This is a genomic window from Tuberibacillus sp. Marseille-P3662 (assembly GCF_900178005.1).
GTDB lineage: Bacteria > Bacillota > Bacilli > Bacillales > Sporolactobacillaceae > Marseille-P3662.
Genome location: NZ_FXBS01000003.1, coordinates 287,986 through 342,080, shown reverse-complemented (window position 1 = coordinate 342,080; position 54,095 = coordinate 287,986). Strand labels below are relative to the sequence as shown.

80 protein-coding genes and 1 other RNA gene (1 of these 81 running past the window's edge) are annotated in these 54,095 nt (G+C 40.6%); 7 read left to right on the top strand and 74 right to left on the bottom strand.

All coding sequences use genetic code 11. The features are described from left to right. Positions 1-11: 11 nt before the first annotated feature. The 7 genes from B9Y89_RS03290 to B9Y89_RS03255 form a co-directional block, all read right to left on the bottom strand. Entirely contained in the window at positions 12-1,211 is a 1,200-nt protein-coding gene (locus tag B9Y89_RS03290) for an IS110 family RNA-guided transposase (RefSeq protein WP_085521477.1), read from the bottom strand. A 72-nt stretch (positions 1,212-1,283) separates the two neighbouring features. After that, a complete protein-coding gene (locus B9Y89_RS03285) occupies positions 1,284-1,499 on the bottom strand; it encodes a hypothetical protein (RefSeq protein WP_085521475.1) in 216 nt (71 codons plus the stop codon). Positions 1,500-1,616: 117 nt separating this feature from the next. Beyond that, positions 1,617-2,081 (bottom strand): NUDIX hydrolase, encoded by a 465-nt coding sequence (locus B9Y89_RS03280; protein ID WP_085521473.1) that lies wholly within the window; start codon positions 2,079-2,081, stop codon positions 1,617-1,619. Positions 2,082-3,067: 986 nt separating this feature from the next. Beyond that, positions 3,068-3,586: a hypothetical protein gene (locus B9Y89_RS03270; RefSeq protein WP_085521469.1), complete on the bottom strand. Its 519-nt coding sequence runs from the start codon at positions 3,584-3,586 to the stop codon at positions 3,068-3,070. Positions 3,587-3,674: 88 nt separating this feature from the next. Continuing rightward, positions 3,675-3,965 carry a hypothetical protein gene (locus B9Y89_RS18690; protein ID WP_139822689.1) on the bottom strand — a complete coding sequence of 97 codons (291 nt, stop codon included), beginning with the start codon at positions 3,963-3,965 and terminating at the stop codon, positions 3,675-3,677. 309 nt (positions 3,966-4,274) lie between these two features. Next, complete coding sequence (locus B9Y89_RS03260) at positions 4,275-4,481, bottom strand: helix-turn-helix transcriptional regulator (protein ID WP_085521465.1); 207 nt, start codon at positions 4,479-4,481, stop codon at positions 4,275-4,277. Between the two features lie 58 nt (positions 4,482-4,539). Then, positions 4,540-4,782 (bottom strand): DUF7667 family protein, encoded by a 243-nt coding sequence (locus B9Y89_RS03255; RefSeq protein WP_085521463.1) that lies wholly within the window; start codon positions 4,780-4,782, stop codon positions 4,540-4,542. A gap of 227 nt (positions 4,783-5,009) precedes the next feature. On the opposite strand from B9Y89_RS03255, the gene B9Y89_RS03250 reads away from it, so the two are divergent. The 5 genes from B9Y89_RS03250 (at position 5,010) to B9Y89_RS18955 (ending at position 6,915) form a co-directional block, all read left to right on the top strand. Continuing rightward, positions 5,010-5,213: a helix-turn-helix transcriptional regulator gene (locus B9Y89_RS03250; RefSeq protein WP_085521461.1), complete on the top strand. Its 204-nt coding sequence runs from the start codon at positions 5,010-5,012 to the stop codon at positions 5,211-5,213. Then, entirely contained in the window at positions 5,213-5,530 is a 318-nt protein-coding gene (locus B9Y89_RS03245) for a hypothetical protein (RefSeq protein WP_085521459.1), read from the top strand. The genes B9Y89_RS03250 and B9Y89_RS03245 overlap by 1 nt, the downstream gene beginning before the upstream one ends. Positions 5,531-5,539: 9 nt before the next feature. After that, positions 5,540-5,839, top strand: a complete 300-nt coding sequence (locus B9Y89_RS03240) for a hypothetical protein (protein WP_085521457.1) — start codon at positions 5,540-5,542, stop codon at positions 5,837-5,839. Between the two features lie 225 nt (positions 5,840-6,064). Beyond that, a complete protein-coding gene (locus tag B9Y89_RS03235; RefSeq protein ID WP_085521455.1) occupies positions 6,065-6,445 on the top strand; it encodes a hypothetical protein in 381 nt (126 codons plus the stop codon). After that, on the top strand, positions 6,430-6,915 hold the full coding sequence (locus B9Y89_RS18955) for a helix-turn-helix domain-containing protein (RefSeq protein ID WP_085521454.1): 486 nt from the start codon (positions 6,430-6,432) through the stop codon (positions 6,913-6,915). Before B9Y89_RS03235 ends, B9Y89_RS18955 begins: the two co-directional genes overlap by 16 nt. 199 nt (positions 6,916-7,114) lie before the next feature. On the opposite strand, the gene B9Y89_RS03225 is transcribed toward B9Y89_RS18955, so the two are convergent. From B9Y89_RS03225 to B9Y89_RS02975, 54 genes are all read right to left on the bottom strand, one after another. Continuing rightward, complete coding sequence (locus tag B9Y89_RS03225; RefSeq protein ID WP_085521452.1) at positions 7,115-7,393, bottom strand: holin; 279 nt, start codon at positions 7,391-7,393, stop codon at positions 7,115-7,117. Between the two features lies 1 nt (position 7,394). Further along, entirely contained in the window at positions 7,395-8,366 is a 972-nt protein-coding gene (locus tag B9Y89_RS19470) for a peptidoglycan-binding protein (RefSeq protein ID WP_085521450.1), read from the bottom strand. An 11-nt stretch (positions 8,367-8,377) separates the two neighbouring features. After that, entirely contained in the window at positions 8,378-8,668 is a 291-nt protein-coding gene (locus B9Y89_RS03215; protein ID WP_085521448.1) for a hemolysin XhlA family protein, read from the bottom strand. Between the two features lie 73 nt (positions 8,669-8,741). After that, positions 8,742-9,503 (bottom strand): TlpA family protein disulfide reductase, encoded by a 762-nt coding sequence (locus tag B9Y89_RS03210; protein ID WP_085521446.1) that lies wholly within the window; start codon positions 9,501-9,503, stop codon positions 8,742-8,744. A 75-nt stretch (positions 9,504-9,578) separates the two neighbouring features. Continuing rightward, the gene (locus tag B9Y89_RS03205; RefSeq protein WP_085521444.1) at positions 9,579-11,414 is read right to left on the bottom strand and encodes a phage tail spike protein; all 1,836 of its coding nucleotides are present in this window, start codon (positions 11,412-11,414) and stop codon (positions 9,579-9,581) included. Positions 11,415-11,424: 10 nt separating this feature from the next. Beyond that, positions 11,425-12,453, bottom strand: coding sequence for a glycosyl hydrolase family 28-related protein (locus B9Y89_RS03200; RefSeq protein ID WP_085521442.1), 1,029 nt, complete (start codon positions 12,451-12,453; stop codon positions 11,425-11,427). A 68-nt stretch (positions 12,454-12,521) separates the two neighbouring features. Further along, positions 12,522-12,746, bottom strand: a complete 225-nt coding sequence (locus tag B9Y89_RS03195) for a hypothetical protein (protein WP_085521440.1) — start codon at positions 12,744-12,746, stop codon at positions 12,522-12,524. Between the two features lie 103 nt (positions 12,747-12,849). Next, entirely contained in the window at positions 12,850-13,098 is a 249-nt protein-coding gene (locus tag B9Y89_RS03190; protein WP_085521438.1) for a hypothetical protein, read from the bottom strand. 130 nt (positions 13,099-13,228) lie between these two features. Further along, complete coding sequence (locus B9Y89_RS03185; protein ID WP_085521436.1) at positions 13,229-13,912, bottom strand: LamG-like jellyroll fold domain-containing protein; 684 nt, start codon at positions 13,910-13,912, stop codon at positions 13,229-13,231. After that, complete coding sequence (locus B9Y89_RS03180) at positions 13,912-14,427, bottom strand: hypothetical protein (RefSeq protein ID WP_085521434.1); 516 nt, start codon at positions 14,425-14,427, stop codon at positions 13,912-13,914. Before B9Y89_RS03180 ends, B9Y89_RS03185 begins: the two co-directional genes overlap by 1 nt. A 4-nt stretch (positions 14,428-14,431) precedes the next feature. Beyond that, a complete protein-coding gene (locus B9Y89_RS03175; RefSeq protein ID WP_176222087.1) occupies positions 14,432-14,752 on the bottom strand; it encodes a BppU family phage baseplate upper protein in 321 nt (106 codons plus the stop codon). Next, positions 14,749-14,904: a hypothetical protein gene (locus B9Y89_RS18950; protein ID WP_176222086.1), complete on the bottom strand. Its 156-nt coding sequence runs from the start codon at positions 14,902-14,904 to the stop codon at positions 14,749-14,751. The genes B9Y89_RS03175 and B9Y89_RS18950 overlap by 4 nt, the downstream gene beginning before the upstream one ends. Positions 14,905-14,915: 11 nt before the next feature. Continuing rightward, positions 14,916-15,803 carry a phage tail domain-containing protein gene (locus B9Y89_RS03170; protein ID WP_085521430.1) on the bottom strand — a complete coding sequence of 296 codons (888 nt, stop codon included), beginning with the start codon at positions 15,801-15,803 and terminating at the stop codon, positions 14,916-14,918. 4 nt (positions 15,804-15,807) lie between these two features. Then, a complete protein-coding gene (locus B9Y89_RS03165) occupies positions 15,808-17,922 on the bottom strand; it encodes a phage tail tape measure protein (RefSeq protein WP_085521428.1) in 2,115 nt (704 codons plus the stop codon). Positions 17,923-17,951: 29 nt separating this feature from the next. Further along, on the bottom strand, positions 17,952-19,001 hold the full coding sequence (locus tag B9Y89_RS03160; protein WP_085521426.1) for a GIY-YIG nuclease family protein: 1,050 nt from the start codon (positions 18,999-19,001) through the stop codon (positions 17,952-17,954). A 265-nt stretch (positions 19,002-19,266) separates the two neighbouring features. Next, entirely contained in the window at positions 19,267-19,617 is a 351-nt protein-coding gene (locus tag B9Y89_RS03155) for a hypothetical protein (protein WP_085521424.1), read from the bottom strand. Positions 19,618-19,630: 13 nt separating this feature from the next. Continuing rightward, positions 19,631-20,212 (bottom strand): major tail protein, encoded by a 582-nt coding sequence (locus tag B9Y89_RS03150; RefSeq protein WP_085521422.1) that lies wholly within the window; start codon positions 20,210-20,212, stop codon positions 19,631-19,633. Next, positions 20,213-20,527 carry a hypothetical protein gene (locus B9Y89_RS03145; protein ID WP_085521420.1) on the bottom strand — a complete coding sequence of 105 codons (315 nt, stop codon included), beginning with the start codon at positions 20,525-20,527 and terminating at the stop codon, positions 20,213-20,215. Continuing rightward, positions 20,524-20,892 carry an HK97 gp10 family phage protein gene (locus B9Y89_RS03140; RefSeq protein ID WP_085521418.1) on the bottom strand — a complete coding sequence of 123 codons (369 nt, stop codon included), beginning with the start codon at positions 20,890-20,892 and terminating at the stop codon, positions 20,524-20,526. Before B9Y89_RS03140 ends, B9Y89_RS03145 begins: the two co-directional genes overlap by 4 nt. Further along, positions 20,876-21,184: a phage head closure protein gene (locus B9Y89_RS03135; RefSeq protein ID WP_176222085.1), complete on the bottom strand. Its 309-nt coding sequence runs from the start codon at positions 21,182-21,184 to the stop codon at positions 20,876-20,878. Before B9Y89_RS03135 ends, B9Y89_RS03140 begins: the two co-directional genes overlap by 17 nt. After that, complete coding sequence (locus tag B9Y89_RS03130) at positions 21,171-21,455, bottom strand: head-tail connector protein (protein ID WP_085521414.1); 285 nt, start codon at positions 21,453-21,455, stop codon at positions 21,171-21,173. Before B9Y89_RS03130 ends, B9Y89_RS03135 begins: the two co-directional genes overlap by 14 nt. Further along, positions 21,448-21,699, bottom strand: a complete 252-nt coding sequence (locus tag B9Y89_RS03125) for a hypothetical protein (protein ID WP_085521412.1) — start codon at positions 21,697-21,699, stop codon at positions 21,448-21,450. The genes B9Y89_RS03130 and B9Y89_RS03125 overlap by 8 nt, the downstream gene beginning before the upstream one ends. A 12-nt stretch (positions 21,700-21,711) precedes the next feature. Continuing rightward, complete coding sequence (locus B9Y89_RS03120) at positions 21,712-22,971, bottom strand: phage major capsid protein (protein ID WP_217807169.1); 1,260 nt, start codon at positions 22,969-22,971, stop codon at positions 21,712-21,714. After that, positions 22,961-23,683, bottom strand: a complete 723-nt coding sequence (locus B9Y89_RS03115; RefSeq protein ID WP_085521410.1) for a head maturation protease, ClpP-related — start codon at positions 23,681-23,683, stop codon at positions 22,961-22,963. Before B9Y89_RS03115 ends, B9Y89_RS03120 begins: the two co-directional genes overlap by 11 nt. A gap of 19 nt (positions 23,684-23,702) precedes the next feature. Further along, entirely contained in the window at positions 23,703-24,854 is a 1,152-nt protein-coding gene (locus B9Y89_RS03110) for a phage portal protein (protein WP_139822688.1), read from the bottom strand. 14 nt (positions 24,855-24,868) lie between these two features. After that, positions 24,869-26,533: a terminase large subunit gene (locus tag B9Y89_RS03105; RefSeq protein WP_085521408.1), complete on the bottom strand. Its 1,665-nt coding sequence runs from the start codon at positions 26,531-26,533 to the stop codon at positions 24,869-24,871. After that, positions 26,530-26,889: a hypothetical protein gene (locus B9Y89_RS03100; RefSeq protein ID WP_085521406.1), complete on the bottom strand. Its 360-nt coding sequence runs from the start codon at positions 26,887-26,889 to the stop codon at positions 26,530-26,532. Before B9Y89_RS03100 ends, B9Y89_RS03105 begins: the two co-directional genes overlap by 4 nt. Positions 26,890-26,989: 100 nt before the next feature. Beyond that, positions 26,990-27,511: an NUMOD4 domain-containing protein gene (locus B9Y89_RS03095; protein ID WP_176222084.1), complete on the bottom strand. Its 522-nt coding sequence runs from the start codon at positions 27,509-27,511 to the stop codon at positions 26,990-26,992. Between the two features lie 5 nt (positions 27,512-27,516). Next, complete coding sequence (locus B9Y89_RS03090; protein WP_085521402.1) at positions 27,517-27,810, bottom strand: HNH endonuclease; 294 nt, start codon at positions 27,808-27,810, stop codon at positions 27,517-27,519. A gap of 44 nt (positions 27,811-27,854) precedes the next feature. After that, entirely contained in the window at positions 27,855-28,136 is a 282-nt protein-coding gene (locus tag B9Y89_RS03085) for a hypothetical protein (protein ID WP_085521401.1), read from the bottom strand. A 177-nt stretch (positions 28,137-28,313) separates the two neighbouring features. Continuing rightward, on the bottom strand, positions 28,314-29,444 hold the full coding sequence (locus B9Y89_RS03080) for a hypothetical protein (RefSeq protein ID WP_085521400.1): 1,131 nt from the start codon (positions 29,442-29,444) through the stop codon (positions 28,314-28,316). Positions 29,445-29,645: 201 nt separating this feature from the next. Then, on the bottom strand, positions 29,646-30,188 hold the full coding sequence (locus tag B9Y89_RS03075) for a site-specific integrase (protein ID WP_085521399.1): 543 nt from the start codon (positions 30,186-30,188) through the stop codon (positions 29,646-29,648). Then, the gene (locus B9Y89_RS03070; protein WP_085521398.1) at positions 30,185-30,637 is read right to left on the bottom strand and encodes an ArpU family phage packaging/lysis transcriptional regulator; all 453 of its coding nucleotides are present in this window, start codon (positions 30,635-30,637) and stop codon (positions 30,185-30,187) included. Before B9Y89_RS03070 ends, B9Y89_RS03075 begins: the two co-directional genes overlap by 4 nt. A gap of 162 nt (positions 30,638-30,799) precedes the next feature. Continuing rightward, positions 30,800-30,949 (bottom strand): hypothetical protein, encoded by a 150-nt coding sequence (locus B9Y89_RS18945; RefSeq protein ID WP_176222083.1) that lies wholly within the window; start codon positions 30,947-30,949, stop codon positions 30,800-30,802. A 257-nt stretch (positions 30,950-31,206) separates the two neighbouring features. Further along, on the bottom strand, positions 31,207-31,392 hold the full coding sequence (locus tag B9Y89_RS03060; protein ID WP_085521396.1) for a DUF6011 domain-containing protein: 186 nt from the start codon (positions 31,390-31,392) through the stop codon (positions 31,207-31,209). Then, on the bottom strand, positions 31,392-31,928 hold the full coding sequence (locus B9Y89_RS03055; RefSeq protein ID WP_085521395.1) for a dUTP diphosphatase: 537 nt from the start codon (positions 31,926-31,928) through the stop codon (positions 31,392-31,394). Before B9Y89_RS03055 ends, B9Y89_RS03060 begins: the two co-directional genes overlap by 1 nt. Continuing rightward, entirely contained in the window at positions 31,928-32,140 is a 213-nt protein-coding gene (locus B9Y89_RS03050) for a hypothetical protein (RefSeq protein ID WP_085521394.1), read from the bottom strand. The genes B9Y89_RS03055 and B9Y89_RS03050 overlap by 1 nt, the downstream gene beginning before the upstream one ends. Then, entirely contained in the window at positions 32,137-32,382 is a 246-nt protein-coding gene (locus B9Y89_RS03045) for a hypothetical protein (protein ID WP_085521393.1), read from the bottom strand. Before B9Y89_RS03045 ends, B9Y89_RS03050 begins: the two co-directional genes overlap by 4 nt. A gap of 215 nt (positions 32,383-32,597) precedes the next feature. Further along, positions 32,598-32,729: a phage terminase large subunit family protein gene (locus B9Y89_RS19195; protein WP_217807168.1), complete on the bottom strand. Its 132-nt coding sequence runs from the start codon at positions 32,727-32,729 to the stop codon at positions 32,598-32,600. A 2-nt stretch (positions 32,730-32,731) separates the two neighbouring features. Next, positions 32,732-33,109: a YopX family protein gene (locus tag B9Y89_RS03035; RefSeq protein ID WP_085521391.1), complete on the bottom strand. Its 378-nt coding sequence runs from the start codon at positions 33,107-33,109 to the stop codon at positions 32,732-32,734. 6 nt (positions 33,110-33,115) lie between these two features. Then, positions 33,116-33,412, bottom strand: a complete 297-nt coding sequence (locus tag B9Y89_RS03030; RefSeq protein ID WP_085521390.1) for a hypothetical protein — start codon at positions 33,410-33,412, stop codon at positions 33,116-33,118. Positions 33,413-33,482: 70 nt separating this feature from the next. Next, positions 33,483-33,881, bottom strand: coding sequence for a hypothetical protein (locus B9Y89_RS03025; RefSeq protein WP_085521388.1), 399 nt, complete (start codon positions 33,879-33,881; stop codon positions 33,483-33,485). Next, positions 33,874-34,047, bottom strand: a complete 174-nt coding sequence (locus B9Y89_RS18940) for a hypothetical protein (protein ID WP_176222082.1) — start codon at positions 34,045-34,047, stop codon at positions 33,874-33,876. The genes B9Y89_RS03025 and B9Y89_RS18940 overlap by 8 nt, the downstream gene beginning before the upstream one ends. After that, positions 34,044-34,409 (bottom strand): DUF1642 domain-containing protein, encoded by a 366-nt coding sequence (locus tag B9Y89_RS03020; RefSeq protein WP_176222081.1) that lies wholly within the window; start codon positions 34,407-34,409, stop codon positions 34,044-34,046. The genes B9Y89_RS18940 and B9Y89_RS03020 overlap by 4 nt, the downstream gene beginning before the upstream one ends. Next, positions 34,406-34,708: a hypothetical protein gene (locus B9Y89_RS03015; RefSeq protein ID WP_085521384.1), complete on the bottom strand. Its 303-nt coding sequence runs from the start codon at positions 34,706-34,708 to the stop codon at positions 34,406-34,408. The genes B9Y89_RS03020 and B9Y89_RS03015 overlap by 4 nt, the downstream gene beginning before the upstream one ends. Positions 34,709-34,719: 11 nt before the next feature. Continuing rightward, entirely contained in the window at positions 34,720-34,875 is a 156-nt protein-coding gene (locus B9Y89_RS18935; protein ID WP_176222080.1) for a hypothetical protein, read from the bottom strand. Between the two features lie 158 nt (positions 34,876-35,033). Next, positions 35,034-35,303 (bottom strand): hypothetical protein, encoded by a 270-nt coding sequence (locus B9Y89_RS03010; protein WP_085521382.1) that lies wholly within the window; start codon positions 35,301-35,303, stop codon positions 35,034-35,036. A 1-nt stretch (position 35,304) separates the two neighbouring features. After that, the gene (locus B9Y89_RS03005; RefSeq protein WP_085521380.1) at positions 35,305-35,925 is read right to left on the bottom strand and encodes a hypothetical protein; all 621 of its coding nucleotides are present in this window, start codon (positions 35,923-35,925) and stop codon (positions 35,305-35,307) included. Next, positions 35,873-36,139, bottom strand: a complete 267-nt coding sequence (locus B9Y89_RS18675; RefSeq protein WP_139822687.1) for a hypothetical protein — start codon at positions 36,137-36,139, stop codon at positions 35,873-35,875. The genes B9Y89_RS03005 and B9Y89_RS18675 overlap by 53 nt, the downstream gene beginning before the upstream one ends. Positions 36,140-36,187: 48 nt before the next feature. Further along, on the bottom strand, positions 36,188-36,997 hold the full coding sequence (locus B9Y89_RS02995; protein ID WP_139822686.1) for an ATP-binding protein: 810 nt from the start codon (positions 36,995-36,997) through the stop codon (positions 36,188-36,190). Then, a complete protein-coding gene (locus B9Y89_RS02990) occupies positions 36,951-37,742 on the bottom strand; it encodes a phage replisome organizer N-terminal domain-containing protein (protein WP_085521374.1) in 792 nt (263 codons plus the stop codon). The genes B9Y89_RS02995 and B9Y89_RS02990 overlap by 47 nt, the downstream gene beginning before the upstream one ends. A gap of 231 nt (positions 37,743-37,973) precedes the next feature. After that, complete coding sequence (locus B9Y89_RS02985) at positions 37,974-38,633, bottom strand: Rha family transcriptional regulator (protein WP_085521372.1); 660 nt, start codon at positions 38,631-38,633, stop codon at positions 37,974-37,976. 113 nt (positions 38,634-38,746) lie between these two features. Continuing rightward, the gene (locus tag B9Y89_RS02980; protein ID WP_085521370.1) at positions 38,747-38,977 is read right to left on the bottom strand and encodes a DUF771 domain-containing protein; all 231 of its coding nucleotides are present in this window, start codon (positions 38,975-38,977) and stop codon (positions 38,747-38,749) included. Continuing rightward, entirely contained in the window at positions 38,970-39,236 is a 267-nt protein-coding gene (locus B9Y89_RS02975; RefSeq protein WP_217807167.1) for a helix-turn-helix domain-containing protein, read from the bottom strand. Before B9Y89_RS02975 ends, B9Y89_RS02980 begins: the two co-directional genes overlap by 8 nt. 157 nt (positions 39,237-39,393) lie before the next feature. Between B9Y89_RS02975 and B9Y89_RS02970 the strand changes: the two genes are divergently transcribed. Beyond that, the gene (locus B9Y89_RS02970; RefSeq protein WP_085521366.1) at positions 39,394-40,056 is read left to right on the top strand and encodes a LexA family protein; all 663 of its coding nucleotides are present in this window, start codon (positions 39,394-39,396) and stop codon (positions 40,054-40,056) included. A 22-nt stretch (positions 40,057-40,078) separates the two neighbouring features. Then, a complete protein-coding gene (locus B9Y89_RS02965; RefSeq protein ID WP_085521364.1) occupies positions 40,079-41,212 on the top strand; it encodes a tyrosine-type recombinase/integrase in 1,134 nt (377 codons plus the stop codon). A 118-nt stretch (positions 41,213-41,330) separates the two neighbouring features. On the opposite strand, the gene ssrA is transcribed toward B9Y89_RS02965, so the two are convergent. The 13 genes from ssrA to rpoN form a co-directional block, all read right to left on the bottom strand. Continuing rightward, positions 41,331-41,694: a transfer-messenger RNA gene (gene ssrA / locus B9Y89_RS02960) on the bottom strand. Between the two features lie 123 nt (positions 41,695-41,817). After that, positions 41,818-42,294, bottom strand: coding sequence for an SsrA-binding protein SmpB (smpB, locus tag B9Y89_RS02955; RefSeq protein WP_085521362.1), 477 nt, complete (start codon positions 42,292-42,294; stop codon positions 41,818-41,820). Between the two features lie 121 nt (positions 42,295-42,415). Further along, complete coding sequence (gene rnr / locus B9Y89_RS02950; protein ID WP_176222079.1) at positions 42,416-44,707, bottom strand: ribonuclease R; 2,292 nt, start codon at positions 44,705-44,707, stop codon at positions 42,416-42,418. Between the two features lie 11 nt (positions 44,708-44,718). Next, complete coding sequence (locus tag B9Y89_RS02945; protein ID WP_303393578.1) at positions 44,719-45,471, bottom strand: alpha/beta hydrolase; 753 nt, start codon at positions 45,469-45,471, stop codon at positions 44,719-44,721. A gap of 206 nt (positions 45,472-45,677) precedes the next feature. Beyond that, complete coding sequence (gene secG, locus B9Y89_RS02940; RefSeq protein WP_085521356.1) at positions 45,678-45,908, bottom strand: preprotein translocase subunit SecG; 231 nt, start codon at positions 45,906-45,908, stop codon at positions 45,678-45,680. Positions 45,909-46,025: 117 nt separating this feature from the next. Next, positions 46,026-47,312 carry a phosphopyruvate hydratase gene (gene eno, locus B9Y89_RS02935; protein WP_085521354.1) on the bottom strand — a complete coding sequence of 429 codons (1,287 nt, stop codon included), beginning with the start codon at positions 47,310-47,312 and terminating at the stop codon, positions 46,026-46,028. 5 nt (positions 47,313-47,317) lie between these two features. Then, on the bottom strand, positions 47,318-48,865 hold the full coding sequence (gene gpmI / locus B9Y89_RS02930) for a 2,3-bisphosphoglycerate-independent phosphoglycerate mutase (protein ID WP_085521352.1): 1,548 nt from the start codon (positions 48,863-48,865) through the stop codon (positions 47,318-47,320). Continuing rightward, positions 48,855-49,619 (bottom strand): triose-phosphate isomerase, encoded by a 765-nt coding sequence (gene tpiA / locus B9Y89_RS02925; RefSeq protein WP_085521350.1) that lies wholly within the window; start codon positions 49,617-49,619, stop codon positions 48,855-48,857. Before tpiA ends, gpmI begins: the two co-directional genes overlap by 11 nt. Before the next feature lie 92 nt (positions 49,620-49,711). Next, entirely contained in the window at positions 49,712-50,899 is a 1,188-nt protein-coding gene (locus B9Y89_RS02920; RefSeq protein WP_085521348.1) for a phosphoglycerate kinase, read from the bottom strand. An 84-nt stretch (positions 50,900-50,983) separates the two neighbouring features. Beyond that, a complete protein-coding gene (gene gap, locus B9Y89_RS02915; RefSeq protein WP_085521346.1) occupies positions 50,984-51,985 on the bottom strand; it encodes a type I glyceraldehyde-3-phosphate dehydrogenase in 1,002 nt (333 codons plus the stop codon). Between the two features lie 34 nt (positions 51,986-52,019). Next, positions 52,020-53,042 (bottom strand): sugar-binding transcriptional regulator, encoded by a 1,023-nt coding sequence (locus B9Y89_RS02910; RefSeq protein WP_085521344.1) that lies wholly within the window; start codon positions 53,040-53,042, stop codon positions 52,020-52,022. An 86-nt stretch (positions 53,043-53,128) separates the two neighbouring features. Continuing rightward, positions 53,129-53,386, bottom strand: a complete 258-nt coding sequence (locus tag B9Y89_RS19530; RefSeq protein ID WP_085521342.1) for a glutaredoxin family protein — start codon at positions 53,384-53,386, stop codon at positions 53,129-53,131. A gap of 3 nt (positions 53,387-53,389) precedes the next feature. Beyond that, a protein-coding gene (gene rpoN, locus B9Y89_RS02900) for an RNA polymerase factor sigma-54 (RefSeq protein WP_085521340.1) crosses the window boundary here: on the bottom strand, positions 53,390-54,095 show its 3' portion. 605 nt of this gene lie beyond the right edge of the window; 706 of the gene's 1,311 nt are visible here — the last part of the coding sequence; its start codon lies beyond the right edge, outside the window; the stop codon is at positions 53,390-53,392.

The window sequence follows — 54,095 nt, the reverse complement described above, 5'->3', positions numbered from 1 at the left end:
TTCATGACTCTTTAGGCCTCTACAAAGGCTTCTTTTCGCTTAAGCATGTAAAAAATCCAATGAATCAGTTTATTCATACAGGCTCCCATCACGACTTTATGGGGTTTGCCCTCGTCTCGCTTGTTTTGATAGAAAGCGATGAGCTTTGTATTTCGAGATTTACGCAAGCCGCATAATACAGCAGTATACAAGGCTTGACGCAGCTTACTGGAACCGCGTTTGGTCATGCGGTTTTGCGTAGCTTTGAATTTTCCTGATTCATGGACCCTGGGGTCAATCCCTGAAAAAGCAACTAACTTCTTCGGATGATGAAATCGATCAATTCCCCCGATCTCAGACAAAATTGTGGCTGCAATCTTGTCTCCGATGCCTGGAATGGATCGAATCAAATCATAGTCATCCACTTCTTTTGCCTGAGCATCTATCTCCTCTTTCAAGGTGGATAGGTGTTCTTGGTATTCAAGCAGCAGTTTAATGTACATTTTTAGACTAATGACAGGACTTTGATAGAGCGCTTGCTGGAATGGATCCCGAAGAGCTGCTTCTTGTAATTGTTCTGCCTTTTGCACAGCCCATGTATAGGATCGCGTATGGCAATGGGCTTTAATGCCCTTGGCTAATTCATCAATGTCTGCAGCTAACACGGTTGCCGGTGTAGGAAAGTCCAGAAGCTGTTGCAGTGAGACTGTTGAATAAATCGATCCAAATACTTTTTTGTATTCAGGGAATAGTTGATCCAGCACCGTTTGGAATTTCAGCTTGACTTCTACATAAGAATCAGTGAGCGCATCATGTTGCCTTGTTAAGTGGCGCAGATTTAAAATCTGAACGCTCTTTTTCCGAAAAGGCACCAAATCTTCCTTATAGTACAACTCGCATAAGTGAGCAGCATCTACCGCATCTGTTTTGACCTTTCTCATGCCCGTTTGCTTAGCCCCAAAGGAGACAATCGGGTTGACAAGAAAATAAACCATTTGGTTTCGTTCCAGAAACTGAACCACCGGTTCATGATAATGTCCGGTTGACTCCAGGATGACGGTCGGATACTTACCACTTGCTTGCTCAACTTCCTGATAGAAGGTATAAAACTTTTCCAATCCTTGAATGTTGTGCTTAAACTTGAAGCTCTTTTTGTAGGGTTTCTTTCTTCGTAAATAGGCTTGGACCTGGCTTTCTTCCTTTGCCACATCCAGACCTATAACAGGATTCATACGTCGATCACTTCCCTTTCAGAATATTTACCGGTAACCTCTATCTCTCCTACAGTGTCATATCTTCGCTTGTTATACGAGATCATCTGAAAATGTCCCAACCAGCCTCACCCATGTTTCTGTAAGTAGAGGGGGAACAGTTTTCTGGACGGGATCAATCAAGTCCCACGCGCCCGTTCGTTCTCCTCCGGCTACCCCTATTAAACCATTAAAATGGTCAATCAGAAATAAATTCTGATTGACCTCATAATACGAAGCGCCCTTTAGCGGAACACCGTGTATAAACACCTGGAATAAGATCCCCTTTGTTTCGAAGACTCTTTTTCTCATACAGACCCATGCGACATAAGCACTTGTCGCACGTGCTTATTTAGGAGTAACCAGCCACTAGTTCAACAGAAAACATCACAGTATTTTGCTTAAACTTTTTAAAAATCCCCTATATAATAGGATTCTAAAATGAGAAACTGTTATTGAATCTTTTACAATTATGTCTTTATGTCTAAAGTAATTTTTAATTTGCCTTTTTCTATTAGGAATCATAAGCAAAGGTAATTTATTAGGGCGAAACCAATCTACCTTTTCCGTTTCAGGCCCTTCCTTAATTGGCGAACCACCTTTTAATTCCCCCAAAAATAGATGCTGCATATCATCGTATTGGGGTTGATAATATTCCCCTATTTTCCGCGTGATTGAAATCATATATCCTGTTTCCTCTTCCGCTTCTCTTATAGCACAATATTTTAATGATTCTTTTTCTTCCAATGTTCCCCCGGGTAAATCCCATAAAGGATAATCCTTTCTCTTGGCTAACAATATACGCCCTTCTTTATTGATAACAATAGTAAAACAGCCTGACGTTTTTGCCATAATAGTTATTGCTCCTTTAATATTTCTATACTTAAATAGTGGGATAAATTGATGGGTATTTTAGGGGTATATCATTCTACTGCCTACTAATTATTTTATATGTCCTTCTTCAAAATTACTGCCCTTCAATGGAATAACTTTAGGTTTCGATTAATGTTCTATTAACTCCTTCCCTTATTCCACAATCTGGCCCAATTCCCGAATAGTTCCTCTTAGAAACTTTATAAATACGTAAAAAGATGATGAGTCATGGTATCACTTCAATAAAACATTTCGCCTAATTAATCGCAAATCCTTTATCGAATTTTTAATTTGAGTGATGTTAAAAAATGATGACCGGCAACCTAACTGACAAAGATAAGGCGCTTGCCCGTGAATACATAGTTGCCCGTTGCGCAATGTTGATGAAAGACAAAGAGCCATTTACGCATCATTACAGCAAGAACTTTCATCTCTCATTAACATATGAAAAAATCATTGACCGCGCTTTGGAAAAGGTTCAGGCAGAATTAGAGAAGATGAATTATCACCTGATACGGATCCAACCGTCAAGCAGGATATTTGGGATGTTAAGGTTGCGAACAGGCAGGGGTTTGTCAACGTAAGTTTTGAAGAGATTAAGCGTACTATGGTACGATCTTTACCGTAAGGGTGAGAAAGGTCCGGATCATAATGATGGGGATATTAGAAGAGCCGTGGAATTTGCGGAAAAAACTTTCCCAGAGGTGTGGGATAATCTCGGATATGAGCGGAAATAAAAAAGCTCAAAAACATTGATATGACAACGTTTTTGAACTTAGCCCCGGATGGTTTTAGATTTTTAGAATGGAGACGGTGGGAGCGAGAATATATGTGTTAATTCACTGTTATGACAGTGTTTTATACTGGTATATAAACCATTAATGCAAAATCAATGCAAAAAGTTCATTCAATGTAATCTGTATGCATTTAAAACGGTAATAAAAATCCCGGCCATTTTGACCGGGTTATTTTTGCATAGCAGGATGTTCCCAATAAGAATCAGCGACTTTAGGTATATCTTCATTCAGCACATTATCCCAATTGATGGATTTTGAATTTTTTCTCGTAAACATCATTCTTATGACCTGATTGTCGGATTCATTCCCTTTTTGATCCTGCAGAAGTAAATACCATACTATCTTGATTTTATTATTATCAATTTCGTCAAAAATCTTTGGAATAAGTTTCTTGGTATCATCAATCATTCCTAGTCTAGTGCCTTTGTCGTCCCATCCGTACTCACCGTTCAAGAAAATTGTAGTCATTCCATCTTGTTTTTCATGTTTGCGGTAAGTTGGTTTTTCGTCTTCTGCTTTTTTTCCTATTTCATCGTTGACAATTGCTTCAATTTTATTATCAGGTTCTGTTAAGGGTTTACCGATGCTTACTATTACGGAAACCAGAATCAAAAGAGCAAACGCCCCTCCAGCAATTCCCCATACAATTTTAAGTGTTTTCTTTACGCTTGCTTGATTTTTTCTCATTTCATCCCCTCCACCTTTGGTACCCCCATAAACTTTATATCCAAATCAACCGTACTGGAAAATTGTTCATTAGTCAATTAGGTCACATTCAAAAAATAATAGCCGCAACTCCAAATATAGCCGTCAATATCATGACGTCTTGTTCCGATGACGTCAACCGCCATTTCAGTTCATATGTTCGCTCACTTGTTTTCACCCATTGCCAATGTGGGTCATCATTAAAGAGTGAACTTGATACCGTTTCCTGAGACAGGGATTCGTTTTTGGTTGTGAACTTCCCCTGATCGTCCCGTGGCCTTTCGGTGAACGCTCGTTTTTGTGTTGGTTGCTGATTGTCGAGCAGTTGTTTCATTTGCTCTTTTTGTCTGTAACTCATCATGATTGACGTCCCTCCCTTCTTCCCTGATCGTTGGGTTTTGTTCCAGCCACATCCGGTTGTCGGATACTTCCCAATTGGGCGAAGGGAGAGGGACGTCTTTTGTTTTGTACGGCTTCAGAACACTTTGGAATTCATCACATTCAGCAGCCGTAAACAACGCTAATCGAATGATCTGGTTCCGATCGAGGGACGTCACTCGGAAAACCTCATTAATATATTCGCGATAGACGTCATGATAGCGCACAGTCGGACGATACATCATATCAACTCCTTTTGTTGTTGATACAACGTATGACGTCTAAGTGTCACTTATGACTTATGAATGTCATCAGCTTTTAAATGTGGCCATATATCATATACCGATTTGTTAAAGACGTCAGCAATAATATAAGCATTGTCCAGCCTCGGTGGAATCCCTTTAAAATAATTGTTTAAAGTGGTTCGTTTGATTCCTGTTTGATCCGCTAACCATGTCTTGGGACGACCATCCATAAATTCGTTTAAATTATTTTCCATATCGACACCTCAATCAATGTTTCTCTGACGTCAGTGTCGAACCCTTTAAATACTTTTGTCACATGTAGTCGAACAATTCTTCTTTGATAGCATCGATTTCCGCGCATATCTCGTGAAGCCAGTCATAATCTTCAGTAGTGTAGGCCACATACGAGAGGTTGTAGAGCCGGCCAAGCTTCATTGCCTTTCGTGTGTGTGCTTCCACAGTCAATTCCAGTTCCTTTTCTTCCTCTTCCGTAATCCCGCCGGCAAACCGCTTTTTAAAGTACAATTCCGCCATGCGCTGATAAAGTGGATGCATACAAATCCCTCCTGTTTAAATCATGGTGAGCCAAAGATAAAGTGCGTAAAACTCTAAAACGATAGCCGTTACAAACAGCAGAAAAGCTATGCTGTTTTTTATTTTTGATTTCATGCTGATGCCTCCTTTCATGGTGTCTAATAAATATTTATGTATATTATATTCAAATATTGCGTGTACACTTCAAATTTTATATGATATTATTCATATATGGGAGGTGGACAATCATGAAATTCAAGTGCCGTTTGAAGATTATTCTTTGGGAGAGAGGGATCAGTCAAGGTGAGTTCGCTAAAAGAATCAACGTTAGTCAGCATGCTATAAGCTCGTTTGTAACAGGTAAATCACTACCTAAATTCGAAAACGTATACCGGATTTGTGAGGAACTCGATATGAAGATTAATGAAATATGGATAAAGGAGAATGAATAATGGGGAAAACGCGAATATTGAAATGGATTGCTGGAAGCTTGGAAATATTGTTTGCTATTCCGTTTTTGGCTTATATGTTTTTATTTTCAACATTGTTTACACCCTTAGTGCTAATGTTGGCTTTTCATATCGTCATATTGGTTTTTAGCGTCAAAGAGGAACAACAGAAACACCCGTCCATTTTAGGTATTGTAGCTTCACTGGTTGGGTTTATCCCATTCGTTGGCTGGCTCATGCATCTTTTAACTGGTATATTCTATATGGTTGATGCAGGTACGTCTAAATCGAAGAAAAGCCAAAATGAAATTAGTGCGTGATGTGGATTTATGATCCTACCGACTGAACTGCTAGAACTCAAAAACAAATACATCGTTGTGTCTGCTGCAAAAGAAACTTTGGAAAGGAAAGGCGTCCATAATCAGGCTATATGGGATGATTTAAAGGAAACTAAGCAAAAAATGCGTGAGAATGACCTAAGGGTTGAAAGACTAAATAAAGAATCGATGTTGGATGACTACACGGTTTTCCGGATAATGTGGAAAAGGATGACGGACGATGATCACGAGTTGTCGAACGTTCATCTGAGGAATTGGGTACGTGAATACATTGAGAAATTGACCGTGTAAAAATTTCTGAAAGTTATTGCGTGACTGAACATAAAACAGTAATATTAAGTTATTCCCATATATTAGTTTAAATCCTGGCCCACACGTCCGCGGCCGGGATATTTTTGTGTGAAAAAATCCGAAGAGAATTTCAAAAAAGGGTTTACATCTACACGAAAACGTGTATAATAAGTATTAACAACACGCAAACGTGTTAATAAAACAAACGCCGGAGGGTGATTCATAATGAATGTACAATTGTTAAATCAGTATCGGATGGTTGTTGATATGGGCGAATATGCTAGGGAGGAACAGGTCTTTCGGACATCAAAAACACTTGAAGATCTTAAAGCGAACATTAATCCGATTGACGGTCTAGTTTCGGAAGGTGCTGAGTGGAAACGTGATGGCCAAAGGTTCTATGTTTATGCTCGTGTATCAAGTTCTTACGGAGACATCAACACAGTACGCACCTTTCACAGTAGCGCTGACGCGATCGGTACAAAAGGCATGTATTCGTTAGATGAAATTGAAAGCTTTGATTTAGCGTGGGTGAAAGGATATGGATACGTCGAGGATTTTGACGACTTCAAAGAAAAATTTGAGGATGCTTGCGAAAAAAAGTAGCAAACCCACTCTCGTCAGTATACGCTTCCGGCGAAGCTGATGAGAAGTGGGGACAATACAACGGTTCTGTTAGGCAGTCTTGCAACCGTGGAAAATTAAAAAACTACATCGGCAATGGTGTTCGGCAATCCGGCAAGGTTTGGTTGGTAACAGATGAAGTAATGCGTGAAGTATTTGGAGAATCAAAGGAGGATATCAAAATGAAAATAATGGATTTGGTCGATGCGGGTGAGCAAGAAATTGAGGTTCAAGCTGATGAGGATATGGGGATTGATGCAGGAACATATTTTGTAGAATTCACCGATCAAGACGATGAGGGTATACAAGTTACGGTGGATTTTGAGTCATCAAAGCTAGGTAGGAACGCTATATTCAACGAAACATACACGGAATTCGCAAAAGAAAAATTAGAGCAGGATTTGGTTGCTCAAAATGTAAACGTTGATATTGATGAGTTGTTAGAAATATAAAAAGAGGGCTATCAGCCCTCTTCCCTCTCCGTTCAGATAAAGTTGGTTAAAGTGTAATACAATAAATTAACCTTTATATCCTGCGTCATTCAGATATAGTTTTTTGCCGAAAACTAACTTTAAAATCATCTTACAAAAGAAAATATAATTTGTCAAAATAAAAAAGCCCACCCTCCAATTTTGGAGAGCGGGCTTAAAATTACGCTGATTTTTTGTTTTGTTTAGTCTTACCTTGTCGTTTCTTGAGCGCAATTTCATACAGGCCGGTAGACGACAAACCAGCGATGCCACCGCCCCAAAGACGCAGAACCCAGTCAACATCAGTCATAGGTGTTGCAGCATACCCAATCGCAAGGCCAGCTACCAAGGCAATAAGAGGCACAAGATTTTTTGGCACAGATACTGTTCTTTTGATTAACTCCGTGACAGCAGTTACGATTGGCAAAATGATTGTTGCAAACGTTAGGATTTCGTTCATTTTACATCTTTCCTTTCTCTTTTAATACTTGTTTTAGATGTTTGCGTGTCGTTGGACCGTACACTCCGTCGATTTCATGTGGGATGTAAACAGACTGGAAACGTCGAACAGCATCTTGTGTGTTCGGTCCGTAGTAACCATCAACGCCGTTGTTTTTAGCGCCTTTATTTGGATAAAAATAAACAGCGCACAATGCACGCTGAATCTGTTCAACTTCCTTGTGATAGCCATTGTCGTCTGTGTTCCAAACACCATCAGGAAGTGGGTATTCTGTTTTGTTCAACGCTTCATGGATCGCCGCTTTTGTATTCGGGCCAATGATACCGTCAACGGCTAAGTCATGATCACCCTGGAATCGTTTGACTGCTGCTTCAGTTTTCGGTCCGTATATGCCATCGACGGGGCCGAGTTCATAGCCTAATTTCTCCAATGAACCTTGAAATACTTTGACATCGCTGCTTTGGTCACCATTTTCCAAAAGATTGTTATTGTCACTCACAGGTTCGACATTTCCATCATCGCAAAAAGAAGGACGGCGTCCTGCCTGTAGATCCTGCCATGTTAACCCTTCTGTTAACTGCAAGTGTGGATAGTCTTTGAAGCTTGTCCAATCACCACCCCATTCAAAGCCAAGGCTTTTCGCGATTTCAGCAACACGGCACCAGTCGTCATTAACACTCCATAACGCTTTGTTGCCATAGTCAGACGTTAGAAAGTAATCAACGGCAAAACCGTAGTTGTGTACCGATTCGCCGGGTTCGGCATTGGTGACGACATTGCCGCCTGTTGTCCGACCTTGTGCGTATAGTTCGGCCTGCTCGTCAAACGAACGGAAACCGGACGAGATTTGAACATAGATGCCTTCATTGTACGCTTGCCGAATCACCTCCTTAGTTTTTTTCTCAACTAATGGGTGAACATCGCCCATGTTTCGGACACTACGGTCAATCAACGTTTCTACTGATACTGTCATTTGAATCACTCCTATTTGGTTAAAAAATACAAAATTAATCCACCGACTAATGAAAAAGCCGCTCCGAAACCAGCTGTTATCAAAGCCCTGGTAATGGTACGGCGTAGCCACGTAGTATCGTCCTGGATTTTACCTAAGCTTGTTTCAAGCGTTTGAATATTCCTGTCTTGAAGTTTGTCATTTGTCTCAAGTGCTGTGATTCGTTTGTCTAGTTGCTTGTCGCTTTCTTTTAGATCTGAAATATTTTCAGAGTTTTGTTGAACAGAATGCTCGAGCATATCCATGTCCTTCACATCTTCCATTGTCGGCCCCCTTTCAAAGCATAAGAAAAGCACCCTCTTTCGAGGATGCTTTTTGACATAAAAATAAGCCCCGTTAGGAGCTTTTGTCCTTCATAAAATTATTAATATCATCTAGTTTCATGAATGGGCCTTGATGCCTTTTTAAAACCTTACCATTCTTATCTATTAATATCGATGTCGGCAGCACGTGAACATTAAAACTTTCCGATACATCAGCTTTCTTATCTAACAACGTAATAAAATCAAAGTCAGTTTTTTGTTTAAATCCTTCAACAGTTTCTTTGGATTCCCCAATATTAACACTAACAATATTTACGTCATTTTGATTATAAAATTTATTCAGTGTCGACATTTCTTGTCTGCAATAATGGCACCAGGTCGCCCAAAAATTCAATAAAACCTTTTCGCTTTTATAATCAGATAGACTCACTTTTTCACCTTTTAAATTTTTAAGGTCGAAGTCATTTTTATAAGGGGTTCCAGATGTCGTTTTGGATTCTCCGGGCAAAGTGTAATAATCGGTTAAGTAATCCTCTAGTCCATTACCTTCACTTAAAAATTTTTGGAATTTATCGCGATTTATCTTCATGACTGTTTTTGTTTTGTTAGGACGCTGTAGTACCAATTCAACCCTTGATAAATTTTCGTTTTCTTCGAATTCATCCGATAAAACATCCTGTGCTTTCTTTTTCACATCGTCTGTTGATTTCACATCAACTGTTAATGATTCGAATGACCCTTTATCATGACCATGCGCGGAAACCCATGTGACAGCCGCAACAGTAATTATTAAAAGTGTAGCGGTTAAGATTATATTTTGTTTATTAAATTTCACTTTTCATCACTTCCATGTTTTTGTTATTAATCATTATAAACTATGACACAAAATTTAAAAACATGAAGTGAAAAATTAATATGTTCCTCCTTCGTGAGATTGGATAAAAAACTGACGAACAACACTAGTTGTGATTCGACTGAGCTTGTCAGGTTTCAATTCGACGGTGTGACGGCTTCGGGTGACACGGCCGCCATTATCTTTGTCTAAATAAGGTATGAGATTCAGTTTGTTTATTTCTTGTCCAAATGTGCCGATAGATTGACCGTCGACTATAACCTCGATACTTGATGCCCTTGTTCCCTCCCAAATACCTGGCTCAATTTTATGGGTGTGATCAGGTAATTCGATTTGATGCGTATGTGGATCAATCGAAACATCGTGTGTATGAGAAGGAACATTAAAACTATGGGAATGGTCTGGGATCGACAACTCGTGACTGTGATTTAAAAGTTGACCCGGTAATGAGTGAAAATGACTTGTACCTTCACCGATTTGATCACTTGTCCCCGTTATACAAGCATCGATTTCACCACAATAATATCCCGTTGTTTCAGTCGTACCGCCGCCATTGGCGGTAGATTTTGAAACATATCCGCCCGCGCTTGTCGTTGTTTCAACCGAACCGCCCGCACTTGTTGTTCGTGTAGTAGCACCGCCGCCAGCCGTTGCCCTGCTGTACATACGAAACGGCTCCACCTTAAAATTAAGATAAGCCTTGTTCAAATGAACAAATTCTTCCGGGAATTCAAAGTTCATAACAGCCGGATGATCAGGGTCACAGTTGTCAGCGAATGGGTGTGTGTCAATATTAGTAGCGCCCTGTGAAATCACCTCATTAATCCGCTGTCTGTCCCTCATTTCATTCTGACTGTCAGTGATGCTTTTGGTCTTGCGTGCAATTTCCAGATTGGCGTCCCACGGTTTGCCTGTGACGTCTGATCTATCAATATCAACAATCCTAGCCTGGAACACACCGAAATCTTCATCATCGACCTCAACAATGATTCCTTCTTCAAACTCATCAATCGGTGAGTCGGTGATAGGCGACACATCAGCAGCACCAACCTTGTATGAAACAGGAGGGATTTTGTATTCATCTAACATCTTTTTAGCGACATTGTACAAAGCATTAGGATCCTCAATCGAACGATCCACCATGATGTATGTTTTCAATCCAAATTTCTCAATCAATTCCGGTTCAGCATCAATGTATGCTTGTCCGTTATTAACTGATTCAATAGTTAACTGGTTAACGCCTTCACCATAACCTTTTGGAATGATCCGCGTGATGATATCCCGTGGATCCATATCCCGTTCAATACTTTGTAAATTATGACGATGTTTGATGCGTGCTTGTGGTTCTGTGGACGCCCGTACAAGGTTCAACTTCCAAGGATAGACCGATGTGTCCCACGTCCAATGGAATGGCTCTGGGAATTGATCTGTTAGACTCATGAGCGCATTGTACACGCCATTCACATTCTCATATTTGTATGAAAAAAGGTACTCAAAGTCGCATTGACCGAGTACCCAGTTTTTCTCATTCTGAAATGAGAGCAAATATTCAATGTTGTAGCTTGTTGAACGGTTGTTTTTTTGCTTATACCCGTCAATTGCACTGTCGAGTAGTGTTGCTAGGACATGTTCTAACTTGTAAGATTTTAACTTTTGACCGTTCTTTTTCGTTGTTGTTTCCTGGACAATCTGGAACAAGCCCACTTCTTTGTTGTTTTTATAAAGTCGCACTCTATAAAACGGTTGACACCAATCATTCTTGGGATCATCGAATGGCAATGTGAACCCCGCTTTCCAGAGTGCGTTGCTCGGTGTTTTGATGTCGATGGCATGGGCGTTCTCCAAATAGGCCTGTACGTTCATATCCTTGTCATAGACTGTTGTTAGGTTCATTCAATCACCCCTATTGCTTCGATTTCATAACGCCGATAAACCAAAGATTACCCAGTCCATCCGGGATATCGTTAGGTTCGATACCGCCTTTCATACTCGGATCAGTAATAAAGAATTTAAAATTTCCGTTCGGCGTTGTCGCAACATCGCCCGCAGTTGTATAGAACAAGACTTCGACAGTATCCCCGCCAGCGCTCACACTTCCAAGCACAGGCATTAACATTGTTTCTCGTGCGGTTAATTGTGGATACGTGCCGCTGTCAATCGCCCTACCATTGTCCGCTGTACGAGTACAAAGTAAACGATCACCTTGCCATGATAGGGAGTATCGCCCTTTGTTTGAAACCCAATTCGATCCATCATAATAAATGTAATCACTATAAGCTCCGCCCCAAAGGCGAACGCTTGCGCCTTGATAATTCACAGATGCACCACAGCTGATCCCGTATCGAGATAAATCTTCATCGGGTGCGATTACAAACGATGACACGTTAACATCCGAATCATCACCTAGCCCCCAAGCGCTCGTGTCAAAATTAATATTGATATAGTTTGATGAGTTGCTAGAATCAATACTAGCTATATTGATCGGAGGATGATGCCCACCGTCATTGTTAGTAATCAAATCCCAACGTCCAAGTGATGCATAATAACGAATCGCACCAGCGACAATATGAGTCTGCCCGTCTCCATGGTCTATTGTGTCTCCTACTTGGGCAATTCTCGCTGTGAATGAACCCGTGAATTTGGCATCGTCGCCTATGAAGAAAACCTTGTCTTTGTCTGTCGGAATGCCGGACATATAGTAAGTACCGGGTGGTAAATAAACGCTTTTTCGCCCTTCTGATATAGCTTGACTAATCGCAGATTCTACAGCCGCTAGGTTATCTGTGCTTCCATCACCGACCACGCCATTTTCTTTTGCGTCTTTATATGGAAGTCTCTCTAAACCGATTTTCTCTGATTCAAAATACGACATCCAGTCATTCAGCAGTTGCGATATGATGTCGCCGCCTATAGCCTGTGGTTGTGTTGCCATTCTCTCGCCCCCTTCTTTAGGACATAAAAAAGAGCCAGCTATGCGCTGACTCTTGTTTTGCTATTCATTTAAACTGTTGCCAGTTTCATGAAACTTTGTTTAATTCCATCCAATAACTCTTCTTTTTCTTTATCTGACCTAAAAACAAATTCTTGCCTTCCCAATCCAGAATTGTCACCTTTTTTAGTTACAGCGCCATACAAAACAATATCGTCTTTTACTTTATTATCGAAATCTAATTCAATTTTGAATTCCCCTGTATCCAACAAGGAAATAATTTCTCCAACAGTCATTTTTAACACCTCCTTCCATCGAATCAATTCGACAAAAGGAGGCTAAAACCTTTAAAATCGTTACGCTAGTAGAGGAAGCCATTGTACTGTTCGTGCAGACTTCTTATTTTTCTATTAATTTGTACAGATTGTTGACGGTAAAATCTCGAAATTTACCGGCATATTCAAAGGTTGGGTGCGTCAAAATAATGTTATTAGATTTTAGTGAATTGAATGTTGCTCTTATTTCCGTTTCTTTATAGCCTTCATTTTTAAGCTCTTCTTCGAACTGCTTTAGACAAGTAATTCGCTGGCTGTTTAAAAGTTCGTAAAGTAACAATCGTAGTTCTTTATTAATTGATTTAATATCCATTTTTTCACTCCCTTCTACATCTAATATAGCAGAAGGGATGATGATTTTAGACCAAATCTGAAATTTTTATAATTTGTTTTGTTACTCAACAATCGCCACCCGTTAGTTGAGTAGTGACTATTATACAACATTAATCACTCCATGCTGCACCTTTTATTATTCCGTTATTTGCATTCGGGGAACGGTCATAGGAAATCTGGCCATAACCTTCATTTAGTTTCCAATAACCAACAATACCGTCGCTTACAATGTCACCATTAAAATTATTTTGAACTTCTTCATCAGAAAGACCTCTGTCATATACCCTTAGATTATTAATCTCGCCACTCCAAAAGTGGTCGACAAATCCAGCGCGACACCCTATCGTTACTTGTTCTAAACTAGATGTATCTATCTCCCCTGACGCTTGATTAGAATCAACTAACTCACCGTCTATATATAATTTTTGCGTTTCACCGTCATATGTTGCAATTGCACGGTATTTTGTTTTTTCGTTTAGCGTCACACCTAGATCATCTGGGTTGTCAATGGACCCACTCAGTCTCACGCGAAATGTTAAGTCGCCATTAGATTGTGTAGAAAAATACATTCCTACTGTTGCCGGTTGGGAATGTTTCCGATTAAAAATATGTGGATCTTGACTTCCAATGACTAATTCATCTAACTCAAATTCAACATCTAAGGTTATATATTTTGTAGAAAGTTCTTTAGGTGACCCTAAATCTATATAATCGTCTATACCATCAAAGTATAAAGATTTACCGTAATTTTTTAGAATACCATCTAAGACTGCTGCATTTTTATGCCATGCCATTAAGACATCACCAACGCTCTGTATTTATCTGAAGCTATTATATTGACTTCCATAAACTTATGGAAATGTCCTTCAAACACTTCACCCGGTTTAGTAGTAATTTTAATGTTGTTTATAGTTACAACCACATTAGAACTTCCATCATTGATCAAGGAAAACCCTGTCATACCTTTATTAAAAGTTTTAGTTTCATTAGTTGAACCATCCCATGCTTCCTCAACAATACTCCCCGTTAGTCGAGTAGACACTGTGTTATCAACCTGCACGCGACCGGGGTTGTCGGCATTAAACAAGTTCTGCCCGCCGCCGTCCGCAGGAACAACCTTTTGATTGGACGGTAAATCGACCGGGAAACGGTCGGTTGAACTGATAGGATTGCCTTTGTCGTCGACGATTTGCTGATATGGCGCATGGTCGCCTTCGTGTGGCTTCATTTTTGTTTGACCTTTGACTTTGTACTGTGGTCCCGATCTACCACCAAGCCATTCTAAAAGTCCTGTATTAAAATCCGGCATTCCATCACCCCAAATCTTGTATGATTTCTATTGTTAAATAATCCTCTGTCGGAAACGTTTCAATACGCCCATCCGAGAACGTCGCTTCAAATTCAGCTTTAAATATTCCGGCTTGGTCTGTTTCATCATAGCTAAATACATACCAAACCTCACCATTAACAGCGTCTTTAATGTCACCCAATCCATCAATAATGTTTTCACTTCGTGAGTAATTAGACATTAAAAAACGAACCGTAGCACCTGTCAGATCAATAGCGCCCGATTCATTTTCTAGTACCGCTTTTAAAGCGATCTTTGTGTCATTTTGTTTGATTTTAAATGTCACGCCTGCACCACCTTTGTTTCTTCGGTCGGCATGGTTGTAGAGAGGAATGTGGTTGTTGTGTGTACACGGATTGCAGACAATGTGACGGTGTTACCCGCTTTAGGTTTTCCAATGACATTATCATGGCCATTAAGTATTCTAACCTTATTCACAACCTCACCTCCTACATAAACATGTGATACCAAATCATTTGAACAGATGCCTCGGGTATGCCACCTTCAAACATCAATGAGTTTTTCCCCGGTTCTAAATGAACAAAGTCACCGAGTTTGCTAAACATATAGTTTTCAGCGCCTGTTTCCTTCATGAATTCAGCTGGAAATGTTGTTGACATGAAATACTGTTCGTACTCCGGTGTGCTTTTCACCACGTAATATCTTTTCGCATCGACAACGAGCAAGTCATCTGATTCAGTCGCGATGTTTATTGTCATCGTCTCCCCGTTTGTTCGGTTCGTAATACGAGGATTAATGACCTTACCTTTGATAACCAATCGCAAAGGCGTTCGCATGTAAGCATAGTTGTGAAAACCGACATACTGCTTTGTGTATAGCCAATCAAAAGATGTCGGATTGTCGTACATGAGTCCTGAATCGTACTGTAGACCTGTGTCATATTCATAAGTGCCCGCTGGGTCAAATGCTGTGATCTCTGCATAAGCATATGGATCATAAGCCTTTAATGGCAACGTGAATTCTCCCGATTTCATTGTCGTATATACGGTTGACATGTTCCCTGAATAACGGACGAAATAAAACTTATCAGGTTCATATCTCAAAGTTAATTTGAGCGTCTTGGGTTTACCGCCAGAATCAAATAAATGGGCTGTGACAGCGCGAACAGCCTTTCTCAATCCGCTTGGTGATTTATCTAATAATTTGCAAGGCAAATTGAAAGGAAGGGGTCCCAAGTCAGCACCAAAATCCCATGCACCTGGCATCCCTGGTATTTCAAGTGTATCATCACGCGTTTCAGGACCAGGGTGTTCATAGTCTTGGGAAAGTATGAGTCCCAATTCATCAAATGTTTTATCACCAATGATGTTTTTCATTCAATCACCCTCGTTCTTTGAGCATCTGTTCTAGTTGTTCAGCGTCATATCTTACTGTTTTCCTAGATATGACTTCGCCATCGAGTGGTATTTCAAAATGAAACTCATATACGCCGCCTTTACTACCGTCAGCAGCAGGGTTATATTTTTTAGGAACAACTGCTTCACCTTCGTGTAAATAAGCCATTCCTTCATCTTCAACGTAGTTCGTCCCTCGCTTAAGCTTAGGAATGTTAGGTAGGTTAGGGAAATCAATCGAACCACCACCGGACCCCCCTAAACCAGGAACCCATTCAGGAACAGAAGGAAGGTCGATGCTGATACTACTAATCGCATTCAACATGCCATTGATAGCACCAATCACACCATTTATTGCGCCTTTAATCGTACCGACAATGCCATCCCAAATGCTTGATGTAGTGCTTGAAATACTGTTCCAAACACCCTCGATGGTGTCTTTGATGCCATGAAATACGCTTGATGCTGTCGATGATATGCCGTCCCAAAGCCCCGAAATGAATGACTTTATGTGATTCCAAACGCTTTTTATTGTCCCCCATATAGAATCCCAGACACTGCTAAGAATCATAGCGATGCCTGGGAAAATACTCGAAGCCATATCTTTTATGCCATTCCATGCTGACGTTATAAAAAGTTTAATAAGATTCCAAACGACTTTAATTGTCGATAATATTCCGTTCCATGTTTTCACCAAGAATGCTGCCAGTTGTAGCAAAATGGTCTGAATCGTTTGTACTAACAAATTCCATAAGAGTTTCCCCATGGCTACAACCGTGTCCCAGTTATTTATCAATTTAATGCCAGCTGCCACCAGTCCGACTATACCTGCAACAACCCCAGCTATAATCCCGATTAAAGGACCTAGACCTATGGCAGCAACCGCCGATGCTATAGCTCCGAAAACCGTGACAAGGGAACCGATAATAACAAGCAAAGGTCCAGCTACAGCAACTATTCCAGCGATGACACCGACTACCTTTTGTGCAGTCGGACTTAAATCATTAAACCATTCAACCAATTTTGATATTTGTTCATTTATTTTTGTGACAATAGGGGTTAAAGTATCACCCAAGTCACCCATTGCCAACATAAATTTTGTTGCACTTTTTTTAGACTCAACTAATTCCTCGTTGTTTTCTTTGTATTTCTTATTGGCTTCAGAAAGATTTTTATTTGCTAATGTTTTCAATACGTAGTTTTGCTCGTCACCTTGTTTTTTGGCTTCTTTTAGCCCCTTTGAAAACTTTTCTGCATTGATCCCTACACGCCCTAGCATTTCCTCGAATTGACCTGTAGCTTCACCTGTTGCTAACGTCTCCTGCAGACTCTCAGCTAAGTTTTCAAACTTTAAGGTTTCCGGAAATTTTAATACCGCACCACTCAACGCATCGACTGCTTGCGCCATGCCTTGTTTATCAAACCCGGTCGCAAGCAGGTTAGAAAGTCCTTCAACACTTTCGTCGGTGCCGTCTGATGCAGCAGATAAATCCATCAACGAATCTCTAATTTCATCTGCACTCATTCCGGCATTTTCCGCGTTTTGTTCTAACTTGGATAAGCTTGTACGGAAGTCTTCAGTTCCTTCAGTAACGGCGTACATACCACCAATAATAGGTGCAGTGAAAGAAGCACTCATGGTGCTACCGGCGCTTTTTGCTTTGTTGCCGAAACCCTTCATTTTCTCACCGGCGTCATCCAGCTTTTTACTGAATTTATCGGTTTTTCTTTGGGATGATTGCAACTGATCTTCAAAGTGTTCCAGCTTGCTTTCTGTTTCAGCTACTTCACGCTGAAAAGCTCTATATTGATCAACGCCGATATCACCATTTTCAAATTGCCGTTGAACGTCTTTTTGAGCATCTTTCAATTTTTTAAGCTTGTCCGATGTATTTTCGACTTGTTCACCTAAAAGCTTTTGCTGTTGCTCCAATAGTTCGGTATTACCTGGGTTAAATTTGAGCAGCTTTTCAACGTCTTTAAGTTCATCTTGAAGATCACGAGAACGTTTATTGACGCTCTTAAGTGCTTTATCCAAACCTTTGGTTGAACCATCGATTTCTATACTAATACCTTTTATTCGTTTAGCTATTTTAATCACCTACCTTTAAAGGTATAAAAAAAGCACCCTTAATTGGATGCTTCAACTTCGTAATATGACCACTTTAGTTTTGTGCCATCTGCCAATTTGCCAACGTGTTTTCTTTTCCCTCTACAAGCTAATGAAATTTTACAAGGTGTTTTTATTCCATATCTTTTTCCGGCTTCTTGCATGGTGTCAAAAACTTCTTCAGTAGTTAAGCAAATAACCTTTTTTGCTCTTGGATTATGTTTCCCTTTATGTCTATTAAACGAATAATCATTATTCGGATCATAGTCATCTTCATAAACCCATACAGAATATTCGCCGTTAGGTAGCTTTCCTGCTGATTTAATTTCACCTTTGCAACAACTTGATACAGTACTTTGCGAAAGGCCATATTTTTTAGCGCCTTTTGTTGCTGAATCAAAAATCTCACCAGTATTTGTGCAAACAACCCTTTTACGTTCATACAGCCCTTTAATTTCTTTTTCTTTGTACGTTTTACCCTTTTCATAATAAGCGAATTGAATCGGATTTCCATTCGTGTATTTACCAGCGCTTTTGTATATACCTTTACAACACTTATAAATGGCGTTTATGTCAATTTTAAATTTTTTAGATGCGTCATATAATGTTTCGAATATTTCACCAGTCGTTACACAAATAATTTCCCTTGCGTTATAATTGTTTTTACCTCTTCTTTTGTTGGCAGCCTCTTTTAATTTATTTGCAATTTCTGGTCTTTTGAATGCTTCTTTAGTTGCTTTAGAAACTTTTGCTTTCGTGTATGAACTATGTGTCTTATTCTTATTACCGCCACTTTCCAGATTATAAGAACCTGTCGTTTTTCTATGATGCGCAATCCATTCAATTTCTTTTTTATCCAATTCATCAATGGATATTTCTTCTATAACGGAAAACAAAAAATTATCTTTCCCATACTTATTCCATGCTCTTTGAAGATGATCATTATTATGTTCGTTCCTCAATAACGCTCTTTTATGCGCTGATGTTCTAGTTTCAAATCCCACTACTGTCTGTCCAACGTAAACCATGCCATTTACTAGATTTTCAATTTTATAGATTACGCCTTTCATCACCCTCACCTCTATTAATATTATACCATAGCAAGAGGTGAGGTTTTGTATCAAAAAGCATCAAAATCAGCTTGTGTAGCTCGTCTTGATTTTGCTTTCTTTTCTTTTTCAGGCTTGTTTTGCTCGACGTATTCGTGGAAATAATCTATACACATGCCGATTGTCATCGTTTCTAAATCATCGTGATCAAGATTGGTTTGTTTACATGAATATAAAAAAGAGTCAGTAGTGATTGGCTCACTATCTGACTCTCCACTGTCGCTACCTATTTTTTTTTACTGTCTTGCAAAGACGCCGTTATGAGTTCTTGCAATTCAGTGAGAATATTGACCAGAGGGAACACATCAAACTTATCTAGCCATTCCAACGGTTCTGGTATATTTGGATCAGCCGTCTTTGCTAACACCCAACAGATATTATAAAAGACTTCCATATCTAAACTTTTTATCTCTTCATAAGTAGGTTGGGTTTTCTTTTTTTGGATCTTGGCTAACTCTTGCATTTTCATTAAATCCGTAAAAAAATCACTATTAAATTGCTTTTTATATCGAAGGGGAGTAGACCCTTTTGATTCAAACTTAACCTGTTTATCATCAATCGTAATTGTTTTTTCCATCTAATCAGCCCCCTTAAGATGTTGTGGTTGTTCCTGGTTCATACACAGACTCAAACCAAGAGCTGTATATGCTATCGGTTGTGTCGGCTGTTGTTGATACTTTCACAGCACGGTCTTCTTCTCTTGCTGACGCGATGAAGGACAATTCAGTTGTAGACGGCTCAACGCTATCTGTTTTTGTGCTAGAACCCACATTAGGACGGGAAGCAGAGCAATTATACAGCAAATGCCGTGTTGCTTTTTGATCCCCATCAAATTCAAACATGAGCGCGAAATTTTTCGGCTTTGCGTCTTGCTTCTCGATCAGGACACTGTCGTTACTGTCTAATTCCTCGCCTAGTACATCTTGTCTGAACTCATCGGTAACTTTAGCGATAGTTAATGTTCCGTCATAACCTTGGTTGTTTGAAGCCGAATAGTATAACATGTCGTCAGCATAAAATTCAGCAGGATCACCGCGTGTTTCTAATGAAAGTTCTGTGCTCCCCTTCAAAGGTTTGGGGGTTCCATATGTCAATTCACCCGTTGATTCATCTTCGGAAATAACGGCATAGTGAGCGTTTTTTAATCCAAATACCACTTTGTTTTCGGCCATTTATATCACTCCAATTTCATAAACTTTTTGGAATAGCCTTTCGCTATCAATAAAAGTTTCAGTTGATTCATAGGGAATATCATTTTGAACAAGTAAATCCTCAATCGCTTTTTCAGCTTGCAAATCCTTATAATTCGTATATAACTCAACTCGAACATTGTCGATTTTTTGATAGACATGATTATCGGCTATCATGTTTGAAGAACCGGTTACTAGATATGTGATGTAAGGAGGCGTGACTTCATCATCGAAATGCGAATAAGACACCGGATATTCCGTGGCATCAAGTAATGTTTTTAATTCGCCTAGCGTCATCCCCTAATCACCTTCTCTGCACGATCTACATATTCTTCAATTGCCTGTTCTTCCGCTTCTTCTATGTGCGGGTAGGCTTGGACGCGCCCGCCACCACGCTTTGCGTGACCATATTCAAGCAAATGAGTAAGTTGGTAATCCGTTTTGTTATGAACAACATAGCCATTACCAACCTTTTTCGCACGCCATCCTTTTGCATAATCACCGCCCCCTTTATAGTCACCCACAGGGCTTGTCCGCTTCAAGGTTTTGGCTGTCTCTTTAGCGACCTCTTTTTTAGCTTCATCCAAACCCTCGGTGACTTCATTTGTATATTCAGACAAGGCCTTTGCTATCTCTTTTGCAAAATCATCCATTGCCAACATCCTTTTCACAAGTGATGCGCATTTTTTCACCGGACGTTGATCCACGAATGATATGATACGTGGTTCCTTCATGCCGCAGTAGATCTTCACCTTGATATTCAAACGAATAAATTTCAAATTCCTTTTCAGGTTTCAATCCTTGCGCAGACGCGTTGTAAAACTCGGATTGACTGATACTATACTGATTGGCATATACCATCCGTTCATTATAATTTCCGGTCGGGATTTTCTGCCCCAATTCATCCTCACGTGTTTCAGGAATCAAAAAATAGATCACATCATTGTGTCGCATTATAATCACCCGCCAAGGATAGGTGCTGTTTAAGCATCTTATATGATTGTTCAAACCGTTCAGCATCGGGGTTGTCATAGCCGAAATTAGCCTTACAATAAACAGTTATTGCACGTTTAATCAGCGCATCAGTATCATCGTTGGCTTTTTCAGAAGAAACCCCAGACTGAATCAGATCAATCCGGGCCGCTTCAATTAAATCTTGTACTTCATCATCAAAAGCTGTCATTGATGAACTAATACGTAATGCCTGTTTAATATCATTAAGCATCGTTATTCAACGCCTTTTCAGCTTCTTGTGCTTCATCCTTGCCTTGCACTTTTTCACCGTCTGAGAGTTCGTACCATCCACCGCCGACGTGTTTAGGGTATTGGGTAGTTTGTTTTGACCCTTCAAGAAACCCCCTATCAACTAAAAAGGCGACGCGCTTATAATCATCAGATTTAAACGTGTCGCCCACATTATATATATCCATTGTATTTTTATCCCGGAAACGCCTTGTTACTTCAGGCATTTATTTCACCTCTTATGCCGTTGTCGTTCTTTGAATCAAAGCAAACGCTTTGTCCGTAAGTACGTCGCCATCAACAATCGAGTAGCTCATATAATCGGTGTAACGTGCCTTAACATGATCTTCGCGATAAATTGTCGCGTTCTCATTCACATTGAGAGCGTAACCACGACGGACACTACCAAACAGAATTGCATTGTCTGGAACGCTGTCCTCTTCCTTGACTGTGATACCAAAAATACGACCAACACCACCACTATTTACATCCGGAACAAACAATGGACGGCCATCATTGTCCTTTAATTGTGCTAGCTCGTTCCAGATAACTGTGTTTTTAGCATAAATAGAAGCGCCGGATTTATATACAGATTTAATCAGACCCATAGCTTGTGCTAATTTATCATAAGTCAATGGATCCGGCGTAGATGCCTCGGGATCATAAGTGATAACTTGCGGTGTACCGCTTGCGCCTTCAAGCGTTGTGATAATGCCAGTAGGTTGTGGCTTAAATGTATCACCGGATGCAGGTTTTCCTTTACCACTAACAATCCCTTTTGCAAGAGCCGCGCCCATTTTTTCAGATAACAAGCCAGTGATATAAGAAATAAATGCGTTGATGGACATTTTACGCAACTTCCAACTAATCGGGATTGATTTGGCTAGTTCGCAACCTGTTAGATTGAGTTCGCCAAGGTCAAAATCACCGTCAGAAACTGTCGTTGTCTCATCGTACCAATCGGCATCAGATCCACTGTCTGTCTCTTTTATGATCGTCAAATCACCAGGAACAAATGTCATACGAGCGTCACCAAGGATTGGATACAATTCACCGGCTTCTTCCCAAATGCTATTACGTACGGTTTCTGGAATAACAACCGCATGCTCCTGCATGGTTTGCGTCTCATTGCGAATCTCGGTGTTGGTTTTATCAAAAACAGAACGCTCATCATCAGACAAAGACATCCCCATCATGTCTTTAGCCCATGCATTTTTGTACACTTCTTTCTCATCAGTTGGTTGTTTTGTTTGGGTATTATCAAGTCGTTGTCCACCCGGAACATCGACTGATTGATCCGCAATGTTTGTTGCTTGTTCATTGCCCTTTAAAGCTTTCAAATTAGCATTTGCTTTCTTAGCATCTTCCCACTTATTATCAAGATCCTCGATCTCTTGCATTTTCGCATTTGCTTCATCCGTTTTACCCTCAGCAATTAGATTTTCAGCAGCTTTCATTAGTTCGCTTCGCTGATTCAGGTATTGTTCTTTAGTCAACATTCTCATCATCCTTCCTAAGTTTTAATAGATTTAATTTTGCATTTAAAATATCCGACTGATTTCCTTGTGAACTATCATCACTCGGATTAGCCGGATAAAAGGTGTCTTTCATATTTCTAACTTTGTTGATCACTTCATCGGGTAACATGGACATTTGATTGAAACTAGCCGCAAAGTTAGATTGATTATCTTGGAACATCACTTCGTCAATCAAATTTTTATCCAATGCTTGATCGGGCGTGAGCCACGTTTCCTTATCCATCATAGATAATAATGTTTGATCGTCCAAACCGCTTTTTTCCTTATAGGCATTAGCGATTGTTTGGTCTACATTAGACAAAACATCAGTGATATGTTGCATATCGTTACGATCGCCAGCGTGTATAACTGAAGCGTTGTGAATCATCATTTGAGATGTTGGAGACATAGCCAATTTATTTCCAGCCATAGCAATGACGGAAGCAGCACTAGCAGCTAATCCAACTACATTGACAGTGACATTCCCTTTGTGTCTTCGCAAAGCAGTATAAATCTCTGAACCATCAAAAACTGAACCGCCGCCGGAGTTAATTTCAACTTCAATGTCATCTCCGTTGGCATCGTCCAGTCCATCTTGTACATTTCGAGGACTTGTTGCTTCAATATCGAAAAGATCATATATCCATTGAACATTGTTCGATACGATCGGTCCTTTGACATTAATCTTTTTCATTCATTCACCCCCTTTCAAATCATTCATCGGAAGGACGAGTGTCCAAACGCCTTATCGACTGATCGCCGTTCTCGATAGGAGCGAGATTGAGTGTTTCACGCCATTCGTTTGGCGTTAGCGCACCGCGGTCAACCATTTCTCTGAGACTCAATTTTGTTTTCATGCTAGCAAATGTTAAATTAGAAGCTTCAAAAACAATTTTGTTGCCATGTCCTCGCTCCCTCCGTGAAAATAGTTTTCTCGTAAACTCGTTACTCATCTGTACAACCACTGGTTCAACCGATGATTCGTAATAACTTATCCATTCATCCTCGGTGTAACTACCTTGGATGATTTTTCTGTTCGTATTGAAAAAAGAAAAAAGACGATCAATCGTATTGGTCATCTGTTTATCATTCGGAACATAATCTTTTGGATCAACTTGTTGTGCATCAAACTTTGCGTCAGTAGCAGCTGCGCCAACTGAGTCATTGTTTTTATCTACCTTTAGGAAATCATCAACAAATTGTTTTGTTTGTTTATTCATATCCTCAGGACGTAATGTTTGATTAAACTTCAAAAGCCATTTGATAACATTTGAGTTTTTAATTGCCTTCACAATACCCTGGTCTGTGGTATTAACTATTTCCATAAGTGAAGATAATGCTTCCCCGGGAGAGTCACCGAACAGTTCGTTTTCATTAAAGTCTTTACGTAAATGGATAACATCCGTATAACGAAATGTGGCTACTTTACCATTCTGTAAGCTAAATCGAAGATACAAGCGACCGTTATTATTCAAAATAGCCTCAGTTCCAACAGCATTAATTGGATAAATTTCCATCGGCATATTATTGTCATCACGAGCAATATAAGCAAATGCATTGTTGTTCAACTCTAAATGAATGGCTAGTTTTTCTTGTAATTGTTGCCCTGTCATATATGGATTAGGTTCTTCTAAAAGAAACCGCATGTAAGGTTCAGGATTTACCAGTGTACTGTCTTGAGCTTTACGAATATGTTTGCCAACCGCCTTGCCAACAGCCTGTGATTTGGGCCGAATAGCAGATCGGACAATATCAGAGTGATATAATCTACCGTTCCATGCATAAAATCCGTTTCCTTCATCCGTAATCATTTGATACTTGGACACTTTTACATTCCTGTTTTTAAAGCGATCGAACAATCCCAAATAACCACCCCCTTTTAGATCAAATTAACGTAATCTTGATTCTTGTCTTGATAAATCACATAAGCATTAAGCATGGCAGCAGTACCGTCAATACGTTTCTTTTGTTGCTTTCCTTTTGCTGGCTGAATGTTGTCATTTTTATCAACTTCAACTGAAGTATTAGAGAGACACCATTTCGTGATTTGGTTGTTTCCGTAATTAATCCGTTTAGACTCTAGATCAGCTCCCAATGACTTCATTGGTCCTGACAATGTCTTTTTACCTTGGATGACTGGAATCATGCCATCCTTACCAAAGTTATTTTGCATATCCTCTACAAAATATTGAGCAGACCAACTGTCATATCCAATCCATGGAAGGAACAAATCATATTCATTTTGCAATTCTAAGAACCAATCAACCACAAATTTATAATGCACCTTGTTGCCGGGTGTGGTTCGCAAATATCCTTGTTCTTTCCAAGTATCATACGGGACGTTATCTTCAGCTACTCTTTTGTCCAACAAATCTTCAGGCAACCAATACATGTGCTTAAAATAAATCGTTTCATCATCCGGAATTTGGAACAACGCGCACGCAGACGTTAAGTCTGTTGTAGCTGACAGGTCAACGCCGCCAATACCGTATTTCGGTTCTAATTGTTTAATATCGAAAGTCGCTGTATTATCCAGCTGTTCAAACGTTAACCACGCTTCACTTGCGGTCTCACGAATATTAAAATCCTTTGTCAGTAAGTTTTTAACCAACAAAGGATTTGCTTTTGCCTTATTCACTTTACGTTCTAACTCGTCTAATTTTTTGATGGTTCCTAATCCGGGATTGGCTTTTTTCCAAGCCTTTGGATCTGTCCATTCGCTCCGATTGTCTAACTCATAAATGATTGGCAAAACATGTTCATCTTTATAACCGTTGGGGTCGTCATAACCGTTTATGATCTGTTCGGCTTCATCGTACTTAACATCAAATATACCTTCACGAACAGTACCAGCAGTGGTAGTGATAATCGACAAAGGTTGTTCCCTAGCGCTCATACCATCAACAATAACGTCATAAAGGTTTTTGTCCTCAATAGCGTGTAGTTCATCAATAAGCGAGCAATGAATGTTCAAACCATCTAGTGTGTTTGATTCACTTGATAGTGGTCGATAACTGCCGTCATTGAAATCAGATAGCAATTCACCAACTAATGAACGGATCCTTTTACGTAACATCGGCGATTTTTTAACCATCCGCTTAGATTCCAGCCACACAATTTTAGCTTGATCTTTTTTGGTTGCTGCACTCACAATTTCAGGACCTGGTTCTCCATCTGCCATTTGCATGTATAAGGCAACAGCAGATCCCCAAGCAGACTTGCCATTTTTACGGGCGACGATAAGTATGAATTCGCGATATTTCCGAGTACCCTCTATTTCATGAACAAACCCAAACAACGCAGCAGTCATGGCCTTTTGCCATAATTCTAATTTAAAAGGCTTACCACCCATTTTACCTTTAGAGTGTTTGCAAAACTTCTCAACAAAATCAATCGCGTGATTAGCCCGTTCTTCTGAATACTCATAAACGGATTCTTTATCATGCATGTCATTAACCAGTTTCTTAAAAACCCGTCTAATCTTATTACTGACGATTTCTTCACCGGATTCAATCTTGTTCCAATACTCAATAATCGGATTCATCGTTTATTCACGAACGAGTCAAACTCATCCTCATCCTCAATAGGCTCTTCTTTCGGCAAGAGGTTAAACAATTTATCATAAGCAGCAGTATATCGGTTAATCATTGTGTTATATGACTTTTGTGCAGGGTTTTCAATATACATTTCTTGGTTTCCTTGCTTGAATAAATAGGTCGGTCCTTTACGTTTGATATCATCTTCTAAGATCTGAAGCGTAATCGTCATAAAAGCGACCCGTTCAATCAATCTCTTTGCAACTTTTTGTTTTTCCTCAGAAATGTCTTCAAGTATTTCCTCTAATTTTTCAATTTCCGTAGCAATCATTTCATCTTGTTTCTTCGCGCTTAATTTAGCCATTCTTGCCTAACCCCCCCTTATGTGAAAATGGCCTGCGTATTACACAAAAGTCCACCCATCGGTCTCCATAACCCTTGCCCATCTTTTGGAAATGGGGGGGCTATGCATATTCCCATCTATATCCTTTGTGGGTTTTTGCTCTCCCTGTTAAGCAATTTCTAATTGCTGATGCATTATAACCATTCTTACCAGCTTCAAGTGTTGAATTAAATTCAATTCTTTCTTCTTCTTTAATACCGATTACCCTTTTACTTAGCTTTTCACCAACCCTTAAATGCTTGCCATTGTGAGTGTTGTTTTCTTTAGCGTCAGTCCAATATAAATTAACAACAACGTTATTCTTTTTGTTATCATCATTGTGTCCTACGTGAGGAAGGAGATCAGGATTGGGTATAAACGCCGAAGCCACGAGCCTGTTAACCCTAAATAATCTTGACTCATTATCCTTGCACAAACTGACCATTAAGTAATCCCCTCTTGTCTTAGATTGCTTAAGGATACCTCCGCTCTTCTTAGCAAATCCTCTTCCGTTCCATACCGTTCCCGGCAACCTCTTAACTCTCCCTTTATTACTCACTTGATAAAACCCTTCATATCCTTCAATGTCTTTCCATATTTCCACGAATATCAATCCTTTTTAATCAATTCGCCGTTAATGTTGAATGTTACATCGTTTCTCGTAATTCCATTAGAACCGTGATGTATGACGTTGTGGCACCATTGACAGACCAGTTCTAAATTATTATGATTCAACGCAATGTCTGGATCACTAATGTTATCTGGATTCAACCAAATGACGTGGTGAACAATCTTTCCTGGTGATCCACATCGCTCACATAATCCATGCTGAGACACAAAATAAGCGTCACGACATTGTCGCCACGCTTTACCTTTATAGAATTTTTTCGCGTATGGTTTCATGTTTATCACCAAATAAAAAAGCACCCCGTTAAGGATGCTTTACTTCAGTCTTTATCTTCCCATTCTTTCGTTTTCGGATTGTAAACCTTTTTTCCTCTGGTTGCGATTAGATCAATTAATTCAGCGCGTTCCTCGGTACTCAATTGATGTCCAGATGATAGCCAATCCTTAGTCAATCTAAACATCCCTTTAACTGATAACCCTATTCTATAATCAGCAGTTCCAATAACAGGGCTAATATCAGTTTTTCCATTCATCCCAACATCATAATGTGCTCTTTCAGCTTTGTTATAGTTGGATAATTCATCATTAGTCCAATCAACCATATCATCCCCTCCTACTTCGCAATTCGGCAAAAGGAGACAAAAGTCCTGCATAAAAAAGACGCGCCCGTAACGGACACGTCCTTATCACTTTTCATCTATTAACATCATAACACCTTATATACGGAACAACCTGCCAACATCTTGCCATAATCCTGCCATTTTTCTGCCATTAGTCTGTCAGTCGTTATTCTTTAGCCTTTTATTAGGATTTACGATCGAACCGACCTTATAATTTTCATAATCAGGATGAGTGATCTTTTCCCACCAAAATAGTATTCTTAATTCATCAGGCAAATTATCATCTATTTCTTTCACTAACTTGGTACAGACAATAACGGCATCTCGAACTTCACCAGTATTTGTATTTAAAATGGTTTGCAGTAATGATATGTTTTGGGATTTATCATTAAATGCAGAAGGATGAATAAATCTATTCCTTTTATTATTTATTTCCTTATAATCTTTATATAATTTTTTTATTTTATGATTAGAACTAATATCACTGAACTCCAAAAATAATATCCTTTCCACTATTTCTTCATCCTCTATTTTTTTCGCACCAAGAAGATCCTTTGATGCTTGGTTATGCAAAGGATAATTATCATTAGACAAATTGTAAAAAATATAATACAAATAGCACTCTGCAAATGTTACCGCGGCAATCCATGTTGTTCTCATTAATGTACCTAGCTGATATCTTACCAACCGATTAGATTTTGAGTTATATCTTTCAAAATCGTTGATTGGTTGTTTTTCCTCTTCTTGATACAATTCAGCTTTCTCAATCAAGTCATTCCACAAATTCACAACATCACCATACGCAATAAACTCAGGAACTGTAGGAATTAAACCGTCGTTTAAATTAAAATCCAACCAATGGTGTGGTTTGATAACTTGCTCAAATATTTTTTGGACATCCAAAATTTCGGATAACTCACTCGCCTTAAACAATGATGCTTGTTTAGTTTTTATTGATTTGATTCTTTCCCTAAAAAAACGAATACATTTGTCAACTGTTTCATAATCAGTCGGATTATAAAAATGTTTAGCTTTCATACTTTGTTCGACGGTACCTTTAATATCTTGCAAATTAAAATTTGTGAATTCTTTTGGGTTGTCCAAAATCCTCTGCGCAATCAGCGAATTGACCTTTTGGCCATCATTAAGTTGATTACCAAAAATAATATTGATGAAAATAGCCGCAAGAGTGTACCTATAACATTTTTTTGGGATACCACTTAGCCCCTTCATAGTTTTTCCTTTTAATAAATAATCATAGTAATTTATTAAAGCATTAATATCCTCCACAATTTAACACCACCTTGATAAATCAATTATATCATTGTTATTCAATTACCCATATCTTATAAACTGTGTAATTCCTCCAAACGCCAAAACCCTTGTCACACATATTTTCACGCCCGTTCCCTAAAATGAGTTACACATTGGCTTATTGAGTTGAATTGAACATCAAAAATAAAAATAACTCACCCTGAAGGACAAGGTGAGCTAGATTTTAAATCCTTTCATTGCTTTGTTCATCGCGTCTTGGTCGATGCCGATATATCTTAACGTAAAAGCCGGATCTGAGTGATTAAATATTTTCTGGAGCATCGCTACATCCCCGGTCTGTTTGTAAAAATGATAACCAAATGTCTTTCTTAATGTATGAGTACCGATGTCATCTAAACTGGCATAATCAGCAGCATCATTGAGTATCTTATAGGCCATGCTCCGGCTAATAGGCTGATTTAGGCCTTCTCTGCTTTTAAATAGAAACTCATGGTCCTCTTTGCCTTCGACATATGTTTTAAACTCACGTTGCAGCTGTGGTGTCATATCAATGCGTTTTTTCTTACCGGTCTTGATTTCGAATATGTTAAAGTATGTTCGCTTAGCGTCCCTCACCCTAAGAGATAAAATATCTGATATCCGGAGCCCCGAGTTAATGCCGGTCACAAACATCATGTAATTTCGTTCACTTTTTTCCCTTAAGAAACGCTTGATATAAAAAATAAGCTCCGGATCCCGAATCGGTTGAACAAAATTCATTGGGATGTCACCGTCTCTTCTTTATAGACCTCAATTTTTAGAAGGAAGGCTAGTTTATAGAACGCTCTGGATTTCACCCTATAATATTTCCGTTCGCTCATTCCGATATCGTTATAAACTTCATAATCGAAAGCATCATCGCTCATGTACCGTTGTATAATAATCGCCCGTTCAAAGTAACTAAGCCGATTAACAGCCTTTTGTATTTTCTTGATGTGTTGCTGACGGAACCGTTCCTGGTCGATATTGTGAATAGCCACATCCTCGGTGTCTGAATGATTGACGTTGGTATTACTCGGAGGAACTAACGAGAACTGCTGTGTTACATTTGGAATCTTCTCTTCTGGTACCGTGAACAAAAACATTTGATAAGTTTCCAACGCCTCTTCTACAGCCTTCCTTGTTGCAAAACGGTCGATTTCCGGTAGTTTGAAGGATAACTGATTCACTAAATGTCCCCCTTATGGTATAATTAACCTATACATGACCATAAGATTTGTTTAAAGAGCCCGGGAATCGAACCAGGCTCTTTTTAACCTTTTGAAGTCGGGATACACGGACGGTTTTTTGTTTCAATATCGCCTGTAACTCTGACTTTGCTTCTTCGGTGTTCAACCAATCACTTCCTCGCTATGGTCACCAAGATGCTGTTTATATAAGCCAAATAACTGCTTATCATCGAACTTTTTCCAGTATTCGGCCACAATTCCGGTCATAACAAAAAGCCATTCGGTGATATTGTCACGTTCTGATTGAGTCATGACTTATCCCTCCTTTCCGACCTTGCGTGCGCCGATTCTGTCGATTTGTGGCTATCAATATCTCGACCGCCTTAATAACTTGAAATCAGTTATTGTGACATCATCATATTTTCTATCACTTTTTTCTTTAATAAAATTTTGCATTTCGGTAATGTCTCTATGAGAAGATATCCTTTTCGGAAATGTGATTTCGCATGCCGAAACCCCGTACCCTTCTCTAGTTTGCCCATAGAAAGTGACAAAGTAATAGAATGTCATCAGAACAACACCCTCTCATATCCGCAATCATCACAATTAGCAGTCACCGGACCATCCGACATGTCCACGTTCATCTCACCGCCGCAATGAGGACACTCCTTTTCCTTCTCCCAACAAACAGGCCCGTATCCACGTTCTTTGCTTTTCTTATCCTTCAGTTCCCGTCCGCATTTAGTACATTCCATTAATATCCACTCTCCTGTCTGGTGTGATTAACCGCGTTTTTGTCCATGTATGCATTGAAAATATCCTCATCCGAAAAGCCGAGTTCTTTTCCTAATGATATATAATCTAATAACGCTTTTAGCCATTTACCCGCGCTATTTATCGGATTGTTGAATATATCTTCAGCAAAATCCATTACAGTGACAGAATTAGAAACATCAGATTTCCGTTGATCTTCTAACCATTTATCGTATCCACGCTCAATCCCAATACTGAGCAAAAAGTGCACACCATCTATATATTCTTCTAAGAGTGGATTTTTAAATCCGACTATCCGTTTAATCTCTCCTATCCATCTTTTGATGGGTACACTAATCCTAGGGGTCTGATCTTTTGACCAAAACTTAAACCCGCGCCACTCATTCAAAAATTCTCCCAGTTCAACCTTAAAAGCAATGATCTTTTTCTGGGTTAAATCCTGACCTTCCAACCCCTTCTCATCGACAATATGCTTGTCCAGTTCCGCTTGCATCGTGAAAAGCTGTTTTAAGTCCATCAAACAAACTTCCTTTCCTCAAATATTTCCAAAGCCCACCGCTTGATCTGATTCGGTATGTTTGCCCTGTCCACTTCACGCTCATTCGTGAACAGATGATAAAAACCACCGTAATCTGCGTTAAATCGGACTAATACTCTGTCATCGTCAGTTAGAGCAACTTCCCATTTTGAATAATTGTTGACCTTGTTTTTATGGATGTAGATGTTCATTCATCCTCACCGCCCGCTTCTTGGGATAAAATGTATATAGCGTCTGGATAATCATGTTCATGCATACTGTCTAATGCTTGGGTCATACTGGCGTGGATTTGTTGGACTCGTTTCAACATAAGTTCCTTATCTTTGATTAACCGCTCGACCTCATCGGCAAGCTGTAAACAACCTTCCCTTGAAAGCGTGGCATCTGGTGTATTGCGTAAATCATTAATCAAGTCTTTTGTCTGATCAGTCATCACTAGCACCGCCTTCCGTTGGGTCTGCACATTCGTTACACAACAGCCTGTGATATCCGCAATCCTCACAAGGTTTCAACTTACTAGCTCCATATTCACACCTCATGTGGTAAGAGGTGATCGAATCGTCGTATTCCCTCCGCATGACCTGCGTGTGTTCCATAGGAACGTCATGGTTACAAACACCACAACGTGATCCGTTCATCATTTCGTTGTCAGTCATCATTAGCACCGCCTTCCATAGCTTCCGAATCTATCATCACCCCGCATTCAGAACACTCGTAGATACCTTGATTCCAGTGCTCCATCTCATCACCACATACTGGGCACATCATTATTTGATCCATCCTCACTCACCGCCTTCCAACAAGTCGGGATTCTCATGAACATTTCCGATGACTTCTACGTTGTACTTTGTCTTATAATCTAAATAAAAGTGCAGCGTGTTAATTGCATTAGGTTTAACGGCGTAATAAGAACCGTCAACATATCTAACTCGGTATATTCCCCCTTGAGAATTGATTAGGTCGTCGTCATAAACCTCAACTCCGTTTTTGTCCCTGAGTCCGGTGTACTGATCTCTAGATAGCAATTCATAATCTGCTAAGAATGCTGGGGATAATTCTTTTAATGGTCGTTCTTCGATTTGTGATAAAAAATAATGCTTTGTTTCAATGTTTCCACTTGCTTTGTGCCTCACGATATAGCGAAATTTAATATTGCTCATCCACACTCACCCTCTCTTTTTCCATGGGAATTTTATTTGCGAATCAGGTATTCCCCACTCGCGGTAACGATGCTTTATTTTTTCAAAGTTACGGTTAACAGCCCGCATTGTCCTTCGTATCCTAAAAGGTCCCTTTAATACACGAAACGTCTCAACTCTATCCGGTAGGCCTTTCGTGTTATACGTTTCAATTTCATACTTACGCCCATACCAACGCTTGCCTAGATACTCCGTTAGTTTAGTTCCGTGCCACCGCGTTATCATCCACCGCTTGCCGTGTCGACGTTCTACCGATACCCGCATCCACACTCACCCTCCTAATCACTAATCACAAACAAGCTACATATCAGCAGGAGCATTAAAGCCTCCATGGTTACTTGTCCTCTATAGTCCATTGACCGTCGAACAAATCCCTAAAAGCTATTCCATCTTCTTCAAAAATCCCTAAACAGACGTATTGGTCAACAATGATTTCTTTACTTGGGCTCTCATGGAATTTAACAGTTTTGCCTTCACCAATTGCCTTCATTGCTTCCTCAAAGGACACGTACCGGGGTAAAATCCTCCACCTCTTATTTCTCATGTTACGGTTTAGTATCATCAATTCAGGAGATTCGCCGTATTCGTTGCCATCTCTATCGCAATCCGTAATCACACCGTCATTTCTCAAAGTTAAGTATTGAATATGACCATCAATACCTGATATCCCCTTAGCCACATCTAAAACCTTCAACCTGTCCACCATCTGCCCTGTCGTTAGAAATTCAGTCATATAACCCCTCCTGCATAATCGTTTTTCGTCCATCGTCCATCTCGACTAATTGTTTCCTTGAGTTTTCAATTTTCTCGTAGTAATAACGGCGTGTGTGCCAATCACTAGCTGAATCACGCCTTTGGATCCACTGGCGAAGGAGCGCGTTTGTTGGGTTTGTTTTCATTCGCCGTCATCCTCTGGTGCGTTGATGCCGGGTATTTTGGTCCCGTATTCGTTAAGAACCGTTTTGACTCCCTCACAAAAACCCCATCCCGCCGGGTTTATATTGTATAGGTAAATGTTATAAGCGTGATCAAATTTTTGTTTAATCCGTTCCTCCGGCGTTTGTTCGACTTCGTAACCGTTGACAAGTGCATTTAAAAATTCATCAAAGTTATCTGCTGCAAAATTCGCAATGATTTGTATGTTCTTCGCTAGGCTACCTGCCTTAAAAGCCAAGTAGACAATCTTTTGATTATCGTGATACTTTTGAAGCTCTTTAATCGCATCCGCAACATACTTAGGTAGAACAACCTTCTCAATCATGCTATCCCCTCCGGAATTTTGACTTTGCATCTAATCATTTTCACAACCTCGTAATCTTCAAGCGGCACGAGCCGGTCTCCCGCTATGCCGTTTTCGGTGTAGACCATGTCAATTGGTCTTTCCTCGCATCGAATATCACGTTTGTAGTCGATCTCCACACCTAAAACTGATGTAACATGATCAGCGATAGCAAGACGTACCTTGTGATGATCCCACATCTGACCAACGCGGACTTTTGATAGCTTGACATACACCGTTTCCATGTCGTCGTCTAATACGACTGTGTTGTTATCACTCATCGTTAGCCTCCTTATGCTAATTCTTCAATTGCAAAATACACACAGTCTTTGCAAATATACTCGTCTGAAACTTGTTTGCCTGTTTTAATATCAATCATGATTAAAGGATTACGGAACAACTGATCAACTTCTTTTTCGCACCAATCACATTTATTGTTATCACTCATCGTTAGCCTCCTTACTCCACAAAACCGTGGAGTGAATTCACTTCCAAATAATGTACTTGAATTTGTTGGGCTTGCTCTCATGGGTCGTAATCGTCCTAAGTATTTCACCGTCACTGTTTTTCCGTTTGCTTTCTGTGACCCAAATCTTGCGAGCCATGTTAAGACTCCGATTCAAAAGACATAAATTCATACAACTTGCACTCGATCTTGTAATCTTTAAATATCTCAATATCACCGACGGTATTTTCCAAATCTAATAGTTTGCCAAGTTTGAGAGCCGTCTCTTCAACCGTCTTTTGGACCGTATCCAGTTCAAAGTCTTCACTGTACTTGAATAGCAATTCATAAAGCGCCTCATTTGGATTCGGGAAGGCAGGACCTTTCCCTGCTGGTGAATATGGGGTGTAAACTTTTACTTGCTCAGTCATCTTAAATCATCCACCTTTCCGATTCATCTTCATTACGACTGAGAATGTGAACAGTCCGTTTCAATTGATCGTTGTCGCTTAGAAGCGTCTGATTTTCCTGCTCAATGTGCTTAGAAAAAGTTTTAAGATTGTCCTTTTCTCGAACCAAGTCAGCGTTTTCGATTTTCAATTCTCCGTTTTGCTTTCTCAGATCCTCTAACTCAGCTTCAGCATCGGCGAGGCATTGACTGGTGTTTTTCATGTTCGCTTCAAGCGCCTTGTACTGGTTTTGCAACTGCTCATTTGAGTCAGTAGTGTCGGCTTCCTCCTTCTTTTCGGAATAATATTCTTGCTGTTGCTTGGAACGCTGCTGATAATAATAGGTCTTGATCGTTCCTCGATTAGCTCCGGTCTTATCCGCAATTTTCATAAGATCAACAGCTTGGTTATTTTCTATTGCTTCATCGATTATTTGCTTGGCCTTTTGCAAACCCTCTTTTGCGCTTTCCTTTGTACTTGGCATCGTTTCATGACCTCCGTTTCGGTATTTTTCAAGTTCTTCCGGGGACAGCTTGTACTCCGTTATCTCACTATTTGCCGGACGTTTGTGGTCCCGAGTGCCGTAATTGATTTGCTGATCCATAGCATCTAACCTCCAAGTCTTCTATTTTGAACTTGATGTGTAGAGCCTCTTGGATGTTGCCGCGTGATAGAGCCGTTTCATATTGCTGTCTGAGGTGTTTCATTTGATCCATGACATTCACCCCGCAATTCCTTTTTAAATTCCTCGAACCATTGCTGTGCTTGTCTTGGCGTCCATCGCTCCTGGCATCCACACGGTTGAGTTTTAACCCCATAACCGACATCCTCATATAGAACACCGCGTCCGTGACAATTAGAGCAGATCATGATTGCTTCAACCTCCAATCATCACCTTGTACTTGGATTGGCTTAGTGCCTTGCATCATTCGGGATACAAGGCGACCACCATGATGCCCGTATTTTTTGATCAAATCTCCAGATGAATAATTGGTGGTAAAAACATTAGACTTTCCGATGCGCGAGTTCATGACCTGAAACAGCTTGTCCGCTGCCCAACTTTCCTTACCATCATCAAATTTCACATATTCAGCGCCGATATCATCCAAAACCAGTAGATCAACGTCTTTGATAATATTCATAATCTCTGATTCTGTCGTTGTAGATTGCTTGTTAAAAGTGTCCTTAATGGCTGTCATAAGATCAGGGACATTAATAAAAAGTGATTGATATCCCTTTTCCTCAACTGCTTTTGCAATGCAATAGGACAAATGGGATTTCCCTAATCCGTATGAACCACGGAAAAACAATGACTTGATGTTTTTTTCTTTGAATTCCTCATCCATGAAGTGATTGGCGTACCACTTGGCTTTTTTCAGAGCATCTTCTTTTGATGGATCATCAGGTATGTAATTATCAAAAGATGCGTTCAGAAGATCCTCTGATACCAAGCTATATTGTTCAAAAATCGCTTTGGCTTTTCTCCATTTTTGTTCTTTGCGTAATTTTTTTTGCCGTTCTTTCAGTTCTTGCTCATCGCACTTAAGGCATCGGCTAGCTTGTCCCCTCGATGTTTCAATGATTTGAACCTCAGAACCACAATGCTCACACGTTCGAGTGCCGATTATCTTAAAATAGCTCTTCATATTGGCTAGTGTTTCCTTGACCGACTGCACTTTGCTCACCAACCTCTTCTTGATTGAGATACGATTCAAATTTTGTTCCAAATAACGTTTCAGGACGAAGGAACTTGGACATTTTAGGATCATTCACCCATTCATGGGTCTTAATCTCTATGACAAGTTTAAAATCATTAAATCGAAAACCTTCGTTCCAACGTGCTTTGATCAGTGATCGTGTTTTATTAGTTTGTGCCCGATATTTGGATCCAGTTGCAGAGTTAAGATAGTTTACTATCTCGACGTAAGGTATTTTCTCTTCTTCTCTTTCTTTATCTAATTCTTCTTCTACTTCTCCTTCTGTTGCGTTACCTTCCGTTACTGTAACGTTACTCTCTTTTTCAGCTTGTTCAATTTGCTTTTTATTCCGATGCTTTGCAACTCGTTGCCTTGTTTGCTCACGAATTTTTTCCATACCAGCAACGTTTTGATGTTTTTCCCAATTCCTTATGCTGATGAATGACTGTTCGTCTATTTCAATCATCCCAAAGCTTTTAAAAGCTTCTAACGCCATGCGAACTGTATTTACGGGTCGGTTGAATATCGTCGCCAACATTTCGTCAGTGTATGGTATCTGTTCACTTAAAAAGATATATCCACTTGCGTTTGTCTTTCCTGCCTGTGATAGCAACTTAACCCATATGACCAGAATGGTGTCGGCTTCTGGCATCTGCTCAATGAGCTTTATTTTTTCATCCTCGAACATGTGCGTGCTTAGCTTGATCCACTTAACATCGCTCATGATTTCACCTTCTTTTGATTTATCATGCATAAATGTGTACAAGTTTGATATACTGATAATACAAGCCTTTTTCAGAGGGGAATTATGGGCTGCTACCCTTTCCCCTCATAATCCAAATGTGATTGAATAGACGCCAATGAATATAACCACACCGGCAATGACAAAGTGATACCAACGATCTCCGTTGTCTTCCATTCCGATAACCTCCTTTCGTAGATTGATAGATTGGATTTATAAAGGACGCCAAACGCTCACCCACTGAATGGCATCGTCATAATCAACACGCTTAACTTCCCTATATGTTGGTGCCTGAAAAGCACGTCTTAATTGACTGTGGATGTGAGAATACATTTGATGTTTTGTATCAAGAGTGCCCATGACTCCATCGCTAAACAGTTTCTCAATACGCTTTTTGATCGCATGATTCAACGTGGTTGCTTGTCCATGGTTTAGCGTTAATTCGTTATCAAAACGAGTTTTCAGTTCCCCTACTTCTTCCTCAATACCGTCCATTCGCTCATTTGATTCTATTGATAACTTCATAGCTGATATCAGCTGATCACGTTCGCTTAATGGCTGTGGTTGGTTCAATTGCTTTTCCATCCTGCGAAACTCATTGATGTATTTTTCCTTGAACTCAGCCGCTTTCTTACCGGTATAGCCCATAACTAAAAAGGTGAATCCATCTTGTTTGATATAATATTTAGGGAGCGCACGGCCTGTTTTATCGTTGTATTCACTCAACGCAAAATTGCGTTCAGCAAAATCATTGCTACACTCAAGAATTTTGATGTCTCTTAAAACATCGGAATGTCGTTTTCCAAAAGATCCAGCCACCGTCAAACTATCGGTTACCGCTTCATCATTTTTGACAAATACTAATTCATTCATTTAACAACTTACCTCCTTTCACCTTTTCCATCACAATCAACACAAACCCCTAAGCAAATATCACCGTCGAAATATCCGCCATTTCTATTACATCCATCGCATTTCATTACAATTCACCTCCCCATAAAAATTTCAGCAAAGTGTTGTTCTAAAAATTCGCTCATCCTAGATGCGATAAAGCACCACGGATCACCCTTGCGATCCGGATAATAAACAAACCCACCTCGGTCAATGTCGAGTATCTTTTTGTAACTAGGCCGAAGGAGAATGTTTTCTTTCAACCAATCTTCTCCGCGGCCTGTCTGTTGTTTTAGATCCTGCATTGACCACCACAATTTATCCATCATAAATCCCTCCAACATATTCTTTTTTTACTTTATCGCTAAAAGCGATATTGCTGTCAAAAAAAATATAGTCTAAAGGAATGAAGTATAGCTCAGAAAACTTTTCCATATATCCGTATGGTATTTTTGTTGGGTTCTTTTCCCATCTACGGAGAGTATCTCTTGTAATACCTAGTTCCTTTGCCGCTTCATCCTGATTCATATCCATTCTTACCCTTAATGCAGGCAAAGTCATTTTCAAGTAAATGGGTACGGTCAATATGTTCATCTCCTTTCTTAATGATATTATATATCGCTAAAAACGATATTACAAGTGTTAAATTTGCTTTTTGCGATATTTTTTTATAAAAATGCTTTAAAAACCAGTCTCAAAGCGATATAATCAAATACAGAAAATGTGACAGGGGAGAAAATTAATGACGAATCGTGATGTAAGAGAAATTTTTGCGGAGAATTTGAAAAGATTACGGGACATAAAAAACGAAACAACTGTTGATTTAGCAAACGATTTGAACGTTGCTCAATCAACCATTTCTGATTGGGAGAATGCGAAGAAAATGCCACGTGCTGGCGCAATTGAAAGACTTAGTGAACATTTCCAAGTCAATAAATCGGATCTTCTCACAGATTTAGATGATAAACAACCGGACACAGCAAAATATATTCCTCTTTTTGGAGATATTGCAGCAGGTGCGCTTGCAACTGTCGAAACTGTAACAGAGAAAAACGTGGAACATCTTCATATAAATAGAGAACTTCTTGGCAAACACAAATATAACAACCAATTATTCGCAATGAAGGTCAATGGAGAGAGTATGAACAAAATCATACCAGACAGCTCCTACGTTGTTGCAAAACCTATCGAGCAATCTGAAATTAAAGATGATGATATTGTAATCTTCAGTTACAGTAACGAATACAGCATGAAGCGCGTATGGAAGGATGAAGAAAATGACGAGATTGTCTTCAGCCCTGAGTCGCACAATCGAAGGTTTAGAGATATCGTCATTCCTTATAACACTTCCAACGATTTGAAGATTTATGCCAAGGTTATTTGGTATTCAGTTACATTGGATTAGAAAGAGAAGGTGGTATCATATCATGGCAAGCTTCAAAAAACTTAAATCAGGGTGGCAGTACCGAATATCATATAAAGCCAACGGCAAGTATTCAACCAAAAGCGAAAACGGCTTTAGGACCAAGGGAGAAGCGAAAATTGCCGCATCTGAAATGGAACAGAGACTTAATAAAGGATATGACATTAGGGCAGCCGAACGCTTCTTTCCGGAATATTTTCGTGATTGGTATGACCTCTATCGTAAAGGGAAAAAAGGACCTGACAACGACGGTGACATAAGGCGCGCTGTAGAATTTGCAGAAGAAAAATTCGTGGGAGTAAAGCTAAAAGATCTTACAAGGAATATGTATCAACAGGCGCTCAATGATTATGGTGAAACTCACGCCACTGCATCCGTCAAAAAACATCATACATATATGCGAGCGTGTTTACGAGATGCTATACAGGACGAGGTTATTTTCAAGGATCCGACATATAAGGCGGTTGCTGTTGGAAAAGTCGCACCTAAAAATGAAGATTTAAAATATCTCAGTTACGGTGAATCAAAAAGATTGATATTAGAATTAATGAGTAATCTTCAACCTCGCTACATTTCGCGATACATAATTTTGTTTGGCTTGGCAACGGGTTGTCGATTTTCTGAAATTATCGGTATGACTTGGGATTGCGTGGACTTCGTTAATCATAAAATCAAAATAAATAAGACATGGGATTCAAAGTATACAAATAATTTTAGCAATACAAAGAATTATTCTTCAAAACGGACTATCACGATCGACGAGGAAACTCTGAACATTTTAGATGATCTCAAAAAGCAACAAAATAAGAATGCGGTGGCCACCGGATTACGTAATACTAAAAATCTCGTCTTTGCAAACAGCAAAATGGAATTAGTTAGCAACAGCGCCGTAAATAAAACACTTAGAAACTTATGCCAAAAAGTCAACGTAACAAAGATCACATGTCATTCCCTACGACACACCCACGCTTCAATGCTTTTATATAAACGTGTTAACGTAAAGTATCTATCTCGACGACTTGGTCATAAAGATATTGTGACCACATTACAAACTTATTCCCATATCATTGATGAAATGGAGCAAATGGAATCACGCCAAGTAGACAACACGATGGAGGAACTATACAATGCAAAATAAATGCAAAAAATTTTCCTAAAGTATCGGATTGTTTAGTATTATACACAATAATAAAAAGCCCAAAAACGTTGTCACATCAACATTCTTGGACTTTTAATCTGTTTGTTCCAGATTGTTGGTATGGAGACGGTGGGAGTTGAACCCACGTCCAGAGACATCGCAATTTAAGCTTCTACGAGCGTAGTCGATATATTAGCGTTTCGCGGTGACATCTGCCTATCGACGGGCGTCCGTCCCGCTAGCCTGTTTGATCTCTTCCAGCTGCCCTCAGGCGGTGGGCCGCTGGCGTATCCCGCTTAGTGTGAGTTCCTGCAGACTGACACACGGGCGATGTCAGGCAGGAACCGCTTAGCTACTATGCAGCAGCTAGAGCGTAATCGTTATCTTCTTTGCCATTTATAGGCGTTGGCGTTTTTTACGAGCGCGCCGACTCGACTCGCAACTCAAATCCGATCTGCCCCTGTCGAATCCGGAACGTCCCCTTGATTTTAAAGAAGACATCGGAAATGAACCGATATTTATTTAATTAGTTACTGTGTTATCAACGTCACAATATATATCATAACACTGAAGTGATTAAAAATCAAGTCTCAATGGATCCAAAACTACATGCCCTTCTCTTCACGACGAACCGCTTTCTCCATTTGCCGCTTCGCGGATTTTTTCTTCTCATCGGCACGTTTATCATATTTCTTCTTACCTTTACCGATACCGACTAACAGCTTCGCGTACCCGTTTTTAATATACAATTTCAGCGGGACAAGCGCATACCCTGCTTGCTGAGTTTTACCGATAATCGTGCTGATTTGCTTACGATTAAGCAACAGCTTACGTTTACGTATAGGGTCATGATTATAGCGGTTGCCTTGTTCATAAGGTGAAATATTCATGTTATCAATGAATACCTCGCCGCCATCCACACGACCAAATGCTTCCTTAATGCTGACCGAACCTTTGCGGATCGACTTGATCTCCGTCCCTTGCAGAACAAGCCCAGCTTCAAATGTCTCTTCAATAAAATAATCATGCCTTGCGCGCCGGTTTTGGGCTGCGAGTCGTCCTTCAGTTGTGTTCTTGGCCATTTCTCTCCCCCCTTAATCCTTCTTTCTATCTGTAATACAAAAGTGTATCAAAAAAAGCGAAAAAGACCAAGAGGCGATGATGAGTCAATCGGAGAGTGCCCTAGCAGACACTCCCGGATACTTATTTCTTACGCTTTTTCTTCCTTTTAGCACCCTCATAGAACGGCTGGTCTTTCCCTTTTTTCTTTTTGTCTTTTTTCTTCTTATCATTTGCTCCTGAATGTTTATCCGTAATCACTTTCGGCCGTGCTTTGCGTGTGCGTTCTGGTTTTTGCATCCCAGAAATCTCAAAGTCAATACGGCGCTCTTCTGTGCTAACACTCATCACTTGGACAGTGACTTCATCACCGATTCGAAAGACGTTGCCTGTACGCTCACCAATCAATGCCATATGTTCTTGACTGTAGTGATAATAATCATCGGTCAAATAACTGATGTGGACGAGACCTTCAATCGTATTCGGCAGCTCAACAAACAAGCCAAAGCTTGTCACACCGCTAATCATTCCGTCAAACGTTTCACCGACTTGATCCTTCATGAATTCAGCTTTTTTCAAATCATCGGTTTCCCGTTCCGCATCAACAGATCGACGTTCCGTTTCTGATGAATGTTGCGCGATATCAGGTAGCTTGTTCGCCCAATGCTTTTGGACACTTGCATCTTGTCGTTTTTCAATCAAATATTTACGAATTAATCGATGCACAATTAAGTCAGGATAACGACGAATCGGTGACGTGAAGTGCGTGTAGAAATCCGTCGCCAATCCAAAGTGACCCAAACTTTCCTCGTAATACTTAGCTTGCTGCATCGACCGCAACATAACTGTACTGATAATCGGTTCTTCGGGTTCATCCTTGACTTCTTCAAGCAAAGCCTGCAGCGTGCGCGGATGAATACTCTCAAGACTGCCCTTAACGACATAACCGAAGTTAACAGCGAAATTATAGAAAGTGGATAGCTTATCAGGATTCGGCTCCTCGTGTATCCGATAAATAAACGGAAGATCCATCCAATGAAAATGTTCGGCGACCGTTTCATTCGCAGCTAACATGAATTCTTCAATTAGCCGCTCAGCAACGGAACGCTCACGTAAAGCAACATCTGTCGGATGACCTTCATCATCAACTAACACTTTAGCTTCTTTAAAATCGAAGTCAACCGCGCCACGCAAACGTCGTTTTTCCGTTAGGATATTAGCCAGTTCACCCATAGTCTCAAAGAACGGAACCAATGTCTTATACCTTTCGATAACCTCGTCATCTTCTTTAAGCAGAATTTTGCGCACATCGGTATAGGTCATGCGCTCTGTCGTGTTAATGACACTCGGAAAAATGTCGTGATCAATGACTTGTCCTTCCGGCGTGATTTCCATTTCACATGATAATGTTAACCGATCAACATTCGGATTCAAACTACAAATACCATTGGATAGCCGATGCGGTATCATAGGAATAACACGGTCCACTAAATAGGTACTATTGCCTCGCTCATAAGCTTCTTTATCTAAGGCTGAATCTTCTTCGACATAATAGGTGACGTCAGCGATATGAACGCCCAATTTATAGTTGCCGTTGTCTAATTTGACAACATGAACCGCATCATCCAAGTCTTTAGCATCAGCACCATCGATGGTGACAATCGTCTCATCACGTAAATCCCGTCGCCCTTCAATTTCTGCAGGATCAATCTCACTTGGGGCCGCCTTGGCTTCATCCATCACCTCGTCCGGAAAATCGGTAGGAATACCATGCTTGTGAATGATCGAAAGGATATCGATACCTGGATCATTCTTATGACCGAGAATGTGAACAATAGCACCTTCCGCATTCTTGCGGCCTTCCGGATATTTTGTGATCTCAACAACTACCTTGTGTCCGTCCACGGCCCCGTTAATCGAATTTTTCGGAATAAAAATATCCGAAGGGATTTTTTGATCATCGGGAATCACAAAGCCGAAATGATTGTTATCATCATATGTACCGACGACCTTGGAATTGCCGCGTTCAACAATGCGAACCACGGTCCCTTCAGGGCGTCCGCCACCTTTCGCATCCTGGTTCACACGAATTAAAACGATATCCTTATTCATCGCCCCATTCAACTCACCTTGGGGAATGTAGACATCATCATAAACGTCACCTTCATCCGGGATTAAGAAAGCAAACCCTTTGGCATGGGCCTGAATTTTCCCGCGAAGCAAATTCATTTTTTCCGGAACACCGTAGCGGTTGCTGCGAGTCCGGATCACCTGACCATTGTCCTCTAATTCGTTCAAAGCTTTCATTAACGCCTTAAACCCATCGGCATCAGAAAGCTCCAATGTTTCTTCTAATTCATTGACACTCAACGGCTTTTCCGATTCATCTCTTAAATAATCAAGTGCTTGCTGCTTAATGTCGCCTTCCACGAGCATACCTCCTATCGTTAAGAGACGGTCCAATCAAGCTCTTCAAGAAATTCATAGATATCTTGATGAAGCTGTTCTTTCTCGTCTCCAAAAGTAATGACATGCGGTGAATCGTCATACCATTTTAGATTTTTGTGTTCTGATTCAAGTGATTCATAAATAAATGTGGCACTTTGTGGATCAATCATGTCATCATGCGTTGCCTGAGCAATGAAGGCCGGTGCATAAATCATATCAATATTGTCCCGTACTTCATTAATGACCTCTTTTGTTTTCACCAGTTGATCCACGGAGGTGTTATAAAAAACCTCCATTTCCTCTTCCACTTGTTCCTTGGATTTCCCTTCTCTTTGTTTCCACTCACGCGCGTACTTTAAAACACCTTCATAAATATTTTCTGATGTATTAGCACTTGATGGCGCACACATTGTTACAATTCCCTTTACAGGTAAATTGTAACCACATTTTAATGAATATACACCACCAAGTGACAATCCACCTACTGCGATTTCCTTGTAACCAAGATCTTGCAAATGTTGATAAGCATTTTGTACGTCTGCCCACCATTGCTCCGGATCAGCATCCAATAATGCCTCAGGGGGAACACCGTGACCGGTCAAATGCGGTGCATGGCTTGTATAACCTCTTTCTTGCAAAAAGCGCCCTAACATGCGAACATCCGCTGAATTGCCCGTAAATCCATGTAATAGCAATACAGCTCGGGGGCCTGCTTCAAATGTAAATGGTTTTGGTGGTACAATTTTCATCATAATCTCTCCCTACTATCATTATTACAATGTCGATTGACTTCCCTGCTAAAATGATATGGTGGTGCTTAGCGAAGCGGGGAAGTGCTCTCTATCGCTACTCCTAGAATGACTCACCGGAATTTAAATTATGACGGTGACATCACTCAAAAACAAATAGAAAGAGCCAAGCTAGCGCTTGACTCCAACTTTCAAAACTCACTCAATTTTTAAACATAAAACGCAAGTAAGAACGCGCTAACAAAGAACACAATTGACAAAATAACGGTTGTCCGATGTAAGACCTTATCTATACCGCGAGCTTTTTGTTTGCCAAAGAGTTGCTCAGCACCGCCCGTGATGGCACCGGAAAGTCCTTCACTCTTACCTGACTGCAATAAAACGATGGTTATAATACCGAGTGCTGCTATCATCAATAGAATTGTCAATAATGTATGCACAGAACTCCACCTCCTGTGTCTTGAAACACGATATTTTAAATGTAACATAATGCAATCACAGTGGCAATCGTTTAAGAAAAACCGGACTGCCCTTGAGCAGCCCGGTTCGCCGTAGCATTACTTATTTAAATTATAGAAGGCTTGTTCACCAGCAAATCGAGCCGATTCACCAAGCATATCGGAAATCCGCAACAGTTGGTTATATTTTGCAACACGGTCGGTCCGTGAAGGCGCACCCGTTTTAATTTGACCGGCATTGGTTGCGACGGCAATATCAGCAATCGTCGTATCTTCCGTCTCACCAGAACGGTGGGAAATAATCGCTGTATATCCAGCTTGTTGGGCCATTTCAATGGCGTCAAACGTTTCCGTCAATGTTCCAATTTGGTTAACTTTAACTAAAATGGAGTTGCCGACACCTTTTTCAATTCCGTAAGCGAGTTTGTTCGTGTTCGTGACAAACAAATCATCACCGACGAGCTGCACGCGGTCACCTAGGGCTTGGGTAAGTTTTTGCCAGCCTTCCCAATCGTTTTCATCAAGGCCATCCTCGATTGAAACAATTGGATATTTATCAAGCAGTTGACGATAGAAATCAATCATTTCATCAGATGATTTGCTGACACCTTCACCTTTCAGATGATATTGACCATCTTGATAGATTTCTGAAGAGGCAACATCCATCGCCAACTTCACTTGATCGCCAGGCTTGTATCCGGCTTTTTCAATCGCTGTGACAATGGTCTGTAAAGCTTCTTCATTCGATCCTAAGTCTGGAGCAAAGCCACCTTCATCACCAACAGCGGTGTTTAGGCCTTTTTCATTAAGGACTTTCTTCAGGTTATGGAAAATTTCCGCACCCATGCGCAAGCCCTCTTTAAAGTTGTCAGCGCCAACTGGCATAATCATGAATTCTTGGAAATCAACGTTGTTATCAGCATGCTCGCCGCCGTTCAAGATATTCATCATCGGTACCGGTAGCTTTTTACCATTAAATCCACCGAGGTAACGGTAGAGCGGTAGACCAAGAAATGCTGCTGCAGCGTCAGCAATAGCCATGGAGACACCTAAAATAGCATTAGCACCTAATTTTCCTTTATTCTCTGTTCCATCTAACTGGATGAGTGCGCGGTCAATCGCTACTTGGTCAAGCGCATCAAATCCAACAAGTTCTGGGGCGATGAGCGTATTAACGTTTTCTACGGCGTTAAGAACCCCTTTACCTAAAAAGCGTTCTTTGTCCCCATCGCGCAATTCAACAGCTTCATATTCACCAGTTGAAGCCCCGCTCGGAACGAGAGCCGTACCGAGGGCACCGGATTCCAATTCAACCTCAACTTCTACAGTTGGGTTCCCGCGTGAATCCAAAACTTCGCGGGCATATACATCAATAATGTATGACATGATCTTCACTCCTCTTCGTTATGTTTAATTAAGGTATTGCCGCCCATTTCTTTCGGCTTATTAACGTGTAAAAGGTCAAGTAAGGTTGGCGATAAATCGGCTAAGATTCCATCTGTACGCAAGGGTTCCGTTTGTCCTGCGACCATCACTGGAACCGGATTTGTTGTATGAGCCGTTTGTGGTGAACCATCTTCATTTAAGACTTCATCCGAATTACCGTGATCAGCGGTAATAATCGCCTTTCCGTCTTTCTCTAAAATGGTATCAACGACTCTACCTAAACATTCGTCAACCGCTTCAACAGCTTTGATGGTTGGTTCAAGCATTCCGGAATGCCCGACCATATCTGGGTTGGCAAAGTTTAAAATAATCGCATCAAATTTATCTTGATTGATTTCACCAAGCAACGCATCGGTGACTTCATAAACACTCATTTCCGGCTTCAGATCATACGTTGCGACTTTAGGAGAGTTAATCAAGATTCGTTCTTCACCTGGGAACTCTTCTTCACGGCCACCACTGAAGAAAAACGTGACGTGCGGATATTTTTCCGTCTCAGCAATCCGCAGTTGTGTCAGATCATTTTGGGCTAACACTTCGCCTACGGTATTATCAAGGTCCGTCGGTTTAAACGCAACATTTCCTTCAACGGTTTCACTAAAGTGAGTCAAGCAGACAAAGTGGATGTCTTCAGGCCACTGTTCACCCCGGTCAAAACCGCGGAAGTCTTCGTTTGTAAACACTTGTGAAATTTGAATCGCCCGGTCTGGACGGAAATTGAAGAAAATCACGGCGTCGCCATCATTCACTGTAGCCACTGGTTCACCATCTTCCTGAATGACAGACGGCAACACAAACTCATCATAGATATCGTTGTTATAAGAATCATCGACAACTTCATATGGATCGTTATACTCAGAACCTTCACCGTATACAATCGCCCGGTAAGCTTTTTCAATCCGGTCCCAACGATTGTCGCGATCCATCGCATAATAGCGGCCTGAAAGTGTGGCAATTTTACCTACGCCATATTCTTTAATCTTATTTTGTGTCCGTTCAATGTATTGTTTCGCTGTTTTCGGACCAACATCTCGCCCATCAAGAAAGCCATGAATATATACTTGCTCAAGGTCTTCCATACCTGCAAGCTTCAACAATGCGAACATATGGTCAATATGACTGTGAACACCGCCATCTGACAGCAAACCAAAGATGTGCAGCTTAGAGCCTTTTTCCTTAGCTGTCCGGATCGCTTCCAAGAAAGTATCTTTGTCAAAAAAGTCACCCGACTCGATCGACATATTCACACGGGTTAAGCTTTGATAAACCACACGGCCCGCACCAATATTCATGTGCCCAACTTCAGAATTCCCCATTTGACCCTCGGGAAGACCGACATTTTTGCCGTCTGCTCTTAGCGTCGCATGAGGATATTGATCCCAAAGCCGATCAAAATTAGGCGTATTCGCTTGCGCTACAGCATTGCCGTAGGTTTCATTGCGTTCGCCGTATCCATCTAAAATGATTAATGCATGAGGAATTTTATTCGCCATGACTGGCAGCCTCCAATAATTGCAAGAACGATTTCGGATCGAGACTCGCACCACCAACAAGTGCACCATCAATATCCGGTTGCTGCATGAAAGTATCGATGTTATTCGGTTTGACACTACCGCCATATTGGATACGAACCGCATCAGCAACATCTTGTCCAAACATCTCGCTGATGTCTTCGCGAATCACACGGCACACAGCATTGGCATCATCAGCCGTAGCTGACTTCCCTGTACCAATCGCCCAAATCGGTTCGTAGGCAATCACGACTTGTCCCGCTTGCTCCTTAGTCAATCCTTCTAGACCCTTAGTGAGTTGTCTTTTTACAACCGCATTTGTTTCGTTATTTTCACGTTGTTCATCGGATTCACCCACACAAACAATGGGCAACAGGTTATGACTGAAAGCCGCATGAACTTTCTTATTAACGATCTCATCTGTTTCTTGGAAAATATCACGGCGTTCCGAGTGACCAATAATGACAGCACTCACACCCAAATCTTCTAACATCACCGGACTGATCTCACCGGTAAAGGCGCCGCTTTCTTCAAAATACATATTTTGCGCACCGATACCAAAATCCATATCCTCCGTTTGATCAACTAACGCATCTAAAAATAGAGACGGAGCACAGATCAAAGCATCTGCCTGGCTTTTATCAGGTAACAGCCCTTTTGTTTCTTGAACAAACTGATGGGCCTCCTGAATCGTCTTATTCATCTTCCAATTAGCAGCAATAATAGGCTTACGCACGTTAGTCTCCTCCCTTAACTATTTTTTTGCTACGTCGCATTGACTTCCCTGCTAAACTAATATCGTGTACTTAGCGAAGCGGGGAAGTGCTCCTATTCTTTATCGCTAAGAATGGCAATGCCCGGTAGTGTTTTTCCTTCCATGAGCTCTAGAGAGGCTCCACCGCCGGTTGAAATATGGTCCATGTCCTCTACGTAACCAAATTTCTCTACAGCCGCTGCGGAGTCACCGCCGCCAATTATGGTGTATGTGTCATCAGCATTGGCGAGTGCTTCACCAACCGCCCTGGTTCCTCCTGCAAAAGGTTCGAGCTCAAAAACGCCCATTGGACCATTCCACATAACGAGCTTGGAATCCTTGATCACTTTCGTAAAAGTTTCCCGAGTTTTGGGGCCAATGTCCATCGCTTCCCAATCAGCTGGAATCTCATCAATTGAGACAATCTTTGTATGGGCATCATTAGAAAAATCATCGCCGACAACAGCGTCCTCAGCTAGGTAGAAATTGACGCCCTGATCTTTTGCTTTTTGCATAAAAGCCTTGGCGTCTTCAACCCGGTCTTTCTCAAGTAAAGACTTACCGATTTCATAACCTTGAGCCTTAATAAAGGTGTAAGCAAGGCCACCGCCAATAATCAAGTTATCGACTTTATCGATTAAATTATCAATCACACCGATTTTGTCACTAACCTTAGCACCACCGATGATGGCTGTGAACGGTCGATCAGGGTCTGCCAATGCTTTACCAATAATATTGATTTCTCTTTCCAATAAGAAGCCGGCAACCGCTGGAAGATGATCGGCGATACCCGCGGTAGAAGCATGAGCCCGGTGTGCTGCCCCAAAAGCATCATTGACAAAAACATCCGCTAATTCAGCAAAGGCTTCGGCTAATTGAGCATCATTTTTCTTCTCTCCAGGGTGAAAACGCACATTTTCAATGAGTAATACATCGCCGGATTCTAAGTTGGACACCGCCTTATCGACTTCCTCACCGATGACCTCGTCCGTTTTATAGACTGATTCGCCAAGCAGATCACTAAGACGCTTAGCTACAGGATCAAGTCTAAGTTCATCAACAACTTCGCCGTTCGGACGACCGAGATGTGACGCTAAAATAATTTTAGCTCCTTGTTCCACCATATACTGGATCGTTGGAACAGCTGCTCGAATTCGCGTATCATCCGTTATCACCCCATCCTCTAATGGGACATTAAAGTCGACACGGCAAAAGACGGTCTGATCGGTTAGATCAATATCCCGCATCGTTTTTTTATTCATAGTTGGGCCTCCCAATACACAAAAATAAGCCATGCTTAAAGAGGAAGCACTCTGGCCCCCTCTTTAAACACACAGTTATAAACATTATTTGCTTGCGATGTAATCAACAAGGTCAACAACACGGTTGGAGTAACCTGTTTCGTTATCATACCATGAAATCACTTTAACCATGTTATCTTCTAACACCATTGTTGAGATCGCGTCAACAACGGATGAAAGTTGGTTACCGTTATAGTCTTTTGATACAAGGGGTTCTTCACTATAACCAAGTACACCTTTAAGTTCACCTTCAGCCGCTTCTTTAAGAGCAGCGTTGATGTCATCACGCGTTACCGTTTTATCTAGTTCAGCAACAAGGTCAATCGTCGATACGTTCGCTGTAGGAACACGCATAGCCATGCCGTTTAGCTTGCCATCAAGTTCAGGCAATACAAGGGAAACAGCTTGTGCTGCACCTGTTGTTGTCGGAATAAGATTTTCGCTGGCAGCACGGGCACGGCGATAATCTTTATGCGGCAAATCAAGGATTTGTTGGTCATTTGTAAATGAGTGAACGGTTGTCATAAGGCCGCGTTTGATCCCGAATTTCTCGTTAAGCACTTTGGCAACCGGGGCCAAGCAGTTCGTTGTGCAAGAAGCATTGGAAATAACATCGTGCTTGGATGCATCGTACTGATCTTCATTAACACCCATAACAACCGTAATGTCTTCTTGTTTGGCCGGCGCGGAAATGACAACTTTTTTCGCACCTGCTTCAAGGTGTTTAGCTGCGTCATCGCGTTGTGTGAAACGACCTGTCGATTCAACGACAATGTCAATACCAAGGTCACCCCAACCGAGATCAACTGGATTCCGTTCAGAAAGAACTTTGACTTCTTTGCCACCAACAACGAGATTGTCGTTATTAACAGTCACTTCTTCATCCAATTTGCCATGAACGGTGTCGTACTGGAGCAAATGAGCCAACATGTTAGCGTCAGTAAGGTCGTTCACCGCTACAACGTCGACTTCTGGATTCTTAAGAGCTGCGCGAAATACATTACGACCAATACGACCAAAACCATTAATTCCTACTTTAACTGCCATAAATATTCTCCTCCTCAGAATGTATCTTGAAATATTACTCAGCGTTCAATATACCTCGGGCTGCACCTTCATCGGTAATGAGAATCGAGCTTGGTCCTTGTTGGTAATACGCTTGTATAGCTTGTGCTTTCGAATGGCCGCCGGCAACAGCGATAACCGTCCGATTTTCATAGATATTTTCCAACTGTAGACCGATCGTTTTGACTTTGTGGACAACTTCCCCGTCCCGATTAAAATAGTAACCAAACGCTTCAGCGACAGCTCTCTCTTGATGAATTTTCTTAAGCAAAACCTCACTGGAACGCCGGCGTTCAGCCATTGTTTTAGCGTCACCAATACCATGGACAATCATCCCGGCTGAATCAATCAATTGCAGAACTTCATGAATACTAGGTTCTGCAGTCATGATTTGATAAGATTCCTCACTCACTTGATCAGGAACATGCAACAACCGGTAATGGCCATCCGCCTTATAGGCCATTTTCGTACAAATGGTATTAGCCTGATTCTCGGCCTGTTCACCAAGACCGCCTCGAGCAGAAATAAACAAGGGCTTAACATTATTTTTGAACGGACGCATGACATCAGCGACTGCCGCGAGTGTCGTGCCTCCTGTGACCCCAATGATCGTTTCCGCTTCCGCATAGTCTTGCATCACCTTGACACAAGCTAACCCAAGTTCTGTCTTAACCCAAGGTTGATGATCACTGTCACCAGGAATGACAACAACGTCAGTTGCTCCAAGTTGCTTCTCTAATTGTTTCTCCAATTCGGCACGACCTGATACATCGCTTATCACATCATCCAAAGTATGTATTAAGCGATCCCCTTCTTGAGTGAGACGCATACCACTGGATGACATGTCGATTAAACCCTGTTCATGCAGAAATGTGACTTCACCTCGGAGCACCCGCTCTGTCACACCAAGGTTAGACGCAAGCGTTCGCCGGCCAATCGGCTGAAGAAATCTGATCGATTGGAGGACGCGATACCGACTTGTCATGACTTCGAGCATGTCAGGTACAAGTTTTTGTTGAACATTGATTAAGTCGTCCATAGCATCCTCCATTTCCATTGGACAGAAAAAGTCCCAACTAAGTCAATCGGTGTCCCGATCTCTCCAAAAATTATTATATCAAACGTTCACCCATTTTCAAAACAAAACTTCTTCACCGAATCTTCAATTTCATGCATGTAAACGTTACCTTCCGCGATTTCATGACCATTAATTTTTATAACTGGAACCCTTATTAAGTAGGCTTCCAATAATGAGTCCTGGTTATGTATATCAATCTCACTAAAAGTAAGATTGAAGCTGTTGCAGACAAACGCGAGCTTTTCTTTCGCTTCGTCACATAACGGACAGTCCGGTTGTGTGTAAATTTCAATTCGTGAGGACACAGCTTACTCACCTTTCTTCCTACGTGTTGATGATGGAATACCGATTGTCTTCCGATATTTAGCGACAGCCCTTCGTGAAAGATTGATACTCTGTTGTTGAGCCAATAATTCGCTTAACTTCTGATCCGAATAAGGTTGTGACGTATTTTCATCATCAATCATCCTTTTAATCCATTGTTTTATTTTATAAGGTGTCGCCTCACCTGTCGAATCTTTTGGTCCTCCGCGCACGAACAATTGTTTAAATTCGAACACGCCTTGGGGCGTTTGAATATATTTATGTTTCACCGCCCGACTGACAGTTGATTCATGGACACCAATTGTTTCGGCAACGGATTTAAGTGTCATTGGTTTTAGATAGAAACGTCCGTAATCTAAAAAGGCGTCCTGATAATGAATAAAGGTCTGAGCGATAGATGACATCGTTTGTTTCCGCTGCAAAATCGCTTGGCGTAACGATAGAACCTCCTGGTACTTTTGATTAATATACTTCGCCGTAGCTCCTTCGTATTTTTGCATTTGCTGATAGTAATCATTATCAATATGGATGACCGGTAAATCATCTTGATCTAAGAACACTTCATACTTGGGTCCGTTTTTACGTATCGTCAATTCGGGGACAATATAATCATCTTCTTTGACTGAGTCTTGGATGGGTGTTGGGTTTAATGCGCGAATCTGTTCAATCGCCGCTGTCAAGGCCGCATCC

Excerpts from the sequence above, each read along its gene's own strand:
- B9Y89_RS02990 (WP_085521374.1), bottom strand. The coding sequence starts at position 37,742 with ATGAGCGATGTTAAGTGGATCAAGCTAAGCACGCACATGTTCGAGGAT.
- B9Y89_RS02945 (WP_303393578.1), bottom strand. The coding sequence starts at position 45,471 with ATGATGAAAATTGTACCACCAAAACCATTTACATTTGAAGCAGGCCCC.
- B9Y89_RS03050 (WP_085521394.1), bottom strand. The coding sequence starts at position 32,140 with ATGAACATCTACATCCATAAAAACAAGGTCAACAATTATTCAAAATGG.
- B9Y89_RS03145 (WP_085521420.1), bottom strand. The coding sequence starts at position 20,527 with ATGACGCTAGGCGAATTAAAAACATTACTTGATGCCACGGAATATCCG.
- B9Y89_RS03030 (WP_085521390.1), bottom strand. The coding sequence starts at position 33,412 with ATGCGGGTATCGGTAGAACGTCGACACGGCAAGCGGTGGATGATAACG.
- B9Y89_RS03120 (WP_217807169.1), bottom strand. The coding sequence starts at position 22,971 with ATGTTGACTAAAGAACAATACCTGAATCAGCGAAGCGAACTAATGAAA.
- B9Y89_RS03140 (WP_085521418.1), bottom strand. The coding sequence starts at position 20,892 with ATGTTGGCAATGGATGATTTTGCAAAAGAGATAGCAAAGGCCTTGTCT.
- B9Y89_RS03260 (WP_085521465.1), bottom strand. The coding sequence starts at position 4,481 with ATGGAAAATAATTTAAACGAATTTATGGATGGTCGTCCCAAGACATGG.
- B9Y89_RS18935 (WP_176222080.1), bottom strand. The coding sequence starts at position 34,875 with ATGAGTGATAACAATAAATGTGATTGGTGCGAAAAAGAAGTTGATCAG.
- B9Y89_RS03225 (WP_085521452.1), bottom strand. The coding sequence starts at position 7,393 with ATGAACGAAATCCTAACGTTTGCAACAATCATTTTGCCAATCGTAACT.
- B9Y89_RS18690 (WP_139822689.1), bottom strand. The coding sequence starts at position 3,965 with ATGATGAGTTACAGACAAAAAGAGCAAATGAAACAACTGCTCGACAAT.
- B9Y89_RS03100 (WP_085521406.1), bottom strand. The coding sequence starts at position 26,889 with ATGGCTAAATTAAGCGCGAAGAAACAAGATGAAATGATTGCTACGGAA.
- B9Y89_RS03130 (WP_085521414.1), bottom strand. The coding sequence starts at position 21,455 with ATGCTTAATGATATTAAACAGGCATTACGTATTAGTTCATCAATGACA.
- B9Y89_RS03135 (WP_176222085.1), bottom strand. The coding sequence starts at position 21,184 with ATGCGACACAATGATGTGATCTATTTTTTGATTCCTGAAACACGTGAG.
- B9Y89_RS18675 (WP_139822687.1), bottom strand. The coding sequence starts at position 36,139 with ATGGGGTTAAAACTCAACCGTGTGGATGCCAGGAGCGATGGACGCCAA.
- B9Y89_RS03150 (WP_085521422.1), bottom strand. The coding sequence starts at position 20,212 with ATGGCCGAAAACAAAGTGGTATTTGGATTAAAAAACGCTCACTATGCC.
- B9Y89_RS03010 (WP_085521382.1), bottom strand. The coding sequence starts at position 35,303 with ATGACTGAGCAAGTAAAAGTTTACACCCCATATTCACCAGCAGGGAAA.
- B9Y89_RS03200 (WP_085521442.1), bottom strand. The coding sequence starts at position 12,453 with ATGGCAACACAACCACAGGCTATAGGCGGCGACATCATATCGCAACTG.
- B9Y89_RS03185 (WP_085521436.1), bottom strand. The coding sequence starts at position 13,912 with ATGGCATGGCATAAAAATGCAGCAGTCTTAGATGGTATTCTAAAAAAT.
- rnr (WP_176222079.1), bottom strand. The coding sequence starts at position 44,707 with ATGCTCGTGGAAGGCGACATTAAGCAGCAAGCACTTGATTATTTAAGA.
- B9Y89_RS03215 (WP_085521448.1), bottom strand. The coding sequence starts at position 8,668 with ATGGAAGATGTGAAGGACATGGATATGCTCGAGCATTCTGTTCAACAA.
- B9Y89_RS03155 (WP_085521424.1), bottom strand. The coding sequence starts at position 19,617 with ATGGAAAAAACAATTACGATTGATGATAAACAGGTTAAGTTTGAATCA.
- B9Y89_RS03245 (WP_085521459.1), top strand. The coding sequence starts at position 5,213 with ATGGGGAAAACGCGAATATTGAAATGGATTGCTGGAAGCTTGGAAATA.
- B9Y89_RS03125 (WP_085521412.1), bottom strand. The coding sequence starts at position 21,699 with ATGCCTGAAGTAACAAGGCGTTTCCGGGATAAAAATACAATGGATATA.
- B9Y89_RS03255 (WP_085521463.1), bottom strand. The coding sequence starts at position 4,782 with ATGCATCCACTTTATCAGCGCATGGCGGAATTGTACTTTAAAAAGCGG.
- B9Y89_RS03240 (WP_085521457.1), top strand. The coding sequence starts at position 5,540 with ATGATCCTACCGACTGAACTGCTAGAACTCAAAAACAAATACATCGTT.
- B9Y89_RS03055 (WP_085521395.1), bottom strand. The coding sequence starts at position 31,928 with ATGGACTTAAAACAGCTTTTCACGATGCAAGCGGAACTGGACAAGCAT.
- B9Y89_RS02910 (WP_085521344.1), bottom strand. The coding sequence starts at position 53,042 with ATGGACGACTTAATCAATGTTCAACAAAAACTTGTACCTGACATGCTC.
- B9Y89_RS19470 (WP_085521450.1), bottom strand. The coding sequence starts at position 8,366 with ATGACAGTATCAGTAGAAACGTTGATTGACCGTAGTGTCCGAAACATG.
- B9Y89_RS03270 (WP_085521469.1), bottom strand. The coding sequence starts at position 3,586 with ATGAGAAAAAATCAAGCAAGCGTAAAGAAAACACTTAAAATTGTATGG.
- B9Y89_RS02920 (WP_085521348.1), bottom strand. The coding sequence starts at position 50,899 with ATGAATAAAAAAACGATGCGGGATATTGATCTAACCGATCAGACCGTC.
- eno (WP_085521354.1), bottom strand. The coding sequence starts at position 47,312 with ATGTCATACATTATTGATGTATATGCCCGCGAAGTTTTGGATTCACGC.
- B9Y89_RS03060 (WP_085521396.1), bottom strand. The coding sequence starts at position 31,392 with ATGGAATGTACTAAATGCGGACGGGAACTGAAGGATAAGAAAAGCAAA.
- B9Y89_RS18945 (WP_176222083.1), bottom strand. The coding sequence starts at position 30,949 with ATGACTCAATCAGAACGTGACAATATCACCGAATGGCTTTTTGTTATG.
- B9Y89_RS02985 (WP_085521372.1), bottom strand. The coding sequence starts at position 38,633 with ATGAATGAATTAGTATTTGTCAAAAATGATGAAGCGGTAACCGATAGT.
- B9Y89_RS03235 (WP_085521455.1), top strand. The coding sequence starts at position 6,065 with ATGAATGTACAATTGTTAAATCAGTATCGGATGGTTGTTGATATGGGC.
- B9Y89_RS03035 (WP_085521391.1), bottom strand. The coding sequence starts at position 33,109 with ATGAGCAATATTAAATTTCGCTATATCGTGAGGCACAAAGCAAGTGGA.
- smpB (WP_085521362.1), bottom strand. The coding sequence starts at position 42,294 with ATGGCCAAGAACACAACTGAAGGACGACTCGCAGCCCAAAACCGGCGC.
- B9Y89_RS02980 (WP_085521370.1), bottom strand. The coding sequence starts at position 38,977 with ATGGATAAATTGTGGTGGTCAATGCAGGATCTAAAACAACAGACAGGC.
- B9Y89_RS03160 (WP_085521426.1), bottom strand. The coding sequence starts at position 19,001 with ATGAAAGGCGTAATCTATAAAATTGAAAATCTAGTAAATGGCATGGTT.
- gpmI (WP_085521352.1), bottom strand. The coding sequence starts at position 48,865 with ATGGCGAATAAAATTCCTCATGCATTAATCATTTTAGATGGATACGGC.
- B9Y89_RS03250 (WP_085521461.1), top strand. The coding sequence starts at position 5,010 with ATGAAATTCAAGTGCCGTTTGAAGATTATTCTTTGGGAGAGAGGGATC.
- B9Y89_RS18940 (WP_176222082.1), bottom strand. The coding sequence starts at position 34,047 with ATGAAAACAAACCCAACAAACGCGCTCCTTCGCCAGTGGATCCAAAGG.
- B9Y89_RS03090 (WP_085521402.1), bottom strand. The coding sequence starts at position 27,810 with ATGAAACCATACGCGAAAAAATTCTATAAAGGTAAAGCGTGGCGACAA.
- B9Y89_RS03170 (WP_085521430.1), bottom strand. The coding sequence starts at position 15,803 with ATGAAAAACATCATTGGTGATAAAACATTTGATGAATTGGGACTCATA.
- B9Y89_RS03075 (WP_085521399.1), bottom strand. The coding sequence starts at position 30,188 with ATGAATTTTGTTCAACCGATTCGGGATCCGGAGCTTATTTTTTATATC.
- B9Y89_RS03115 (WP_085521410.1), bottom strand. The coding sequence starts at position 23,683 with ATGAAAAAGATTAATGTCAAAGGACCGATCGTATCGAACAATGTTCAA.
- B9Y89_RS02965 (WP_085521364.1), top strand. The coding sequence starts at position 40,079 with ATGGCAAGCTTCAAAAAACTTAAATCAGGGTGGCAGTACCGAATATCA.
- B9Y89_RS03180 (WP_085521434.1), bottom strand. The coding sequence starts at position 14,427 with ATGCCGGATTTTAATACAGGACTTTTAGAATGGCTTGGTGGTAGATCG.
- B9Y89_RS03020 (WP_176222081.1), bottom strand. The coding sequence starts at position 34,409 with ATGATTGAGAAGGTTGTTCTACCTAAGTATGTTGCGGATGCGATTAAA.
- B9Y89_RS03015 (WP_085521384.1), bottom strand. The coding sequence starts at position 34,708 with ATGAGTGATAACAACACAGTCGTATTAGACGACGACATGGAAACGGTG.
- B9Y89_RS03195 (WP_085521440.1), bottom strand. The coding sequence starts at position 12,746 with ATGACTGTTGGAGAAATTATTTCCTTGTTGGATACAGGGGAATTCAAA.
- B9Y89_RS03105 (WP_085521408.1), bottom strand. The coding sequence starts at position 26,533 with ATGAATCCGATTATTGAGTATTGGAACAAGATTGAATCCGGTGAAGAA.
- B9Y89_RS03280 (WP_085521473.1), bottom strand. The coding sequence starts at position 2,081 with ATGGCAAAAACGTCAGGCTGTTTTACTATTGTTATCAATAAAGAAGGG.
- B9Y89_RS03205 (WP_085521444.1), bottom strand. The coding sequence starts at position 11,414 with ATGAACCTAACAACAGTCTATGACAAGGATATGAACGTACAGGCCTAT.
- gap (WP_085521346.1), bottom strand. The coding sequence starts at position 51,985 with ATGGCAGTTAAAGTAGGAATTAATGGTTTTGGTCGTATTGGTCGTAAT.
- B9Y89_RS03025 (WP_085521388.1), bottom strand. The coding sequence starts at position 33,881 with ATGACTGAATTTCTAACGACAGGGCAGATGGTGGACAGGTTGAAGGTT.
- B9Y89_RS19195 (WP_217807168.1), bottom strand. The coding sequence starts at position 32,729 with ATGGATCAAATAATGATGTGCCCAGTATGTGGTGATGAGATGGAGCAC.
- B9Y89_RS03085 (WP_085521401.1), bottom strand. The coding sequence starts at position 28,136 with ATGGTTGATTGGACTAATGATGAATTATCCAACTATAACAAAGCTGAA.
- B9Y89_RS03005 (WP_085521380.1), bottom strand. The coding sequence starts at position 35,925 with ATGGATCAGCAAATCAATTACGGCACTCGGGACCACAAACGTCCGGCA.
- B9Y89_RS03290 (WP_085521477.1), bottom strand. The coding sequence starts at position 1,211 with ATGAATCCTGTTATAGGTCTGGATGTGGCAAAGGAAGAAAGCCAGGTC.
- B9Y89_RS03190 (WP_085521438.1), bottom strand. The coding sequence starts at position 13,098 with ATGGATATTAAATCAATTAATAAAGAACTACGATTGTTACTTTACGAA.
- B9Y89_RS03045 (WP_085521393.1), bottom strand. The coding sequence starts at position 32,382 with ATGACTGATCAGACAAAAGACTTGATTAATGATTTACGCAATACACCA.
- B9Y89_RS02970 (WP_085521366.1), top strand. The coding sequence starts at position 39,394 with ATGACGAATCGTGATGTAAGAGAAATTTTTGCGGAGAATTTGAAAAGA.